This window comes from Streptomyces sp. NPDC107521 (genome assembly GCF_055598485.1).
This window is the reverse complement of the sequence record NZ_JBVKAT010000007.1, coordinates 257558-311492: the sequence shown is the minus strand read 5'-3', so window position 1 is coordinate 311492 and position 53935 is coordinate 257558. Positions and strand designations below refer to the sequence as shown.

The following is a 53935-nucleotide window of genomic DNA, read 5'->3' as shown; positions in this document are numbered from 1 at the left end:
GGCGCGGGTTGAGGGAGGCGTAGGGGTCCTGGAAGATCATCTGGATCTCGGACCGGATCGGCGCCAGCGCCCGCCGCTTCGCGTGGGTGATGTCCTGGCCCCGGTAGAGGACCTTTCCGGCGGTGGGCTCCAGCAGGCGGGTGATCAGCCGGCCGGTGGTCGACTTGCCGCAGCCGGACTCGCCCACCAGGCCCAGGCTCTCGCCCTCGTGCACCTGGAAGTCCAGGCCGTCCACGGCGCGGACGGCGCCGACGGTGCGCGGTATCGGGAAGCCGCCCTTGATGGGGAAGTGCTTGGTCAGACCGCTGACGTCCAGGAGCGGTTGTGCGTTGCTCATGATTGGTGAAGTCCCGTCTCTTGTACGTCAGTTGTGCCGGGTACCGGCGAAGTCGGCGAACAGCTCCGAACGCTGCTCCTTGGGCAGGTGACAGGCGGAACCCCGGCCGTCGACCACCTCCAGCACCGGGCTCTCACTGGAGCACAGACCGCCGGGGACCTTCTCGGCGAAGGCGCACCGGGGGTGGAAGCGGCAGCCGGAGGGCGGGTTGAGCAGCGAGGGCGGGGAGCCCGGGATCGGGGACAGCGGCACGTCGACCGGTCCGTCCAGGCTCGGCATGGAGTTCATCAGGCCCAGCGTGTAGGGGTGCTGCGGGGTGCGCAGCACCTCCTCCTTGGTGCCGCGCTCCACGCACCGGCCGCCGTACATCACCAGCACGTCGTCCGCGATGTCGGCGATGACGCCGAGGTCGTGGGTGATGAAGATGATGGCGGTGCCGAACTCCTGCTGGAGGTCCTTGAGCAGGTCCATGATCTGCGCCTGGACGGTCACGTCGAGCGCGGTGGTCGGCTCGTCCGCGATCAGCAGCTCGGGGTCGCAGACCAGCGCCATGGCGATCATCGCGCGCTGGCGCATACCGCCGGAGAACTGGTGCGGGTAGTCGTCGACGCGGACGTCGGGCTGCGGGATGCCCACCCGGCGCAGCATCTCGATGGCCCGGTGCCGGGCCTCCAGCCGGGACGCGCCGGTGTGCTTGCGGTACGTCTCGCTGATCTGCTTGCCAATGGTGTGGTAGGGCGACAGCGAGGCCAGCGCGTCCTGGAAGATCATGGACATCTTGTTGCCGCGCAGCCGCTCCAGCTGCCGCTCCGAGGTGGCGAGCAGGTCCTGGCCGTCGAGGACGATCTCCCCGTCGATCCGCGTGCGGTCCCGGTCGTGCAGACCCAGGATCGTCAGGTTGGTGACCGACTTTCCGGAGCCCGACTCACCCACGATGCCGAGCGTCTTGCCCTTGGCGAGGTCGAAGGTGAGCCCGTCGACGGCCTTGACGATGCCGTCCTCGGTGGAGAAGTGGACCTTGAGGTCGCGGATGGAGAGGAAGGGCTGCTGTTCGGTGCTCGTCACGGGGACGCTCCAGAGGTGATGCGGGGGTCGCCGGGGTGGGGGCGGTGGAGGGGGCTGGCGGCTGCGACCGGGATCAGGCGAGCCGGATCCGCGGGTCGATGAGGGCGTAGACGGCGTCGACGACGATGTTGGACAGCACGATCGCGGTGGCGGCCAGCATGGTGACGCCGAGCTGCATGGGCAGGTCGCTCTTGTCCACGGCCTGGAGCGCCAGTCGTCCGATGCCCGGGAGGGAGAAGACGGACTCGGTGATGATGGCGCCGCCGATCAGGACACCGAGGTCGATGCCGAAGATCGTGACGATCGGTCCCATCGCACCGCGCCAGGCGAACCGGAAGAAGACGTTGGGTCCGGACAGGCCCTTGGCCCGCGCGGTCCGCACGTAGTCCTCGTTGAGCTGTTCCACCAACTGGGAGCGCGTCATACGGGTGTAGTTGGCGGTGAAGATGATCGACAGCGTCATCCAGGGCAGCAGCAGCCCCGAGAACCAGCTGGTGGGGCTCTGGGTGAAGGGGGTCCACGACGGCTGGCTCAGCAGGTCGAGCTGCGACACGAAGAAGTACATGGCGACGTAGCCGACGAAGTAGATCTGGAGGGACGAGCCCAGCAGGGACACCGAGCTGGCGAACTTGTCCAGGAACTTGCCCTGCTTGAGCGCGGCCAGCATGCCCGCGCCGATGCCGATGATCACGAAGAAGACGGCGGCGCCGAAGGCCAGCGACAGCGTCGTGGGCAGCCGGTCCATGATCGTGCCGAGGACGGGCTCGCTGTTGGCGAAGGAGTAGCCCAGGCAGGGAGCGTCGCAGAAGCCGGCGCTGCCGTAGTCGCGACCGACGAAGAAGCCCACCAGCCAGTGCCAGTACTGCATGATGATGGACTCGTCGATGCCCAGGTTCTTCCGGATCTGCTCCAGATTCTCCGGCGAGCAGTTCTTGCCGCAGGACATCATGGCAGGGTCACGCGGGATTGCGTAGAAGAGCCAGAAAGTGACGGCGCTGATGATCAACAGGATCACCACGGCGCCGGAGACTCGGCGGACTAGGAAGCGGAGCATGAGGGCGTGACTTTCCGGACGGGGCGCCGTCGCCAGGGGTGGAGGGGGGTGGGCCCGAAGGGGGCGGCCGTGTGGATGGTGGCCGCCCCCGAGGGATCGTACGCGCCTACTTCTTCAGGTAGAGCTGGCAGAGCGCGATGCAGGTGTTGCCGTTGTCGAAGATGACGTTGCCGACCTTCGATCCGTACATCCAGTTGCGGATCGAGTGGTAGTCGGGAACGACGGCCGCCAGCTCCATGATCTGGCGGTCGACGGCACCCCAGGCCTTGTTGGCCTGCTCCGGGTCCTCGATCTTGGAGGCGGCGTCGATCGCGCGGTTCACACCGGCGTCGTCGAGCTGGGCGTAGTTGCTGCGGCCGTCGCCGATGTTCTCGCCGCTCCAGCAGGGGTAGAACACGGAGTAGCCGTTCGGCCAGTCCGGGCTCCAGCCGGCGGCGAACAGGTCGTAGCCGTTGTTGACCTTGCCGATCTGGGTGTAGAAGGTCGACTTGTCGACCTGCTTGTTGACGACCTGGAAGCCGGCGGCCTCCAGGGCGTTCTTGATCGCGACGGCGGACTTCACCGAGTTCTCGGACTGCTGGTAGGCGATGACCAGCTTCTGGCCCTCGGCACCGGCCTCCTTCAGCAGCGCCTTGGCCTTGGCGGGGTCGCCACCGGGCTTCTTGGTGACGCCGTACAGGTCGAACTTGGTGTAGCCGGGGGTCACCGGGCTGAGGACCGTGGTGGCCAGCTCGCTGGTGGAGGCGCCGCCGCGGATCGTCTGGAGCTGCTGGTGCGGCCACGCCCAGTTGATCGCCTGGCGGACCTTGACGTCCTTGATCCGGGTGGTGTTGATCGGCCAGTAGTAGGTGACCGTGTCGACCACCGTGAGGACGCGCTTCTTCAGCTCCGCGTTGGTGAGGACCTGGGCGATGCGCTGCGGGGCGACCTCGTTGAAGATCGACATCGTGTACTGGTCGTTGTCCCGGTCCGCCATGTAGCGGTCGGTGGACGCGATCAGCTCGTAGCCGAACTGGAAGACGAACTTGTCCGGGTACGCGTTGCGGATCGGGTCCGTCTTCGCGTCCCAGTGCTCGTTGCGCACGTAGGTGAGCGACTTGCCGATGCTGCGGGCGCCGATCTTGTAGGGGCCGCAGGAGAACGGGCGCTTGTCGTACTTCTCCTTGGTGTCGTGCTTCTGGGGCACCAGGGAGAAGCCGCGCATGGCCAGCGTGAAGTTGAAGTCGGCGCGGGCCTCGTTCAGGCGGAAGGTGACGGTCTTGCCGTCGATCTCGATGGAGTCGAGGTGCTTGCCCTCGTACGGGCCCTTGTACTTGTCGCCGCCGACGAGGAACTGCTGCACGTAGCGCGGGCCCTCGGTGATGAACGACGCGAAGAGGCGCTCGAAGGAGTGGCGGACGTCATCCATCGTGACGTCGGAGCCGTCCTCCCACTTCAGCCCGTCCTTGATGGTGAAGGACCAGGTCTTGCCGCCGTCCTTCATGGTGCCGGCGTCCGTGGCGGCGTCGCCGACCAGGGTGGTGCCGCCCTTGCCGTCCAGCTTGTAGCCGGTCAGACCGCGCATGATCGGCACGGTGATGGCGCCCGTGGTGGAGACGTAGATCTGCGCCGGGTCCAGGTGGTCCATGTCGAACTGGTCGAGCGAGTAGACCGTGCCGCCCTTGACGGCGTCCGGGACGGCCGGCGCCGGGCCGGTCGAGTCGGCCTTGGTGCCGACCAGGATCTCCGTGGTCTTGCTGCCGCTGACCTTGGGCGCGTCGTTGCGGGAGCCGCCGCTCTTGTTGTCGCTGCCGCCGCAGGCGGTCAGCACCGAGGACGAGGCCGCGACGACACCCGTCGCGACGAGGAAGTTTCTGCGGGAGAAGGACATGGTGAACCTACCAAGGGTGGTCAGCGGGACGGAGGGCCGGCCGGACTCCTGTGTACGGACCGGAGGCGGAACGGATCAGCGCTTGGACTTCGGGTCGAGTGCGTCGCGCACCGAGTCGCCGAGCAGGTTGAAGGCGAGGACGAAGATCACCATCGAGACGCCCGGGAAGAGCATGAAGGTCAGGTCCTCGGTGTAGAACTGGGCGCCTCGCTGGATCATGACTCCCCAGTCGGGGGTCGGGTCGATGATGCCGACACCGAGGAAGGCCAGACCCGCTTCCGCGGTCACGTAGGCCGGGAGCATGAGCGTGGACTGGATGAGGATGGGTGTCCACAGGTTGGGCAGCAGTTCCTTGAAGACGATGCGCCACGGGGACGCGCCCGTGACCTTGGCCGCCTCGACGAACTCGCGCTCGCGCAGACCGAGCACCTGGCCGCGCAGCAGACGCGCGAGGGAGGCCCAGCCGAAGAAGGAGAGCACCAGGATGAGGGAGATGGCCCGCAGCGACGTGGGGACGTTCTCGTCGGCCGCGACGAAGAGGCCGTAGACGACCGGCATGAACGCGATGAAGAACAGCGTCGACGGGAAGGACAGCAGGATGTCGATGACCCGGCTGACGAAGTAGTCCGTCTTGCCGCCCAGGTAGCCCGCCGTGGTGCCGATGACGACGCCCACGATCGTGGTGAGGAGGGTCGCGGTGATCGCGATGCCCAGGGAGGTGCGGATGCCGTAGAGCAGGAACGTGAAGACGTCCCGGCCCAGCTGGGGCTCGATGCCGAACCAGAACTCCGAGCTCATGCCGCCGTTGGGACCGGCCGGGTAGGCGAAGGCGTCCAGCAGCTCGGGCCGGTCACTGGCGTACGTGGTGTACGGGTCCTTGCCGTACAGCTTGGCTATGAGGGGTGCCGCGAGCGCGATCACGAAGAAGAAGATCACGACGCAGGCACAGACGACACCCGCGCGGTCGCGCTTGAAGCGCTTCCAGGCCAGGCGCCCGGGGGAGCGGCTCTCGTTGCCCTGAGGGGTGGCGGGCGTGGGCGACTTGTCGACGCTCTCGTCGGTCACCTCTAGCGGGGCAGCCGCTGATGGAGTTGGGGGGGTCATGGTGCTCCTGGCCCAAGGGAGGGTCTGATGACTCCGCAGGGCGTCCCCCTACGGGCTACGCCGGACTTTTTCAACGCAATTCGTTCAAGGTCAATAAAAACTGGTTCGAGTTGACGCTCTCTTTACTCTCTTTGCCTCGTCTTTGCCATTCCGTAGTTGGGCGGGTAGCGCGCCGTGATCGATCCGTGCTTTACAAAGGACCAATTACGCGAAACGGGCAACAGGTTCGTTATCCGGACGCCGGGTCGTCGGAATGCGTACACCGAACGGTCGAAATCCAACGGTTCCGCATCGCTTCCCGAAGATCAGTTGCGCCCCCGTTCATGATCCACCATCACCGTTCACGCGAACGTGTGATAGAGGGCCCCTCGCGCCCGATGGCGGAGTGTGGGGTTCCTCCAAAGGGAGGCATGCGGGTGCGGAATGCCGTACTTGCCCCGATATTGGCCGGTAATGGATCAGCGGACGATCCGGACGGGTCCTCGGACGCGTCGGGGCAAGGAGGCATTCCATGCGCGGAGCCACGCAGGCCAAATGGACCGCCGTCGCGGCGGCGGTGGCACTCGCGGCGACGGCCTGCGGAGGCGGCGGCGGGAGCGGCGGCGGGGACGGCGGCTCGGTGCTCAGCTCCTCCTGGGGCGACCCGCAGAACCCGCTGGAGCCGGCCAACACCAACGAGGTGCAGGGCGGCAAGGTCCTCGACATGATCTTCCGGGGCCTGAAGCGCTACGACCCCCAGACCGGCGAGGCCAAGAACATGCTCGCCGAGAAGATCGACAGCACCGACTCCGAGAACTACACCGTCACCGTCAAGGACGGCTGGACCTTCAGCAACGGCGAGAAGGTCACCGCCGCCTCCTTCGTGGACGCCTGGAACTACGGCGCCGGCCTGAAGAACAACCAGCGCAACGCGTACTTCTTCGGCTACATCGACGGGTACGACCGGGTCCACCCCGAGGACGGCAGCGCGCAGACCGCCGACACCCTCTCCGGGCTGAAGGTGACCGGGGACCGCACCTTCACGGTCAGGCTCAACCAGAAGTTCTCCAGCTTCCCCGACACCCTCGGCTACTCCGCCTTCGCGCCCCTGCCCAAGGCGTTCTTCGACGACCACGCGGCCTGGCTGAAGAAGCCGGTCGGCAACGGGCCGTACAAGATCGACAACTACACCCGCGGCTCCCAGATGTCCCTGCGGACCTGGAGCGACTACCCCGGCGACGACAAGGCGCAGAACGGCGGCGTCGACCTCAAGGTCTACACCGACAACAACACCGCCTACACCGACCTGATGGCAGGCAACCTCGACCTCGTCGACGACGTCCCCGCGGCCCAGCTCAAGAACGTCAAGAAGGACCTCGGGAGCCGCTACATCAACACCCCGGCCGGCATCATCCAGACCCTGGCGTTCCCCTTCTACGACAGCGGCTGGAACCAGCCCGGCTCGGTGAAGGTCCGCCAGGGCCTGTCCATGGCGATCAACCGCAAGCAGATCACCGACACGATCTTCCAGAACACCCGCACCCCGGCCACCGACTGGACCTCGCCGGTCCTGGGCAAGGACGGCGGGTTCAAGGAGGGGTTGTGCGGCAAGTGGTGCGAGTACCACCCCGACGAGGCCAAGAAGCTGGTCAAGGACGGCGGCGGGCTCCCCGGCGGCCAGGTCAGGATCACCTACAACGCCGACACCGGCTCCCACAAGCAGTGGGTGGACGCGGTCTGCAACTCGATCAACAACGCCCTGGGCAACGACCGCGCCTGCGTCGGCAACCCCGTCGGCACCTTCGCGGACTTCCGCAACCAGATCACCGACCAGAAGATGAACGGTCCCTTCCGGGCCGGCTGGCAGATGGACTACCCGCTCATCCAGAACTTCCTCCAGCCGCTGTACTACACCAACGCCTCCTCCAACGACGGCAAGTGGTCCAGCACCGAGTTCGACGGCCTCGTCGACAAGGCCAACGGGCAGACCGACACCGCCGAGGCCGTGAAGACCTTCCAGCAGGCCGAGGGGGTCCTCAGGGACCAGATGGGCGCCATCCCGCTCTGGTACCAGAACGGCAGCGCCGGCTACTCGCAGCGGCTGTCCAACGTCAAGCTCAACCCGTTCAGCGTCCCGGTCTACAACGAGATCAAGGTCAGCTGAGGGGGAGCCATGGGACGGTACGTCGTCCGGCGGCTGCTCCAGATGATCCCGGTCTTCATCGGGGCCACGCTGCTGATCTTCCTGATGGTCAACGTGATGGGCGACCCCATCGCGGGCCTGTGCGGGGACCGGCAGTGCGACCCCGCGACCGCGGCGCAGCTCCGCCGGGAGTTCGGCCTCGACAAGCCGGTGTGGCAGCAATACCTCACCTACATGGGCAACGTCTTCACCGGTGACTTCGGCACGGCCTTCAACGGCCAGCCCGTCACCGAGCTGATGGGCACCGCCTTCCCCGTCACCATCCGGCTGACCCTCGTGGCGATCCTCTTCGAGATCGTCGTCGGCATCGTCCTCGGCGTGGTCACCGGACTGCGCCGGGGCCGCCCCGTCGACACCGGGGTGCTGCTGCTGACCCTCGTCGTGATCTCCGTCCCCACCTTCGTCACCGGTCTGCTCCTCCAGCTCCTGCTCGGTGTCCAGTGGGGCTGGATCAACCCGGCCGTCTCCTCCGCGGCGCCGTTCGACGAGCTGATCGTGCCCGGGCTGGTCCTCGCCTCGGTCTCGCTCGCCTACGTGACCCGGCTGACCCGCACCTCCATCGCGGAGAACCGGCGCTCCGACTACGTCCGCACCGCCATCGCCAAGGGCCTGCCCCGGCACCGGGTCATCACCCGGCACCTGCTGCGCAACTCCCTGATCCCCGTGGTCACCTTCATCGGCACCGACATCGGCGCCCTGATGGGCGGCGCCATCGTCACGGAGCGGATCTTCAACATCCACGGCGTCGGCTACCAGCTCTACCAGGGCATCCTGCGCCAGAACACCCAGACCGTCGTCGGCTTCGTCACCGTCCTCGTCCTGGTCTTCCTGGTCGCCAACCTCGTCGTCGACCTCCTCTACGCCGTACTCGACCCGAGGATCCGCTATGCCTGAGCAGCCCTACGAGCCCGAGCGCGCCATCGCCGGCACCGGCATGGGCGGCCAGATGGACCTCGGCGCCAGCGAGGCCACCACCCTGGAGAAGACCCCGGGCGGCCCCGAGGGCACCGGCCCCCAGGAGAAGCCGCGCAGCCTCTGGTCCGACGCCTGGCACGACCTGCGCCGCAACCCGGTCTTCATCGGCTCGGCGCTGGTCATCCTCTTCCTCGCCGTCATCTCCGTCTGGCCCTCCCTGATCGCCTCCGGCAGCCCCCTCAAGTGCGACCTTGCCAAGGCCCAGCAGGGCTCCCAGCCGGGGCACCCCTTCGGCTTCGACGGACAGGGCTGCGACGTCTACACCCGCACCGTCTACGGCGCCCGCACCTCGGTGGCCGTCGGCGTCCTCTCCACCCTCGGCGTCGCGCTCCTCGGCAGCGTCTTCGGCGGTCTGGCCGGCTTCTTCGGCGGGGCGGGCGACGCCGTGCTCTCCCGCATCACCGACATCTTCTTCGCCATCCCCGTCGTCCTCGGCGGACTCGTCCTGCTCTCCGTCATCACCAGCAACACCATCTGGCCGGTCATCGGCTTCATCGTGCTGCTCGGCTGGCCGCAGATCTCCCGCATCGCCCGCGGCTCGGTGATCACCGCCAAGCAGAACGACTACGTCCAGGCCGCCCGCGCCCTCGGCGCCTCCAACACCCGGCTGCTGCTGCGGCACATCGCGCCCAACGCCGTCGCCCCCGTCATCGTGGTGGCCACCATCGCGCTCGGCACCTACATCTCCCTGGAGGCGACGCTGTCCTTCCTGGGCGTCGGGCTGAAACCGCCCAGCGTCTCCTGGGGCATCGACATCTCGGCCGCCTCCCCCTACATCCGCAACGCCCCGCACGCGCTGCTCTGGCCGTCGGGGGCGCTGGCCATCACCGTCCTGGCGTTCATCATGCTCGGCGACGCGGTGCGCGACGCCCTCGACCCGAAGCTGAGGTGAGCCGCCGCCATGCTGCTCGAAGTACGCGACCTGCACGTGGAGTTCCGCACTCGCGACGGCGTCGCCAAGGCCGTGAACGGCGTCAGCTACGCGGTCGACGCCGGTGAGACCCTCGCCGTGCTCGGCGAGTCCGGCTCCGGCAAGTCCGTCACCGCCCAGACGATCATGGGCATCCTCGACGTCCCGCCGGGCCGGATCACCTCCGGCGAGATCCTCTTCGACGGCCGGGACCTGCTGAAGCTCAAGGAGGACGAGCGCCGCCGGGTGCGCGGCGCCGGGATGGCGATGATCTTCCAGGACGCGCTCTCCTCCCTCAACCCCGTCCTGACCGTGGGCGAGCAGCTCGGCGAGATGTTCACCGTGCACCGGGGGATGTCCCGCAAGGACGCCCGCGCCAAGGCCGTCGAGCTGATGGACCGGGTGCGCATCCCCGCCGCCCGCGAACGCGTCCGGCAGTACCCGCACCAGTTCTCCGGCGGCATGCGCCAGCGCATCATGATCGCGATGGCGATGGCCCTGGAACCCAAGCTGATCATCGCCGACGAGCCGACCACCGCCCTCGACGTCACCGTCCAGGCCCAGGTGATGGACCTGCTCGCCGAGCTGCGCCGCGAGTACCGGATGGGCCTCATCCTCATCACCCACGACCTCGGCGTCGTCGCCGACGTCGCCGACCGGATCGCCGTGATGTACGCGGGCCGGATCGTCGAGACCGCCCCCGTCCACGACATCTACAAGGCCCCGGCCCACCCGTACACCCGGGGCCTGCTGGAGTCCATCCCGCGCCTGGACCAGAAGGGCCGCGAGCTGTACGCCATCAAGGGCCTGCCGCCGAACCTCACCCGCATCCCCTCCGGCTGCGCCTTCCACCCCCGCTGCCCCATGGCCCAGGACGTCTGCCGCACCGACGTGCCGCCCCTGTACGAGGTGACCGGGTCGGACGCCGAGCGGGGCAGCGCCTGCCACTTCTGGAGGGAGTGCCTGCATGGCTGAGGCGAACCGGTCCACCACCGAACCGCTCCTGGAGGTGCGCGGGCTGGTCAAGTACTACCCGCTCACCTCCGGCATCCTCTTCAAGAAGGAGGTCGGCGCCGTCAAGGCCGTCGACGGCGTGGACTTCGTCCTCGGCCGCGGCGAGACCCTCGGCATCGTCGGGGAGTCCGGCTGCGGCAAGTCCACGGTCGCCAAGATGCTGGTCAACCTGGAACGCCCCACGGCGGGCGAGATCCGCTACAAGGGCGAGGACATCACCCGGCTCTCCGGCCGCGCCCTCAAGGCGGTGCGCCGCAACATCCAGATGGTCTTCCAGGACCCCTACACCTCCCTCAACCCCCGCATGACCGTCGGCGACATCATCGGGGAGGCCTACGACATCCACCCCGAGGTGGCCCCCAAGGGCGACCGGCGCGCCCGCGTCCGGCACCTCCTGGACGTGGTCGGCCTCAACCCCGAGTACATCAACCGCTACCCGCACCAGTTCTCCGGCGGACAGCGCCAGCGCATCGGCATCGCGCGCGGGCTGGCCCTGCGCCCGGAGATCATCGTGGCGGACGAGCCCGTCTCGGCGCTCGACGTGTCGGTGCAGGCCCAGGTGATCAACCTGATGGGGCGGCTCCAGGAGGAGTTCGAGCTGTCCTACATCTTCATCGCCCACGACCTGTCCATCGTGCGGCACATCTCCGACCGGATCGCGGTGATGTACCTGGGGCGCATCGTGGAGACCGGTCGCGACGCCGAGATCTACGAACACCCCACGCACCCGTACACCCAGGCGCTGCTCTCGGCGGTGCCGGTGCCCGACCCGGACGCGCGCGAACACCGCGAGCGGATCCTCCTCGCCGGTGACGTGCCCTCCCCGACCAACATCCCCTCCGGCTGCCGCTTCCGCACCCGCTGCTGGAAGGCGCAGGAGCGCTGCGCGCTGGAGGTCCCGCTGCTGGCGGTGCCGGCCGTGTTCCGGGACACGGAGGGGCCCGCCGCGCACGACTCGGCGTGCCACTTCGCGGAGGAGAAGCGGGTGGTGCCGCCGGAGGACGCGGGGCTGGGCCCCGCTCCGAGCCCCGCCGCCACGCCCGCCGCCGCCCCCGCCCCCGCCCCGCACGGTGCCCACCGGGAGGACGTCGGGCCCGGCGCGGCCGGGGGGCGGGACGAGGACGAGGAGGATGCCCCGGAGGGCGGCACGGACGGCCGGGCGCACGGCCCGGGGCCGAAGGGCGAGGGGGAGCCGGACGACACCGCGGGGCCGGGCGGGGGCGAGGGGCCGGGCGGGAGTGCCGGGCCCGGTTACGCCACCGCGCCGGACGACGGTGCCGGGCCGGACGACGGTGCCGGGCCGGGTTCCGGTGCCCCGCCGGGCGATGCGGCCGGGCCGGGCGGCGGTGCGGGACCGGCGGGCGGCGCCGGGCGCGCTGGTGCCGGGCCGTCCGGCGACCGCGGTGGGCCCGGCCCCGGTGGTGGTGCTGAGGAGACGCGGGGCGGGGACGGTCCTCCGGATGTCCCGGGAGATGCGAAGCCCGGCCCGGAGAGCGACGGGGAAGGCCCGGAGGGCGGCCGGGAGGGCCCCGGCGGCGCCTCGGAGGGCCCCGGGAGGGGCGGGGGGCCGGACGGCCGCTAGAGGGGCGTCCAGGGCGCGGGAGGGCGGCGTACGGGCCCGGCGGCGGGACCGCCGTGGCACGGCCCCGGCGCGGTGGTCCCTTCCCCGCGGCGGGCCAACTCCCTTACGGACGGGGCCGGTCCCGTGGGAGCCGGCGCCCGTACGGCGGGAACGGGACCCGTGGGTGTGGGAACCGCCCGTGTCGCCGCCGGGCTCGACTCCCTCACCGGCACAGTGGGTTCCGGTACGGATGCGTCCAACCCCTCGCGGTAGCGCGAGTGTTGGTCGTCCCGTGCATGCCCGACCCCGTAGTCACCTCCACCCGGTCCGGCCTCGGCCCCGGCTCGGGGGTGTCCGGGCCCGTGAGCCCGGGTCCGGGAGCGCCCGGGACCGGTCGCGCGCCCCGGGCCCGCGTTCGCCGGGCTTCCGGAGCGGGAGGCCGGGTCCGGGATTGCCGGTCTCGCGTCCGCCTTGGCTCGGGGGCCGTCCGGGACCGGGAGTCCGGTTCCGGTGCCGCCCGGCTTCGGTGCCGCCCAGGGCCCGCGTCCGCCCGGCTCGGGGTGTGGGGGCCCGGGTCCGGCCCCGCCCGGCCCCCGCGTCCGGCCCGGCTCGGGGACCGCCCGGGACCGGTGGCGCCCCGGCCCCGCGTTCGCCCCGGGGCCGGGGCGCCCCGGACCGTCCGAGCGGCCCGCTCCCGTACCCCGGCGTCCCAGCCGTTCCCTCCCCGCCCCGGGGGCCGGGTCCGTTCAGGCGGGTCAGGCTTCCGCCCCGCCCGGTCCGAGGGACCGCTTCAGGAAGTCCACCTGGAGCAGCAGCAGGTTCTCCGCGACCGACTCCTGCGGCGTCATGTGCGTGACGCCCGACAGGGGCAGCACCTCGTGCGGGCGCCCGGCCGCCAGCAGGGCCGAGGAGAGCCGCAGGGAGTGCGCGACCACCACGTTGTCGTCGGCGAGCCCGTGGATGATCATCATGGGCCGGTGCGGCCCGGCCGCGTCCACCAGCCCCGCGTCGTCGATCACCGAGTTCCGCCGGTAGACCTCGGGCTGGGCGTCGGGCAGCCCCAGGTACCGCTCCTCGTAGTGGGTGTCGTAGAGCCGCAGGTCGGTGACCGGGGCGCCGACGACGGCGGCGTGGAAGACGTCCGGGCGGCGCAGCGCCGCCAGCGCGGCCAGGTAGCCGCCGAAGGACCAGCCGCGGATGGCGACGCGGTCCAGGTCGAGCGGGAACTCCCCGGCGAGCGCCCGGAGCGCGTCCACCTGGTCCTGGAGCGTGACGGCGGCGACGTCGTCCCGGATCGCCTTCTCCCAGGCGGGGGAGCGGCCCGGGGTGCCCCGGCCGTCGGCCACGACCACGGCGAAGCCCTGGTCCGCGAACCACTGCGAGGTCAGGTGGGCGTTGTGGGCGGCCACCACGCGCTGACCGTGCGGACCACCGTAGGGGTCGAGGAGCACCGGCAGGAGGGCGTCTCCGCGGTGGTCCGACGGCATGAGCACGGCGCACGGGATACGGCGTGCGCCCCCCTCCGTGAAGGTGACACGCGGGGACAGACCGGGATTCTCGGCGTGCGAGGCGACGACCGCCACCGTCCTGCCGCCCCGCAGCACCCGGACCCGGGCGCCCGGCCGGTCCGGGGTCGCGGAGACCAGGACCGTGACGTCCCCGGCGCGCACCGCCGAGTGGACGCCCGGCTCCTCGGAGACCCGCTCCACGCCCAGTTCGTTCACCCGGTACACGTGCACCTCGCCGGTCTCCGGGGCCGCCGCGCCCTCCCCGGCCGACGCGGTGACCAGCACGTCGTCGTCGGAGACGTCCAGCACCGCCCGCACGTGCAGCGGAGCGCCCGTCAGCGGGCGTTCGCCGACCGCCAGGACCCGGGCGCCGCCCTCGTCCGCGATCCGCACCAGACGGCCGGAGGGGCTCCAGCACGGGACCCCGGGGAAGAGTTCCAGCCAGATCGGGTCCTCGTCGGCGTGCACCATCCGGGTCGCCCCGGTCCCGGTGTCCACGGCCAGGAAGAGCTGGCTGCGCTGGTCGCGCGCCTGGACGAGGAGGAGCGGCGCACCCGCCGCCGACCAGTGCACCCGCGCGAGGTACGGGTACCGTGCCCGGTCCCAGACCACCTCCAGGCGCGTCCCGTCCAGGCCGGCCAGGAACAGCCGCACCTCCGCGTTGGGCGTCCCGGCCGCCGGGTACGCCACCTGCCGCGGCGCGCGTCCGGGATCGGCCGGATCGGAGATCCACCAGCGCCGCACCGGCGTGTCGTCCACCCGCGCCACGAGCAGCCGCTCGGAGTCCGGGGCCCACCAGAAGCCCCGCGGGCGGCCCATCTCCTCGGCCGCGACGAACTCCGCGAGCCCCCAGGTGACGCCCTCGCCGTCCGGCTCGGCCAGGGCCCGGTCGCCCTCGCCGTCCGCGCCCACCACCCGCAGGGCGCCCCGGGCGACATAGGCGACGTGCCGTCCGTCGGGGGCCGGGCGGGGGTCGATCACGGGGCCCGGGGTGCGCAGGGCGCGGGCCTCCCCGGACCGCAGCCCGGCCGTGAACAGCCGCCCCGACAGGGCGAAGGAGGCCAACTCGGCGGTGGCGTCGGTGGCGTAGCCGACGATCCCGGCGCCCCCCTCGCGGCTGCGTTCGCGGCGGGCGCGCTCCTCCGGCGACAGCCGCTCCTCGGCGCCGCCGAGGAGCGCCCGGGGATCGGCGGCCACCCGCTCGGTGCCGGTGGTGGTGTCCAGCACCCAGAGGGAGCCGGCCCGGTCCGTACCGGATCCGGAGCGGAGGAAGGCGACCCGGGAACCGTCGGGCGCCACGGTGAACGAGCGCGGCGCGCCGAGCGTGAACCGCTGGGTGCGGGCGTGCCGTCGGGGGAAGGAGTCGGGCTCGGTCGTCATACCCCGACCATATTGGCCGTGCGCCCCCTTGTGCGGCTGTGCGCCGAGCGATGCGCGCGTACGGATAGTTATGATCACTAGCGCACAGTGGGTATCAACTAGGTGCCCGCCGTGTGGATTTATCTGCTTCAGTGGTGCGCAGCGGGTGTGTTCCACAGGAGTTCCGATAGTCCGACCGCGTCCGACCCCCTGTCCCTGGGTTCTTTGGAGGTGAGCCGCCGTGGCACTCTCGATTTCGGCGGTGGTGCTGCTGGCGATCATCGTCTTCCTGCTGGTCAAGAAGTCAGGACTGAAGACGGGGCATGCGGTCATCTGCATGCTGCTCGGCTTCTACCTGGCCTCTTCGACCATCGCACCCACGATCAGCGAGCTGACGTCGAACATCGCGGGGATGATCGGAAACCTCAAGTTCTGAGGTGTGCCCGCGCCCGGGCGGCTCCGTCGTGCCTCATAAGCTGGGGGCATGACGGAACTGCCCGCCCGGCGTCTGCTGCTGGTGCACGCGCACCCGGACGACGAGTCGATCAACAACGGCGTCACCATGGCCCGGTACGCCGCCGAAGGCGCCCGGGTCACCCTGGTGACCTGCACGCTCGGCGAGCGCGGCGAGGTGATTCCGCCCGGCCCGGCGCATCTGAGCGGCCCCGCCCTCGGCGGGCACCGCAGGGGTGAGCTGGCCGAGGCCATGCGCGCGCTCGGCGTGGCGGACGCCCGGCTGCTCGGCGGACCCGGCCGGTACGCCGACTCCGGGATGATGGGCCTGCCCGACAACGACGACATCGGCTGCCTCTGGCAGGCCGACGTCGACGAGGCCGCCGGGCTGCTGCTCGACGTCATCCGCGAGGTGCGCCCCCAGGTCCTGGTCACCTACGACCCCGACGGCGGGTACGGGCACCCCGACCACATCCAGGCCCACCGCATCGCCATGCGCGCCGTGGAGCTGGCCGACGAGGCGGGCTGCCCCGTCGCCAAGGTCTACTGGAACCGGGTGCCGCGCGGCGTCGCCGAGGACGCCTTCGCCCGGCTCCGCGAGGAGCTGCCCGCCCTGCCCTTCGACCGGACGGCCGACGTCGGGGACGTGCCGGGCGTGGTGGACGACGGGCGGATCACCACCGAGATCCGCGGCGGGGGCACCCCGTACGCCGCCGCCAAGGCCGCCGCGATGCGGGCGCACGCCACCCAGATCACCGTGGCGGAGCCGTACTTCGTCCTCTCCAACGACCTGGCGCAGCCGATCCTCACCACCGAGTACTACGAACTGGTGCGCGGTGGGCGGACCGGTGGACGCGACGGCGGCGCACGGGAGAGTGATCTCTTCGAGGGAATCGCCGCGGATCCCGGCACCGCCCCGGCCGGTGCCCCGGCCGACGGCCCCGCCCCGGCCGGCGGCCCCGGCGCCCCGTCCCCGCGCGGGGCGGCGTCGTGAGCACACGCGACACACACGACGGACGCGGCGCACACGACTCCGCGCTGGCCCGGCCGCTGCGCGCGCCCTCCCCCGGGCGGGCCGCCCTCTACCTGGGCCTCTTCCTCCTCGGCGCCGTCGTCGGCGTCGCGGGCGCCCTGGTCCAGCCGGCCTGGTTCCCCGGCGGGCTGCTGCTCGCGCTGGCCGCCGAAGCCGGGCTCTGCCTGGGCGCGGGCCGTGCCACCGGCCGCCGGGCCGGGGCCGTCGCGCCCGCCGCCGGATGGGCGCTGGTCGTGGTGCTGCTGACCTCCAGCCGCCCGGAGGGCGACTTCCTCTTCGCCGCGGGAAGCGGCTCCTACCTCTTCCTCCTCGGCGGCATCGCCGTCGCTGTGATGTGCGCCACCCTCGCCCCCGTGCGGCAACCGGACGGCGGCACCGCCCGACTTGGGAAGTGACCCGGCGTTTCGGCGCCGCCCGAGCGCGCGCGTCCCCCGGGGGTTTCCCCAGCGGTCATGGGAAGCGCGTCAGAAGTGGCCAGTATGGTGGTGCGCGCCGCCGAGCCGCCCGCAGTCAGGTGTGACGGGCGGTGGAGCCAATCGGGAGAACCTGCCTTGAGTCGTGAAACTGACAGTCCGTCCTCCGGGCCCCACGGGCGCGGCGGAGCCGCCTACCCCTCGGGCACCCCGCCCTACGGGACGCCCGCGGCTTCCGACGCCGGTGCCCCGGCGGCCCGTCCGGCCGCGCGGCCGGAGGACCGGAAGACCGAGACGACGCTGACGACCCGTATCCGGATCAACATCCCCGGATCGCGGCCCATCCCCCCGGTCGTCATGCGCAAGCCCGTCGCGGACGCCGACGGCGCCGAGGGCGAGCCCACCGGTTCCGGGACGACGGCCGAGACCCCCGCGCCGGGCGCCCCCGCGCCCACCGGCGGCGCCGAGGCCGCCGCCGAGCCCGCGCCGTCGGCCCCGTCGGCCGAGGACCGGGCGACCAGCGACTGGTTCGCCCCCCGCAAGTCCGCCCCCGGCACCCCCGGTCAGGGCGACGGCTCCGCCAACGGCTCCGGCGCTCCCGCCGGTTCGGGCGCCCCGACCCCCGCGGGCGGCACCCCGGCCGCCGGCCCGGGGACCGGTCCCCGGCCGGGCGGCACCGGCCGCCCCAGCGGTGTCACCGGTGCCCTGGGCACGTCCGCCGGCTCCCGCGGCGGCTCCGGGCTCACGGGCGCCACCGGCGGTCCCGTGGCCCCCGGGCACGGCGGCGGCACCGGCTCCTTCGACGTGACCGAGGCCCTGTCGGTCGGCCCGCTGGGCAACGGCGCGCGCTCCGGCCACGAGCCGCGCGGCGAGGACCTGGCCTTCTTCCCGGAGCCCGGCGACGAGCGGGGCACCGGGGACCCCCAGGGGTTCCACGGCGCCGGAACCGCCGCGCCGGAGGCGCCGGGCGGCCCCCGCGACGACGGCCACCCCCCGTTCGGCACCGCCCCCGGGGCCCCGCAGGCCCCCGCCGGGCCCACCGGCGGCCCCGCCACCGGCGCCGGCCCGCTGGCTCCGTCCCCCGCCGGGGAGCCCGGCCCGCCCGGCGGCCCCCGCGGCCCCGGCGGCGCGCCCGGCCCCGGCGCGGACGTCCCGCGTTCCGGCCCCGGCGGCGGGCTGAGCGACGACACCGCGATCCTCACCCCGCAGATCCAGGCCGGACTCGCGGGAGCCGCCCGGCACGGCGCCCCGGGCCCGGCCGCGGGGAACGCCTTCACCGGCGACTCGCCCCCCACCGAACGCAAGTCCCCCTTCCAGGCCGTCCCCCCGCCCCCCGGCGGCCCGGGCCCGTCCGGGACCGCGGCCTCCCCGGCCCCGGCCAGGGGCGCCGCGGCGGCCCCGGCGCGGAAGAAGGGGCGCAGCAAGCTCGCCCTGCTGGTCGGCGGCGTCCTGTTCGTCGCCGGTGTCACCTACGGCGCCGGGCTGCTGATGAACCGCTCCGACGTGCCGAAGGGCACCACGGTGCTCGGCGTCGACATCGGCGGCGGCACCCGCGACGACGCCGTCCAGAAGCTGGCCGACACTCTCGGCACCCGGGCCGCCAAGCCGCTGGAACTGGCGGTCGACGGCGGCACCGTCCCGTTCCGCCCCGACCAGGCGGGCCTCCAGTTCGACGCGCAGGCCACGGCCAGCGCGGCGGCCAGGAGCGACTACAACCCGGTGTCCGTGATCGGCTCCCTCTTCGGCCGGCAGCGCGTCGTCGAGCCGGTGATGCCCGTCGACGAGGAGAAGCTGCACGCCGCCCTGCGCGACGCGGCCGGGGCCTCCGGTTCCGTCACCGAGGGCACCGTCACCTTCGAGGCCGGCCGGGCCGTCGCCGTCTACGGCAAGCCCGGCAGGGGCATCGACGTGGCCGGGTCGACCGACGCCGTCGAACGCGCCTACCGGGCCCAGGTGGAGACCGGTGCCTCCGCGCCGGTGAACGTCCCGACGACGGCCCGGCAGCCCGAGGTGAGCGACGCCGAGGTCGACCGGATGATGAAGGAGTACGCCCGCCCGGCGATGTCCGGCTTCGTCAGCGTGCGCACCGACGCCGCGCACCGGATCGAGTTCAGCCCGCAGAACTCCCTGTGGAAGTTCCTCCGGGTGAAGGCCGTCGACGGCCGGCTCGTCGACGCCCCCGACCTGAAGGCCCTGGAGGCGCTGTACGGGGGCACGTTCGAGGGCGTGGAGATCGCCCGGGGCACCGGCAAGAAGACCGCCGTCACCCCGCAGGACGTCTACGGCGCCCTGCGCCAGGCCCTGTTGAGCACGGACGCCCGCGACGCCGTGATCGACACCGACCCGAGCTGACGGCCCGCCGGACCACCGCCCGCCCCCCGGTCCGCCCGCTACCGCCCCGGTCCGCCCGGCCGCGGCCGCATCCGGCGCGCCCCCGAACCCCCGCGCCCCCGCCGGGCCCTCGGTCTCCGGCGGGGGCGGGGTGCGTCCCGTGCCGCCCCCGGCCCCCGGTGGGGGAGCGGGACGCGTCCCGCCGCGCCTGCGGCCCCCGGTGCGTCGGCCGCCGTCTCCGCCGTGTGCGGCCCCGGTGCGTTCATCGCCGTCCCCGCGGTGCCGCTGCCCGCGTAGCTGTCCGAGGCCGCTCTCGGCGTTCCCGTACCCCGTGGTCCCCGCCGGGCCGGCCTCCGGTGGGGGAGCGGGGCGCGGTCCTGTGTCCGCGCGCGGCCCCGTACGCCCGCTGCCGTCCCCGCCGCGCCGCCGTCGGGCTCCTCGCCCGCCGCCCGCGCCGGCCCCCCGCCTCGGGACGCCCGGCCCCCGCCGCACCCGGGCGTCCTCGCGCCCCGTGTCCCGGCCGGGCCCTCGGCGTCCGGTGGGGGAGCGGGGTGTGCGGTCCTGCTGTCCGCGCGAGGCCCCGGTGTGCTCGCGGCCGTCCCCGCCGCGTCGCTGTTCTCGTCGGCGTCCCCGGGGTCGTGGCCGTCCCTGCCGCGCCCGACGCCCCTCGGCGCCCCGGGCGCCGTTCTCCGGCCCCGTCGGACCGCCCGGGGCGCCGCGTGGGTCCCGCGTACGCTGCGCTGGGGCGGTGGCCGGACGGAGCCGCGGCCCGCAGGAGTCCGCCGCCCCGTCCGCCCCGTTCCGGGCGGCGCGGTGCGGCCGTACCGGAAGGACCGGGAACGCGTGAGCGGCGTCGGCGTCGGCATCGGGCAGCGCCCGGACACCTCCCGGCAGAAGGCCGTGAAGGTGCTGTGGACCGGGGTCTGGCTGGTCTTCCTCAGCGCGCCCGTCCGCGACCTCCTCACCGCCGGACACGGCCCGGCGGCCCTGGTCCTCGGCTGGGCGGGGCTCGCCGTCTTCGTCGTCTGGTACACGCTGCTGATCTTCCGCACCGGGCACGGCGAGCGCTCCGGGGTGGTCCTCGGCTCGCTGGCGGCCCTCGCCGCGGAGTCCACCGCCCTCGTCCTCGCGCTCGGGGAGGCGTGGCTCGTCCTCTTCGTGTACGTCGCCATCGCCTCCGGCGCGGCCCTGCCGCCGCGGCTGGCCCGCTGGGCCGTTCCGGCCGCCTCCGCGCTGATGGCCGGGCTCGCCCCGGCCGTCCCGGGGAACGCCGAGCGGCTCATCCTCCCCCTGCTCATACCCGCCCTGCTGGGCGGCTTCGCCATGACCGGCGTCCGCGAGCTGATCCGGACCACCATCGCCCTGCGCGAGGCCCGCGCCACCGTCGCCCAGCTCGCGGCCAACGAGGAGCGGCTGCGGCTCGCCCGCGACCTGCACGACCTCCTCGGCCACTCGCTCTCCCTCATCACGCTCAAGAGCGAACTGGCGGGCCGCATGCTGCCCGACCACCCCGACCGGGCCGCCCAGCAGGTCACCGACATCGAACAGGTCAGCCGCCAGGCCCTGGTCGACGTCCGGGAGGCCGTCACCGGCTACCGGCGGGCCCGGCTGGCCACCGAACTCGCGGGTGCCCGGGTCGCGTTGACGGCCGCCGGGGTCTCCTTCGAGCTGCCCTCGGCGCCCGCCCCGGCCGACGGCCCGCCCGAGGCGTCCGAGGAGGCCCTCGCCTGGGCGCTGCGCGAGGCGGTCACCAACGTCGTGCGGCACAGCGGCGCCCGCCACTGCGCGGTGGAGCTGCTGCGCCGGGGCACGCCCGACGGGCCGGTGCTGGAGCTGTCGGTGCGGGACGACGGCTCCGGCCGCCCCGGGTCCGGGCCCGCCCCCGGCAACGGACTGACCGGCCTCGCCGAACGCCTGGAGCGGGCGGGCGGCACCCTGGAGGCCCAGGGCGTGCGGCGGGGGTTCCTGCTGGTCGCCCGCGTTCCGGCCGGGGCCGGCCCGGCATAGGATCACGGGATGAGCCGCACGATCAGGGTCCTGCTGGCCGAGGACCAGGCGATGGTCCGCGAGGCGCTCGCCGCGCTGCTCGGCCTGGAGGAGGACATCGAGGTCGTCGCCCAGGTGGCGCGCGGCGACGAGGTGCTGGAGGCGGTCCGCGCGCACGGGGTGGACGTCGCCCTGCTGGACATCGAGATGCCGGGCGCCACCGGCATCGAGGTCGCAGCCCTCGTCCACCGCGAACTGCCCGGTGTGCGGCTGGTGGTCCTCACCACCTTCGGCAGGCCCGGCTATCTGCGCGGCGCGATGGAGGCGGGCGCCGACGCCTTCCTGGTCAAGGACGCCCCGGCGGCCCAACTGGCCGACGCGGTGCGCAGGGTGCTGAACGGGGAGCGGGTCATCGACCCGACCCTGGCGGCGGCGGCCCTCGCCGAGGGCGCCAACCCGCTGACCGACCGCGAGCGCGAGGTCCTGCGCGCCGCCGCCGACGGCTCCACCAACGCCGAACTGGCCGCCGCCCTGCACCTGTCGCCCGGCACGGTCCGCAACTACCTCTCCACAGCCATCCAGAAGCTCGCCGTCCGCAACCGGGCGGAGGCGGTGGGGGTGGCCCGGAACAAGGGCTGGCTGTGACCCCGCCCGTCGGAACCCCCGGAGCCCTCGGCACCCCGGTGCCCCCGGCGCCCCGGTGAGCGCGGCGCCTCCGGTACCGGCCCCGGCGGCGGGCAACCCGCCCGCCGCGGAGTTCAGTTGAGCAGTGCCCGGGCCGCCCGGGCCTCCCCGAGCAGCCGCTCCGCGGCCTCCTCGTCCACCGCCTCCACCACCTCGGCGTACGCCTCCAACTCGTCCGCCCCGGCGGCGAAGTCGCCCCGGCCGACCAGCAACCGCGCCCGTTCGTAGCGCAGTCGGGCCGGATGCGAGGGCAGCAGCAGCGCCAGCTCCACCGCCCACAGCCCCACGTCCGACCGCTCCGGGCGGGCCGCCGCCCAGGAGCGGATGTTGTTCAGCACCCGGGCCACCACGTCCAGCGGCGCCGCGGGCTCCAGCAGTTCCTCCGGCAGCCCGCGCGCCGCGGCCCCGGGCATCCCCTGCGTGCCCAGCGCGTCGGCGACCAGTGCCCCGGCGGCCTCCTCGTCGAGCACCCGCCCCCCGTCGAAGGGGTCGACGAGCACCCGCCCGCCCTCCGCCGTCCCGAGCCCCACCACGAAGTGCCCAGGGAGGGCCACCCCGTACGCCGGGGCCCCCGCCCGCCGGGCCACCTCCAGCCACAGCACCGACAGCAGGATCGGCAGCCCGCGCCGCCGCCGCACCACCTCGTGCAGCAGCGACGACTCCAGCCGCCGGTAGTCCGCGGGCGCCCCCCGGAACCCGCACCGCCCGCCGAGCAGGTCCCGCAGCGCCGCCGCCCACGCCCCGGGACCGCCCGGCCGGAACGGCAACCGCCCGGCCAGGGCGTCCAGTTCCATCTGCGCGGCGTCCAGCCCCGCGTCGTCCAGCGAGCCGTCCGCCGCCGCGCCCACCAGCAGGCACAGCTCCGCCAGGCCGGGCCGGGCGGAGCGCGCCTCCTCGGCGAACCGCAGCCGCACCTCGGCGGCGCGCTCCCCGGTGGGCGGGTGCGGCGGGGGAAGGCGGCGGGGATGCTGACCCATGGCGGACTCGTACCCTCTCGTGGCGCTCAGTTCCGGTCCGTACCGTCGCCCTCGGGCGCCCGGTAGTGGTGGTAGGCGTGGTGGGCGGCGAAGCCCGCGCCGGAGTAGAGGGCCCGCGCCCCCGCGTTGTCCGCCTCGACCTGGAGCCAGGCGGCCGAGGCGCCCTCCTGGAGCGCCCGTTCGGCCAGCGCCGCCATCACCGCGGTGCCGAGGCCCTGCCGCCGCCGCGCGGGGTCCACCTCCACGGCCGCGAAGGACGCCCACCGCCCGTCCACCACCAGCCGCCCGATCGCGGCCGGCGCGCCGTCGCCGGGCACCGTCGCGAACCACACCGACGGCCCGCCGCCCAGCACCCGCAGGGCCGCCTCGCCCGTCCCGCTCCGCCCGTACCGGGCGAGCCACGCCCCGTCCACGTGCCGGGACAGGAGCACCCCGGCCGGGTCGGCCCGGTCGGCCACCGGTGCCGGCTCGCCCGTCCAGACCTCGGCCGACACCTCCCGGGTCCAGCCGCGCCGCTCCAGCGCGGCGCAGAGGACCTCCTCGGTGCCCTCCGCACCGGTCGCCGCCTGGACGTACGCGGGCAGCCCCCGCGCCGCGTACCAGCGGACCGCGGTGTCCAGCGCGGCGTCCAGCGGGAGCCCCGGATCGCCCAGGGGCAGAACGGAGTTGGCCCGCCGGGTGAACCCCGCGGCGGCCCGCAGCTCCCACTCCCCGAGCCGCTCGGACTCCACCGGCCGCCAGGCCCGCGCGACCACCCGGGCCAGCTCCGGGTACGAGGCGGCGGGCCCCCGGCGGCGCGCCGGAGCGGCCGGGACGACCTTCCCGGCGACCAGGGAGGAGGCGTCGATCCGGACGGACTCGCCGTCCCTGCGTGTGATCAGCAGCACATCATCGTCCCATGATGTGAGAACACCGACCGTGTCGGTGAACCTCTCCCGCGCGGCACCGGATTCGGTCAAGCGGCGTACGGAGACCCGTTTCCCCACGTCAGCGGCGGTGATACGGACCTCGAGTCGGCCGGCGGCAGAGATTTCCACGGGTCAGTACACCCCTCCTGTTCGGATCATGCCCAAGAACGGAGATACTAGGGGCGGGCATCGACGACGCCGCGCTCCCGCGCGCCAGGCGGCGGAGCCTGAAGAGGCCCGCCAGCGCCCAATCGAGGAGGAACGACAGCGTGACCTACGTCATCGCGCAGCCTTGTGTCGACGTGAAGGACAAGGCGTGCATCGAGGAGTGCCCGGTCGACTGCATCTACGAGGGCCAGCGGTCCTTGTACATCCACCCGGACGAGTGTGTCGACTGTGGTGCGTGTGAGCCGGTCTGCCCGGTCGAGGCGATCTTCTACGAGGACGACGTCCCGGAGGAGTGGAAGGACTACTACAAGGCCAACGTCGAGTTCTTCGACGAGCTGGGCTCGCCCGGCGGCGCCAGCAAGCTGGGGCTGATCGAGCGCGACCACCCCCTGATCGCCGCCCTGCCGCCGCAGGCGTAAGCATCCGGGCGGACGGTAACGGCCGCGCCCGCGCCGCCTCGGTCCCGTGCGGCCCGGTCATCCCGACCGGTGCCGCACGGGGCCGAGGCGTTCGCCGTACCGGACGCCCACCGACGAAAGCGAGCCACCCACCGTGTCCGCAGTCTCCCAGCGCCTGCCCGTCTTCCCCTGGGACAGGCTGGAGCCGTACAAGAAGACGGCCGCCGCCCATCCGGACGGCATCGTCGACCTCTCCGTCGGCACCCCGGTCGACCCGGTCCCCGAGCTGATCCGCGCGGCGCTGACCGACGCGGCCGACTCCCCGGGCTACCCCACCGTCTGGGGCACCCCGGCGCTGCGCGACGCGATCACGGGCTGGCTGGAGCGCCGCCTGGGCGCCCGCGGGATCACCCACCGGCACGTGCTGCCCGTGGTGGGCTCCAAGGAACTGGTCGCCTGGCTCCCCACTCAGCTCGGCCTCGGCCCCGGCGACCGGGTGGCCTTCCCCCGTCTGGCCTATCCGACGTACGAGGTCGGCGCCCGCCTGGCCCGCGCCGGGTACGAGGCGTACGACGACCCGACCGAGCTGGACCCGGAGGGACTGCGGCTGCTCTGGCTCAACTCCCCGTCCAACCCGACGGGCGAGGTGCTGTCCCGCCAGGAGCTGACCCGGATCGTGGCCTGGGCGCGCGAGCACGGCGTCCTGGTCGTCTCCGACGAGTGCTACCTGGAGCTGGGCTGGGAGGCCGACCCGGTCTCCGTCCTCCACCCGGACGTCAACGGCGGCTCCTACGACGGCCTGGTCGCCGTCCACTCGCTGTCCAAGCGGTCCAACCTGGCCGGGTACCGGGCCGCGTTCGCCGCCGGCGACCCGGAGGTGCTCGGCCCGCTGCTCCAGATCCGCAAGCACGGCGGGATGATGCTGTCGGCGCCGACGCAGGCGGCGATGGCCACCGCCCTGGGCGACGACGAGCACGTCCGCGTCCAGCGGGAGCGCTACGCCGCCCGCCGCGCCGTCCTGCGTGAGGCGCTGCTCGGCCACGGCTTCCGCGTCGAGCACAGCGAGGCCAGCCTCTACCTGTGGGCCACCCGCGACGAGTCCTGCTGGGACACCGTCGCCCACCTCGCCGAACTCGGCGTCCTGGTGGCCCCGGGGGACTTCTACGGGCCCGCGGGCGACGTCTTCGTCCGGGTGGCCTTCACGGCGACGGACGAACGCGTCGCGGAGGCGGCCCGCCGCCTGTAGCCGCGCCACGGCACGCGACGGGGCCCGGGGGAGATCCCCCGGGCCCGTCCCCGTTCCCGGGCCGGCGGCGGGCCGGACGCGCGGCGGGCGGCATCCGTCCGGCCGGGCCGCGCCCGGCGGGGCGCCAGGGCCTCTCGTTCGGATCGGGCCGGGCTCGCGGGGTCCGGCCCGATCCGAACGAAAGACCCTAGTTCAGCGGCAGCGCGCCGGTCGCGGTGCGGGCCGCGCCGCCCAGCACGTCCCCGGCGCCGCCGGTCACGCTGTCGGCGGCGCCGCGCGCGGCGGGCTCGGCCTGGCGCACGGCCTTGCCGCCGGTCTCGCCCGTGGCCCCGGCGACGGCCCCGGTGGCGGTGCCGGTCGCGCCGTCCACGGCCGTGCCCAGGTGCGCGGTGTCGAGCGAGGACAGCCCGCCGAGGTCCGGCGCGGCGGGGAGCTGCGGCGCGGCGCTCGCGGAGCCGGCCGCACCGACCCCGGCGGCCGCTCCCGCTGCGAGGAGCAGCGCGGCACGGGCGATCCGGCGGGTCAGGGGGAGGGTCATGATGCTCCTTCGAGGAGTGGGCAATCGGCTCGTACGCCCTGGTTACCGCTCGAAGTCGCGGAAGGTTGCGGCGAGTTGACGTAAAGAGTTGGTAATGCGTCGCATTATCGGTTCCCCGGAAAAGCGGTCGAACGGACGGCGGAGCGAATGCGGCCGATTCCCCGCGGTCCGTGATTCCCCGGGCCTTCGCATATCCCGCCCGGTGCGGTGAATAGCCGTGCGGCGCCGTGCCGACCGCCCCGCGCGTACCCCGCCCGGGTGACCTCCCGCACGCCCGGCCGCCCCCGCCGTACGAGCGGCACGGCCCGGTGAACGGTGCCCCGGGAACGCGTGCCCGTGATGCCGTGCGGCGGGCGCCGCCCCGGCCGGGCGCCGACCGCGGCGGTCGTCCCCGCGGGGCCGGGCGGGCGGAGCCCGCCACCTGGCCCTCCCGGGTGCCGCTCCCGCGGGCGCTCCGGGCCCGTCGTGCGCCGGGCCCCTCGTATGCCGGGCTCTCCGTGCGCCGTGTGCCCGGCGGGTGCCGTCCCGTGGCGCGGGCCGCCGCTACCGCGTGTGCCGGGCCGCCGTGATCCGCACCGGGCCCCCGTCCGGCTCGCCGCCCGAGGCCCCGGCGCCCTTCGCGCCGGTCGGCCGCCAGGTGCTGCCGGTGTTCCCGGCGATCCACTCGCGCCCGGCGTAGGAGACCCGTTCGATGCGCAGCGCCGAGGAGTTGGCGACCGCCCAGTGCGCCAGCTGCCAGCCGCGCCGCTCCGTGTCCCGTGCCGCCCCCGGCCCGGAGCCCCCGGACACCGGAAGCGTCACGGTCCGCCCGTCGGAGCCGCCCGGCTCGGGCGCGGGCGCCGCCGCCGGGGCGTCCGCCCGGGCACCGGCGCTCTGGAGCACATCGCGCCCGAAGTCCCGCACCAGCGCCTCGCGCACCGCGTCCGGCCCCTCGGCCCGGGTGGTGCCGGGGCGGCCCTCGCAGGTCAGCGTCGCCCCGGCGCCGCCCGTCAGCGCGGCGGCCAGCAGCGTGGCGTCCGGCTCGTGCTTGGCGTAGGCGTCGGGGAAGGCGCTGCGCTGCACGCGCTGCGCGGCGTCCGTCAGCGGCAGCTCCAGATAGCCGGGCACCTTGACCAGGTGGTCGTAGAACTCGCCTGCGGAGTACGCCGGGTCCATGATCTCGGCCGGCGTTCCCCAGCCCTGCGAGGGGCGTTGCTGGAACAGGCCGAGCGAATCGCGGTCGCCGTGGTCGAGGTTGCGCAGCGTCGACTCCTGGAGGGCGGTCGCCAGCGCGATCGTCACCGCCCGGTCGGGCAGTTCGCGCGCGGTGCCCACGGCGGTGATGGCGGCCGCGTTCACCGCCTGCTCCGGGGTGAACTCGTAGGAGGCGGTGCTGTCGTCCGCCGCGGAGACGACCTTGCAGCCCGGCGCGCCCGCCCCGCCGGTGACGTACTGCACCACCAGGTATCCGGCCACCGCGAGCAGGACGACGAGGGCCGCCCCGGAACGGTGGAGGCGGCCCCTGGGACGGTGGGTCGTCGAGGGATCGGGCACGCCTACAAGGTACTGGAGAGTATGTCCGGAGCCCATGCCGGTGCGCGCGGTACCGCCCCGGCACGGCCGTCGGCGCCGGGTCCGGCGCGCCACGGGTAGGGTCGACGCCATGGCCGACACCCCGCTTGACCTCACGCTGGACGCCGCCGAGCTGACCGCGCGGCTCGTGGACCTCCCCTCCGAGAGCGGCTCCGAGAAGCCGCTCGCGGACGCGGTCGAGAGCGCGCTGCGGGGCCTGCCCCACCTGACCGTCGACCGGTACGGCAACAACGTCGTGGCCCGCACGGACCTGGGCCGGGCGGAGCGGGTGATCCTGGCCGGACACCTCGACACGGTCCCCATCGCGGACAACGTCCCCTCCCGGCTGGACGAGGACGGCGTCCTGTGGGGCTGCGGCACCTGCGACATGAAGGCGGGCGTCGCCGTCCAGCTCCGGATCGCGGCCACCGTCCCGGCCCCCAACCGCGACCTCACCTTCGTCTTCTACGACAACGAGGAGGTCGCCGCCGACCTCAACGGCCTGGGGCACGTGGCCGCCGCCCACCCCGATTGGCTCCGGGGCGACTTCGCGGTGCTGCTCGAACCCTCCGACGGCCAGGTCGAGGGCGGCTGCCAGGGCACGCTGCGGGTGCTGCTGCGGACGACGGGCGAGCGGGCGCACTCCGCGCGCGGCTGGATGGGCTCCAACGCCGTCCACGCCGCCGCCCCGATCCTGGCCCGCCTCGCCGCCTACGAGCCCCGCCGCCCGGTGATCGACGGCCTGGAGTACCGCGAGGGCCTGAACGCGGTCCGTATCGAGGGCGGCGTCGCCGGGAACGTCATCCCCGACGAGTGCGTCGTCACCGTCAACTTCCGCTACGCGCCCGACCGGAGCGAGCAGGAGGCCCTGGACCACGTCCGCGAGGTCTTCGACGGCTGCGGGGTGGCCGGATTCGTGGTGGACGACCACAGCGGCGCCGCCCTGCCCGGCCTCTCGCACCCGGCCGCCGCCGCCTTCATCGAGGCGGTCGGCGGCACCCCGCAGCCGAAGTTCGGCTGGACGGACGTGTCCCGGTTCGCCGCCCTCGGCATCCCGGCCGTCAACTACGGCCCCGGCAACCCCCATCTGGCGCACCGGCGCGACGAGCGGGTCGAGGTGGCGAAGATCCTCGCGGGCGAGGAGCGGCTGCGGGCCTGGCTGACCGCCTGATCCGCGGCGGGGTTTGCCCCGCCGTGTTCCGGACATGCTCAGGTCCCCCGCGGGTAACCCCCGTGGATCTACGCTGAGGACGTATCACCCGCACTACGGAGGGAGCGCGCATGGCTACCGGTAACCCCGAGGGGAAGAAGCAGCCGCCGGACGAGCAGCGGCTCGGCCCGGTCCTCCGGCGTCGCAGCCAGGTCCAGAAGAGCACCACGGACCAGCGGCTGCTGGACGGGCGCGCCCCCACCGACTGGGTGCACACCGACCCCTGGCGGGTGCTGCGCATCCAGTCCGAGTTCATCGAGGGCTTCGGCACCCTGGCCGAACTCCCTCCCGCCATCAGCGTGTTCGGCTCCGCCCGGACCGCCGTCGGCTCCCCGGAGTACGAGACGGGCATCCGGCTCGGCCAAGGGCTGGTGGACGCCGGTTTCGCGGTCATCACCGGCGGCGGCCCCGGCGCCATGGAGGCGGCCAACCGGGGTGCCCTGGAGGCGGGGGGCGTCTCGGTCGGCCTCGGCATCGAACTGCCCTTCGAGCAGGGGCTCAACGCCTATGTCGACATCGGCCTGAACTTCCGCTACTTCTTCGTCCGCAAGATGATGTTCGTCAAGTACGCGCAGGGCTTCGTGGTGCTGCCCGGCGGCCTCGGCACCCTCGACGAACTGTTCGAGGCGCTCACCCTCGTCCAGACCCAGAAGGTGACCAAGTTCCCCATCGTGCTGTTCGGCACGGAGTACTGGGGCGGTCTGGTCACCTGGCTCCGAGACACGCTGGTGGCCCAGGGCAAGGCCGCGGAGAAGGACCTGCTGCTGTTCCACGTCACGGACGACGTGGAGGAGGCGGTCGCGCTGGTCTCCAAGGAAGCCGGCCGCTGACCCCTCCCCGGCCCGCGGCGACGTTCCCGAGGGCCGGCCCCGGCCGGGTACGCGGCGACGCCGCCCCGGGGACGGGGCGTGGCCCCGCGACGGGGTGCGCGGCCCACGGCGGGGGTGCGCGGCCCACGGCGGGGCGCGCGGTTCACGGCGGGCCCGTGGCGTCCTCGGTTTCGGGCGAAGGCCCATGCCCGGGGACGTCGGGGCGGTGGCGACGACCGGGACGCGGCGACGCCCGCCCGTCCGACCTCCACAGCCCGTCCCGGATCCCCCACTTGCGGCCCGGCCCCACGACGGCCGTCCCCGGCCCGGGGCAGGGGCTCCGATGACCGGGCCCCGGGGGCTCTCGGGGTGTGCCGTGGGGCGCGGGGCGTTGGGTCCGAGGCCCCTGCTCCCGCCGTCAGGTCTCGCCGCGCCGCCGTCCATGCCGTCCACGACGGCCGCCTCCGGTCCGGGCACGACTCCGGTGACCCGACCACAAAGGGCCCTCGGGGTGGGCCGTGAGGCGCGCGGGTGTTGGGTCCGGGGTGCCTGCTCCCACGGTCTCGCCGTCATGTCCCGGTGCGCCGCCCCCTCCGGCCACGACGGCCGCCCCGGCCCGGCGCGCGGGCTCCGGTGACCGGCACCAGGGGGTCCCGGGGTGGGCCGTGGCGCGCGGGCGCGGCGGGCCCGGGCGGCTGCTCCCGTGGCCTCGCCGTGGACTTTCCGGCACGCCGCTCCCCGCCCCGTACCGGCGCGCACCGGACCCCGTTCGCGCGGGCCGGATCGCACCGACCCGCGCGCGGCGGTCCGGGGGGTGCGGACCCGTGCGCGGCGGGCTCCGGGGGCGCGGACTACGCCAGCCCCCGCCGGGCCACCGCCGGTTCCCTCGTCCCCGCGATGGCGCCCACCATGTCCACCACCTGCCGGGTCTCCGCGACCTCGTGCACCCGGTACACCCGCGCCCCCAGCCACGCCGAGACCGCCGTCGTCGCCAGCGTGCCCACCAGCCGGTCCTTGACCGGCCGGTCCAGCGTCTCGCCCACGAAGTCCTTGTTGGACAGCGACACCAGCACCGGCCAGCCCGTGGCGACCATCTCGCCCAGCCGCCGCGTGGCCTCCAGGCTGTGCCGGGTGTTCTTCCCGAAGTCGTGCCCCGGGTCGATCATCACCGACTCCCGGGGCACCCCCAGGGCCACCGCCCGCTCGGCCAGGGCCACGGTCGCGCCCAGGACGTCGGCCATCACGTCGTCGTACGCCACCCGGTGCGGCCGGGTGCGGGGCAGCGCCCCGCCCGTGTGCGTGCACACCAGTCCGGCGCCGTACCGCGCGGCCACCTCCGCGAGCCGCGGGTCCGCCCCGCCCCACGCGTCGTTCAGCAGGTCGGCCCCGGCCTCGCAGACGGCCTCGCCGACCTCGTGCCGCCAGGTGTCCACACTGATCACGACGTCCGGAAAGCGCCGCCGGACCTCCGCCACGAACCCGACCGTCCGCCGCGCCTCCTCCTCGGCCGACACCTCCTCGCCCGGACCGGCCTTCACCCCGCCGATGTCGATGATCCCGGCGCCCTCGGCCACCGCCCGCTCCACCCGCTCCAGCGCCGGCTCGTCGAGGAAGGTGGCCCCCCGGTCGTAGAAGGAGTCCGGGGTCCGGTTCACGATCGCCATGACGACCGGCTCGTCCGGCGCGAACTCCCGCCCGCCCAGCCTGAGCATCCCCTGTGACCGCTGCACGTCCATGTCGCTCCCACGTCCCGCTTCTCGTACCCGGACACCGCCTGGGCCTCCGGCTGTCAGACTCGCATGGCACGATCGGAGCCGACACCACCGGCTCCGGGGCCGGACCGGCGCGCCCGCAGGGCGCCGGACCGCTCCCGGCCCCGATCCAACCAGCCACACCGATCCGACCGTGGGGGCCCCAGCGATGGTCATGTTCCTGTTCCTTGTCATCGCACTCGCGGTCGTGGTCACCGCGGTGACGCTCGCGGTGGTCGCCGGGGGTGAGAGCGGGCCGCTGCCCGACGCCGCGCCGGAGCGCCCGGTGGACGCCCTGCCCCCGGACCGCCCGGCCGTCCGCGCGGACGTGGAGCGGCTGCGCTTCCCGCTCACCGTCCGCGGCTACCGCATGGCCGACGTCGACGACGCCCTCGGCCGTCTCGGCGCCGAGCTGGCCGAGCGCGACGCGCGGATCTCCGAGCTCCAGGTCGCGCTGGCCGGGGCCCACGCCCCCGCCGCGTCCGCGGAGCCGTCCGACGCCCCGGCCGACGCGACCGGCGAGGAGGACGCGTGAGCACCGGGGAGGCCGTCGCCGGGCCGGACGGGGCACGGCGCTGTCCCTGGGCGCTGTCCGCCGAGGACTACGTGGCGTACCACGACGACGAGTGGGGCCGCCCGGTCCACGGGGACGACGCCCTGTTCGAGCGGGTCAGCCTGGAGGCGTTCCAGTCCGGCCTGTCCTGGATCACGATCCTGCGCCGCCGCCCCGGCTTCCGGGCCGCCTTCGCGGACTTCCGGATCGCCGAGGTGGCCGAGTTCACCGACGAGGACCGCGAGCGCCTGCTCGCCGACCCGGGCATCATCCGCAACCGCGCCAAGGTCGACGCGACCCTGGCCAACGCGCGCGTGCTCAGCGGCTGGGCGGAGGGCGAGCTGGACGCCGTGATCTGGTCGCACGCCCCGGAGGCGGCCGGCCGTCCGGTCCCGAAGACCCTCGCGGACGTGCCGGCCGTCACCCCGGAGTCGACGGCCCTGGCGAAGGACCTGAAGCGGCGCGGCCTCCGCTTCATCGGCCCCACCACGGCGTACGCCCTGATGCAGGCCTGCGGGCTGGTCGACGACCACCTCGCGGACTGCGCGTCCCGCCGCCCCTGACCGCACCCCGCCGCCCCGCCCCCGACCGCCCCGCCCCCGACCGTGCCGCCCCCGACCGTGCCGCCCCGGACCCGTGGGCCCGGGGCGGCACGGTCGGGGCGGCGGGAGCCCGGACGGCCCGGCGGGCGGATCAGCGGCCGAGGTACACCGGCTTCTCCTTGTCGACGAAGGCCCGCACCGCGATGGCGTGGTCCTGCGAGGCGCCCGCCCGCGTCTGCAGCTCGTCCTCCTTCTCCAGCGTCTCGGCCAGCGAGTGCGACAGCCCGTACGCCACCGACTCCTTCACCGCCGCGTACGCCAGGGTCGGGCCCGCGGCCAGCGCCCGCGCCGTCCGCTCGGCCTCGGCCCGCAGCTCGCCGGCCGGGACGACCCGGCCGGCGATGCCCAGCTCGTACGCCTCCCGGGCGTCGATGGCGCGCGGGAAGAGCAGCAGGTCGGTGGCGCGCCCGGGGCCGACGACCCGCGGCAGCGTCCAGGACAGTCCCGAGTCGGCGGTCAGCGCGACCCCGGTGAAGGCCGTGGTGAACGTCGCGGTCTCGGCGACGATCCGGTGGTCCGCCGCCAGCGCGAAGCCGAAGCCCGCCCCGGCCGCCACCCCGTTCACCGCCGCCACCACCGGCTTCGGCGCCTCGGCCAGCGCCCGGACGATCGGGTTGTAGTGCTCGCCCACGGTGCGCATGGTGCCGCCCCCGCCGCCGCTCTCCCGGTCGGCGGCCAGCAGCCCCACGTGCTCCTTGAGGTCCTGTCCGACGCAGAACGCCCGGTCCCCGGCCGCGGTCAGCAGCACCGCCCGGACGGCCCCGTCCGCCGCCGCGGACCGCACCGCCTCCCGGAGCGCGACCTTGGCCTCGGTGTTCAGCGCGTTCATCGCCTCCGGGCGGTTCAGCGTGATCGTCGCGAGCCCGTCGCTCACCTCGTAGAGCACGGTGTCTGCCATGGATGCCTCCTCGGCGTCGGGGCCTGTGTCCGCGCCCCAGCATGACGGAGACCACCCGCGCCGCACCCCGGACAATGTGACCTGCGTCAAAGAATTCCGGTCCGATTCCATTCGGCGGAAGTGGGCGGGGCCGCGCAGTATCGCAGTCAGGTCCCCGAATTGAGTGGTTTTGCTCGCGCGCGTTGCCCAAGCGATGCCGACCGGCGTTGGTCATCAGGTCCTGGGATGCGGGATAATGACCGGGAAGCAATGTGTTCGATGCCGGTGTCGCGTGTCCAGCCGGACCGCGCGTGCCCTTCGTGGGCCGTCGGCTTGACGGTGAGCTGGTATCAGGAAGGGGAACGAGCATGGCGGCCATGAAGCCGCGGACGGGCGACGGCCCGCTCGAGGTGACCAAGGAGGGGCGGGGCATCGTCATGCGCGTTCCGCTCGAAGGCGGCGGTCGACTCGTCGTCGAGCTGACCCCCGACGAGGCCGACGCGCTCGGCGACGCCCTCAAGAAGGTCGTCGGCTGACGCGCGGGCGACCATACCCGATCAAATCGCCCCGGCGCCCCTGCGGCGCCGGGGCGTTTGTCATCCCCGGCCCCCGCCGCCCCGGCTCCCGCCGGGCGCCGCCGAGGCGTGCCGGACCCCGTGCCCGGGACGGTCCCGGGGGACGGCTCAGCGTTTCACCGCGCACAGCAGCCCGTCCCCGGCCGGCAGCAGGGACGGCACCAGCTCCTGGCTCTCCCGCACCGCCCGCAGCAGCTCCCGCAGCCGCAGCACCTCCGCGGGCTGGGGGCCGGAGTCGACGGTGCGGCCGGCGGCGAAGACGCCCTCGAAGACGACCAGCCCGCCGGGCCGCAGCAGACGCAGCGACTCCGCCAGGTAGTCCAGGTACTCCAGGCGGTCGCCGTCGCAGAAGACGAGGTCGTAGCCCGCGTCCGCGAGCCGGGGCAGCACCTCCAGGGCGCGGCCCGGTATGAAGCGAGCCCGGTTGCTGGCGAAGCCGGAGGCGCGGAAGGCCTGGCGGGCGAACTGCTGGTGCTCCGGCTCCGGGTCCACCGTGGTCAGCACCCCGTCCGGGCGCATGCCCCGCAGCAGGTGGATGCCCGACACGCCGCAGCCGGTGCCGATCTCGGCCACCGCCTTGGCGTCCACGGCGGCGGCGAGCAGACCCAGCGCGGAGCCCGTGCCGGGGGTCACCGAGCGCAGGCCCGCCTCGTGGGCCCGATCGCGCGCCCAGAGCAGCGCGTCGTCCTCGGCGACATAGGCGTCGGAGAACGCCCAGCCCGTCTGCCGGTTGCCGGTAATGACCCTCTCCCGTCCCTGTCGTTGCCTCGGCGTGACTGTATCCGTTGGCGTCGGGAACCCGCAGATGGGACCGGCCGTTGAAAGGGGTACGGGAAGACACGGGCGACAGGGCCCGGACGGTCACGGGGAGCGGTGGATGGCCAACAGCGCCGAGCAAGTGCTGACGCAGCCGTACGAGCCGGGTCAGCCCAGATCAAATTTTCGTAAAACCCCTTATCCGGAGCTAACGGGCGGGGTGGCTATGGTAGGGGCTCCACAGGCCACCACCAGAGCCGACAGGGGAGGTGCGGCCGCACCCGCGGATCGGGGGGGAGTGCTGCGGCGCTTCCTCGGATCGGCAGGCAGGCCGAAATCCGTGAACGACACCGCTGACAACAGCCACGCCGGTCCTGCCACCGGACACACCCAGACCGCGACCTTCGCCGGCGACGCGGACGGGCAGGCGTGGACTCCGCCCACCTGGGAGGAGATCGTCAGCACCCACAGCGCCCGGGTCTACCGGCTCGCCTACCGCCTCACGGGCAACCAGCACGACGCCGAGGACCTCACGCAGGAGGTCTTCGTCCGCGTCTTCCGCTCCCTGTCCACGTACACCCCGGGCACCTTCGAGGGCTGGCTGCACCGCATCACCACCAATCTGTTCCTGGACATGGTGCGCCGCAAGCAGCGCATCCGCTTCGACGCGCTCGGCGACGACGCGGCCGAGCGGCTGCCCAGCAAGGAGCCCAGCCCCCAGCAGGTCTTCCACGACGCCCACTTCGACGCCGACGTCCAGCAGGCGCTGGACACCCTCGCGCCGGAGTTCAGGGCGGCGGTCGTGCTGTGCGACATCGAGGGGCTGTCCTACGAGGAGATCGCCGCGACGCTCGGCGTGAAGCTCGGCACCGTCCGCTCCCGCATCCACCGGGGGCGCTCGCAGCTCCGCAAGGCCCTCGCACACCGCTCCCCCCAGGCCCGCGCCGAGCGACGCTCGTTCGCGGCCCGTGTTCCCGCACTGGGAGGAGGGGGCACGAGCGCGTGAGCGGCTCACGACCGAACGCCGAGGGACACCTCGCGGAACAGCATCTGGGAGACCGACTCTCCGCCCTGGTGGACGGAGAGCTCGGTCATGACGCGCGTGAGCGCGTACTGGCGCACGTGGCGACCTGCGGGAGGTGCAAGGCCGAGGTCGACGCCCAGCGGCGGCTGAAGAACGTCTTCGCGGCGGCGGCCCCGCCCGCCCCCTCGGAGAGCTTCCTGGCCCGCCTCCAGGGCCTGCCCGGCTCGGGCACCGGCGCAGGGCCGGGCGGCGGCGACTTCGGCGACGGGCTGCCCGGGCTGCCCGAGCCGTTCGAGTTCCCCTATGTGCGGGCCCGCCCCGTGCTGCCGACGGCGGTGCCCGCCGCAGACGGGCGGGAGCGCGGCTTCCGCATCCACGACGTCAGCCGGCACGAGGCCGAGCGGTCCGCCTCGCGCGGGATGCGGTTCGCGGTCGCCGCCGCGGGGGCGGTGTCGCTGGCCGCCATCGCGCTCGGCGGCGTCACCCTCGGCGCGCCCGCCTCCAGCACCGACGCCCGCGGCGGCGCAGGGGCCGGGAGCAACGTCACGCCGCTGCGCACCCAGGGCGGGGCGGCGGTCACCACCCCCGAGAGCCAGCGCCGCCGCTCGGGCGGTCCGCCGCTCGGCTACAGCCAGAGCGGTTACCGCCCGGCCGGTGACGGCCCGATGACCCCGGCGGGCGTCTCCGCGCCCCTGCTGCCCGGTCTGCCGGAGCGGGTGGCGCAGGAGACGCGGCGGCAGACCCTCCGGGAGCTGGCCGCGCCCCTGCTGGCCGGTGCCGCCGCCGTGTCGCCGCTGATACGCCCGCTGGAGTCGCTGCCGCCGCTGGGGCCGGGCTCCTGGGCGGAGACCTCGCGGGTCCGGCCGCCGGAGCTGCTCGCCGTCTCCAACTCCCTTCCCGCCGCCTACCCCGTCGCGTCACCCGCGGCCTCCTCCCGCCCGGCGCCCTGACGGACCGGCGGGCGGTTCCGCGGACCTGATTGAATCCTGGGTGGCGCCAGGGCACTTGGAGCCGAGGATCTGCGGCCGGCGGCGGGGAGAACATGAACGAGGGGAAACCCACGAGGGCGAAGTGGTGGAGCCGGCCCCCGGCCGCCGACGGCGGCGGGCCCGGCTCCGCCCCGGCGGACGGGGGCGACGGCGACTTCGAGCTGGAGCGCCCCCGCCCGGCCGGGAGTCCCGGCGACACCCTTCCGGGGCCGGACGGCGGCGCGGTGCCGCCGGGTCCGGCCGCGCCGCGCGCCGGGGACGCCCCCGCCGACGCCGACTTCGTGCCGCACCGCCCGGAGCCCCGCCCGCCGTCCGGCCCCTGGCCGGAGCCGGACGGCGGCCCGGACGGGGCACCGCGCCCCGGTACACCCGGCCCGGCCGCGCACGAGCGCGGTGCCGGTACGGCGCCGGGGAGCGCGGGCGCGGTGCCGGACGGGAACGCCGCCCCGGCGCCGGACCCGGCGGGCACGTCCCGGGCCGCCCCCGCCCCGTCCCCGGGCGTTCCCGTCCCCGACGCGGCCGCCGCCATCCCGTTCCCGGGCGCCCGCGCCTCCGACAGGGGCCACGGCCCGGACGGGGCCCACACCCGCGAGGAGGCCGGCGCCCCCGCCCTCTCTGACCGGGCCTGCACCCCCGACGGGGCTCACGCCCCCGAGCCCGCCGCCCACACCCCCGACGGGGCCCCCGCCCCCGGCAGGACCCCCGCCCCCGACCCGGCAGGGTCCGGCACGGCAGGGTCCGCGCCCGTGGAGGCCCGGGTGCGGCCGCTGCACGACCCCGACCCCTACGGGACCCCTCCGTACGGCGAACCGGGCCCCTGGGCGCCCGCTCCGCCCGTGCAGCACCCCGGCGCGACCCCGGCCCACGGCACGGCCGTACCGCCGCCCCGCGCCGGCGCGGCCGCCGCCCCGCACCGGGGGCCCGGTCACGAGCCGCCCACGGCCCCCTCACCGGCCCTCCCGGCCCACGGCACGGCCGTACCGCCGCCCCGCGCCGGCGCGTCCGCCGCCCCGCACCGGGGGCCCGGTCACGAGCCGCCCACGGCCCCCTCACCGGCCCTCCCGGCCCACGGGGCGGCCGCGCCCCACCCCGCCCCGCACAGCCCCGCCGCCCACGGAGCGGCCCCCTACGGGACGGCCCCCTACGGCTCCGCCCCCGGCGGGGCGTCCGTCCCCGGCGCGCGGGCCGACCACGCCCCCCGTCCCGGCGCGCCCGTCGACGCCGCCCCCGCGCCCTCCGCCGCCCTCGCGGCGTCCGGTTCCGGGGCCGACCCCTGGGGCCGCTACGACCCCTGGGCCCCGGTGCCCGCCGGGCCGCTCCAGCACGGCGGCCCGGCGGAGCCGCCGCGGCGGCCCGTCCGGCGCCGGAGGGCGCTGCTCGGCGGCGCGCTGCTGATCGCCCTGGTCTCCGGCGGCGTCGGCGGCGGCATCGGCACCTATCTGGAACGCAACGGCGGCATCGGCACCGTGGAACTGCCGCAGGCCGGGCCCGAGCCCACCGGCAGGGCCCCGGACAGCGTGGCCGGGATCGCCGCGAGGGCCCTGCCCGGCGTCGTCACCCTGCACGTCAGCGGCGGCGGCTCCGCGGGCACCGGCACCGGGTTCGTCCTCGACGGCCGCGGCCACATCCTGACCAACAACCACGTCGTCGGGCGCGGCGGCCGGATCACCGTCACCTTCCACGGCGGCGACACCGCCGAGGCCACCGTCGTGGGCCGGGACAGCGGGTACGACCTGGCCGTCGTCAGGGTGCGCGGCGTGCGCGGGCTCACCCCCATGCCCCTCGGCAACTCCGACAACGTCCGGGTGGGCGACCCCGTCGTCGCCATCGGCGCCCCCTTCGACCTGGCCGGAACGGTCACCTCCGGCATCATCAGCGCCAAGGAGCGGCCCATCACGGCGGGCGGCGAGGAGGGCGACGGCAGCGACGTGTCCTACGTCGACGCGCTCCAGACCGACGCCCCCATCAACCCCGGCAACTCCGGCGGTCCCCTCCTGGACACCCGGGGCCGGGTCATCGGCATCAACTCCGCCATCCGCTCCGCGGGCAGTGGCAGCGGCGGTGGCAGCGGCGGCGGCTCCGGGAGCGGACAGGCCGGGTCGATAGGGCTCGGCTTCGCCATCCCGATCAACCAGGGCAAGCGCGTCGCCGAGGAGCTCATCAACACCGGCCGGGCCACCCACCCGGTCATCGGCCTCACCCTCGACATGGGCCACGACGGCGACGGCGCCCGCGTCGCCGACCGGGGCAGCGGCGGCGGCCCCGCGGTCACCCGGGGCGGCCCCGGCGCGCGGGCCGGGATCAGGGCCGGGGACGTCATCACCGCGGCCGACGGCCGACGCGTCCGCTCCGGCGAGGAACTGATCGTGCGGATCCGCTCCCACCGTCCCGGCGACCGGCTGGAAATCACCCTGGAACGCGACGGCCGCGAGACGAAGGTCTCACTCGTGCTCGGTTCCTCCGGCGGAGACTGACCGGAGGCCGCCGGCACCGGGGGATTCCCCGCCCGGCCCCGTCGAGGGGGCCGGGCAAACAACGTGGAAAGCCTTCGTCCGCACCTGTCCGGCGGGCCGGGGACAGTACCGGACGGGCGGGGTCGGCGGGTACGGTGGTTGCGGCCCGGACATCCCAAGGAGCTTCAGGTGTTCAATGACATAGGCGCACTAGAGCTGGTGACGCTCGTTGTCCTCGCCGTGCTCGTCTTCGGTCCGGACAAGCTCCCCAAGGTCATCCAGGACGTCTCCCGCATGATCCGCAAGGTGCGCGAGTTCTCCGACAGCGCCAAGCAGGACATCCGGCAGGAGCTGGGTCCCGAGTTCAAGGACTTCGAGTTCGAGGACCTCAACCCCAAGACGTTCCTGCGCAAGCAGCTCGACAACGACGAGCTGGGGCTCAAGGAGATCCGCAACGGCTTCGACCTGAAGAAGGAGATGGCCGAGGTCACCGACGCCGTGCACGGCCGCGACGGCGACGCCCGGAGCTCCTCCTCCCCGGACGCCGGGACGTCCGGCGAGCGGGTCGACATGACCAAGAAGCCCGAGCCCCGGGCCTCCGACGACCGGCCCCCGTTCGACAGCGACGCCACCTGACCCGGCCGCCGTCCGGCACGGACGGCGCCCGGTCCGCACCACCCGCCCCGCGCCGTCCGCACCGCCCGCGCTCCCCGCACCGCCGCCGCACGTGACGCGCCTCACACTCCGCACGGGCCCGCGCGCCACCCGAACACGGCGTCGACGTGCCCCGCGCGCCGGACGAGGTCCCGGCCGCCCGCACTCCTGTGGTTATGCTGCCGAGTTGTTGTGCGGAGCGGACGAGTGCGCCCGAAGGGGGGCGGGCCGTCGACGAGAGCGAGGAGGCGTCCGGGCACATGGAGACGACGAGCGCGGCGGTCGCACAGACGCCGTCCGCGGAGGACGGACCAGCGGTCCCCTCCGGCCGGCGGACGGCCGACGGCTATCTGCGGGCACCCTTCCCCTGGTACGGCCTCGACGAGGCGTTCACGGGCCGGCGCTGGCTGATGCAGGTCGGCACGGCCGCCGACGGAGGGATCGAGCACGGTTCCATCGGCCACGGCGACGAGCCGTCCGTGCGCAACGAGCACCTGGCCGGGGACGAGCAGGACGCCAAGGAGAAGTTCGCGGTCGTCGTGACCGTGGCCGCCAGCCCCTCCCGGCGCAGCGCCGACGGCACGGGCCTGCTGGAGGCCACCTCGGTCTCCTCGGCGGCCTGGCTGGCGGGCGTGGGGCTGCTGTCGTTCACCTGGCCCGGCCAGATGGACCACTCCCTGCGCGACGACTGGCTGGAGCAGCAGACCGAGACCGCCTGGGTGCTCGCCGACGACCTCGACGGAGCGGACTGGTCCACCCTGTCCCTGCCCGTCGACGGGGTGCCGACCGCCTTCCACTACCGGGAGTCCGCCTTCGGCTGGGTCCTCGCCGGCTCCACGGAACAGGGCGTCCACCTGGGGGCGTACGGCCGGGGCATGAGCGCCTACGGGCTCGCCTTCTCGGTCGTCGGGGACATCGCCGCCTACGCCTGACCGCCGCCGGCCCGCCGCCCGCCCCGGGACCCGGCCCCGGGGCGCACGGACCCGTCAGTCAGAACTTGTTCTTCGGGGTGATCCCCAGGGACAGCCCCGACAGCCCGCGCTGCCGTCCGCCCAGCTTGCCCGCGATGGAGCGCAGCGCCGCGCCCGCCGGGGAGGCGGCGTCGGACAGCACCACCGGCGTGCCCTCGTCGCCGCCCTCGCGCAGCCGCACGTCGATCGGGATGGAGCCGAGCACCGGCACGGTGGCGCCGGTGGTGCGGGTCAGCCCGTCCGCGACCATCTGGCCGCCGCCGGTGCCGAACACGTCGACCATCTCGCCGCAGTGCGGGCAGGGCAGGCCCGACATGTTCTCGACCACGCCGACGATCTTCTGATGGGTCTGCACCGCGATGGCGCCGGCCCGCTCGGCCACCTCGGCCGCCGCCTGCTGAGGCGTGGTCACCACCAGGATCTCCGCGTTCGGTACGAGCTGCGCCACGGAGATCGCGATGTCGCCGGTGCCGGGCGGCAGGTCCAGCAGCAGCACGTCCAGGTCGCCCCAGTACACGTCCGCGAGGAACTGCTGGAGCGCGCGGTGCAGCATCGGGCCGCGCCAGACCACCGGCGCGTTGCCCGGGGTGAACATGCCGATGGAGATGACCTTCACGCCGTGCGCCGAGGGCGGCATGATCATGTTCTCGACCTGGGTCGGCCGCCCGTCGGCGCCGAGCATGCGCGGCACCGAGTGGCCGTAGATGTCGGCGTCCACGACACCGACCTTCAGCCCGTCGGCCGCCATCGCCGCCGCCAGGTTCACCGTCACCGACGACTTGCCGACACCGCCCTTGCCGGACGCCACCGCGTACACCCGGGTGAGGTTGCCGGGCTTGGCGAACGGCACCTCGCGCTCGGCCTGGCCGCCGCGCAGCGCGGTGGCCAGCTCCCGGCGCTGCTCGTCGCTCATCACGTCCAGCTCGACGTCGACGCGGGTGACGCCGTCCACCCGGGCGACGGCGTCCCGCACGCCCTGGGTGATCGTCTCCCGCATCGGACAGCCGGAGACCGTCAGGTACACGGCGACCGCGACCGCTCCGTCCGCGCCGATGTCCACCGATTTGACCATTCCCAGCTCGGTGATGGGCCGGTTGATCTCGGGGTCGTTCACCGTCGCCAGTGCCTCGCGCACCGCGTCTTCCGTAGCCATGGCTACGATGGTACGGCTCCCGCCACGGAGGGTGGGAAGCCCCGTCACCGCTCGTGCGGATCCCGTCCGGCGGACCGTTCCGCGGGCGCCGTACCGTCCTGGCCGCGGTGGCCGTCCGACCGCTCCTCCAGCTCCCGGAACAGGTCCTGGAGCTCCGAGCGGATCCAGTCCCGGGTCGCCACCTCGCCCAGCCCGATGCGCAGGGCGGCGATCTCCCGCGTGAGGTACTCGGTGTCCGCGATCGACCGTTCGTTCTGCTTGCGGTCCTGCTCCAGATTGACCCGGTCCCGGTCGTCCTGCCGGTTCTGCGCCAGCAGGATCAGCGGCGCCGCGTAGGAGGCCTGGAGCGACAGGGCCAGCGTCAGGAAGATGAACGGGTACTCGTCGAACCGCAGCCCGCCCGGGGCCGCCACGTTCCACAGCACCCACAGGATGATGACGACCGTCATCCAGACGATGAACCGCCCGGTGCCCAGGAAGCGGGCCACGCGCTCCGAGAGGCGGCCGAAGGACTCCGGGTCCCACTCGGGCAGGAAGCGCCGGCGGGGCGGGCGCGGCTGGTCCAGCCGGGCACCGCGCGGCCGGGAGGCCGCCGTGGCCCCGGCGGGCACCCGCTCGCGGCCCGTCGTCTCGCGCTCAGGCCCCATCGGCGCCCACCTCCTCGTCCAGGTGGTACTCGGTCTCCCGCCAGTCCTCGGGCAGCATGTGGTCCAGGACGTCGTCCACGGTGACCGCGCCCAGCAGCGCCCCGGACTCGTCGACCACCGGCGCCGCCACCATGTCGTACGTGGCGAAGAACCCGGCGACCACCGGCAGCGCGGCGTCCGGCTCCAGGGGCTGGAGGCCGTCGTCGATGATCGAGCCGACCTGGGTGTAGGGCGGATCGCGCAGCAGCCGCTGGAAGTGCACCGTCCCCAGGTACTTGCCGGTCGGCGTCTCGTCGGGCGGGCGGCAGACGTAGACCTGCGCGGCGTGCGCCGGGGAGAGGTCGGGGTTGCGGATGCGGGCCAGGGCGTCGGCGACGGTCGCGTCGGGCCGCAGCACGATCGGCTCGGTCGTCATCAGACCGCCGGCGGTGTGCTCCTCGTACGCCATCAGCCGCCGCATGTCGGCCGCGTCGGCGGGTTTCATCAGGCTCAGCAGCCGCTCCTTGTCCACCTCGGGCAGCTCACCGAGCAGGTCGGCGGCGTCGTCCGGGTCCATCGCCTCCAGGACGTCGGCGGCGCGCTGCTCGGCGAGCTTGCCGAGGATCTCGATCTGGTCGTCCTCGGGCAGCTCCTCCAGCACGTCGGCCAGCCGGTCGTCGTCGAGGGCGGCGGCGACCTCGGCGCGGCGCTTGGCGGACAGGTGGTGCAGGACGTTGGCGAGGTCGGCGGGGCGGAGCTGCTCGAAGGTGGCGAGCAGGTTCTCGGCGCCCTGTCCGTGCTCCTCCAGGGAGAAGCCGGTCACCCCGGACCACTCGACGGTCAGCGTCTCGCCCCGGGCCCGGCGGAAGGCACCGCCCTTCCGGCCCCGGCGGACGAAGACCTTGTCGATCTCCCACTCCCGGCGGGCGGGGAGCTGGCGCACCGACAGGTCCAGGACGGTGACCTCCTCGCCGGCGTCGATCAGGGTGACCCGGCGGTCCAGGAGCTCGCCGAAGACGAGGCGCTCGGTGGGCCGCTGCTCGAACCGGCGGACGTTGACCACGCCGGTGGTGATGACCTGGCCGGACTCGACCCCGGTGACCCGGGTCATGGGCAGGAAGATCCGGCGGCGGTTGGAGAGTTCGACGACCAGGCCGAGCACGCGCGGGGGCCTGCGGCCGACCCGGAACATGACGACCAGATCGCGCACCCGGCCCACCTGGTCGCCGGCCGGGTCGAAGACGGCGATGCCGGAGAGGTGGGAGACGAAGATCCGGGGGGCGCCCGCTGCCATGGCCGCGGCTCCTTTTCGTGCGTTCGTGGTCGGTGGGGCCTGTCGCGTACCGCGTCGTACCGCGTCCCTCCAGGGTTGCCCGCTCCGACGGGCTTCAGGCTAGCCCGTCGCGAACCGGACCGCCCAGGGCGGCCTGGTCCGGACGGACCGGCTCCGCCCGGTGCCCGCCCGCCCGGTACGCTGCCGTACGCCGCTCGGGCCCCGGGCCCGGGCCCGGCGGTCCCGGCCGGTCCGCGCCCGGCGGCGCCCCGCCGTCCGCCGCCCTCCCGACGGCCGCCCGTCCGCTCAGAAAGGCCCTCCGTGACTGCGACACCCCGGCGCCGAATCCGCAGGGCCGCCGTGCTGGGCACGCTGTGCGCCGCACTGGCCGGGGCGGGACTGACGGGCTGCGGGGGCGGCGAGGACCCGGACGCGGGGACCAACGGCGTCGGGAAGCTCCCGGCAGCCGAGATCCACACCAAGGCCCGCGCCGCGGCCCGCGCCGCCGGGACGGTGCGGCTGCACGGGACGGTGGAGGCCGGCGGCGCCACCTACACCCTCGACATGCGGCTGAAGTCCGACGGCGGCACCGGGTCGGTGGCCGTGAAGGGGGCGACCTTCCGGCTGCTGCGGATCGCCGACCAGCTCTACCTCAAGGCCGACGCAGGTTTCTGGACCCATGACGGCGGCGACGAGTCGGCGGCCGGGAAGCTGGCCGACAAGTACGTGAAGGTGCCCCAGGGCGACCCGGCCTACCAGCGGTTCAGCGGCTTCACGGACAAGGACCTGCTGCTCGACGGGCTGCTGACCCTGCACGGCACGGTGGACAAGGACGGCCGCCACGAACAGGGCGGCGTCCGGACCGTCCGCATCACCGGCGACGGGGGCGACGGCGGCTCCCTGGACGTCTCCCTGGAGGGCACCCCCTACCCGCTGCGCCTGGTCCGCGCGGGCCGGGCGGGCACCCTCGGCCTCTCCGACTGGAACAAGCCCTTCCCCCTGGAGGAGCCCGCCGAGGCGGACACCCTGGACTACGGCAAGCAACTCCCCACGACCTGACCCTGTGTCCGGGCGGAGCGCCCGCGGCTCCCGGCGTCCACGGCCCCGTGCGAGGGCGCGCACGGCGTGCACGGCGCGCGGAGCCCGGTCCTCAGGGGTTCGTGCCAGGGCCGCCCACGGTCACCGGGCCCCGGCTCCCACGGCCCCGCCCCCGCCCGCACGGCGGCGCCTCGCGCCCGGTCCTCGCGCCGCGCCCGCTTCCATGGCGCGCCTGCCTCCGCGGCACGCCTGCCTCCGCGGCACGCCTGCCTCCGCGGCGCTCCCGCCTCCGCGGCGCGCCCGCGCCCGGCGGGCTACCGGCGTCCGCGCCGACGCCGCAGCAGCAGACGGGGCAGCCCGGCCGGAGCGGGCTCACGGGTGGTGGCCGGGGTCGGCAGCGGGGGCCCGGCCAGCGCGTCCGTCGGCAGGGCGGCGGTTTCGCCGGTCGGCTCCAGCCGCAGCACCCGGCACTCACGGGCCCAGCGGGCGGTCATCGCCTCGCCGTCGGGGGCGTTGAGCCGCTTGCCCTTCAGCTCCGCCACGGCCGCCTCCCACGCCTCGGTGCCGGGGGTCCGCTCCACCACCCGGGCCGTCCAGGAGACCAGCCGGCCGCCCTTGTCCTTGCTGCGCACCGTGACCTCGGCGCTGCCCCCGTCGGCCAGGCCCGGCAGCGGCTGCTCCCCGGGGCCGTCGCCGACGACGCAGGCGGCGCCCTCGTGCCAGACGTGCCACAGCGGCCGGGCGGCCGTCCCGGGCCCGCTGACCCAGATGAGGCCGGACTTCTTGGTGGCCTCCTCGACGAGGGCCTGGTCGAGCAGCTCGGTTGTCATGCCGTCAGCCTATCGAGGGGCCGCTCAGAGCCAGCCGTTGCGCTTGAGCGTGCGGTGGATGCCCAGGCAGATGCCCACGATGACGGTGAGTGCGACCGGGTAGCTGTAGCGCCAGTGCAGCTCCGGCATGTAGTCGAAGTTCATCCCGTACACCCCGCACACCATCGTGGGCACGGCGATGATCGCGGCCCAGGAGGTGATCTTGCGCATGTCCTCGTTCTGCGCGACCGACGCCTGGGCGAGGTTGGCCTGGAGGATGGAGTTGAGCAGTTCGTCGAAGCCGGTGACCTGCTCCTGGACCCGGGCCACGTGGTCCGCGACGTCCCGGAAGTACGTCTGGATCTCCGGGTCGATCAGCCGCATGGGCCGCTCGCTGAGGAGCTGCATGGGCCGCAGCAGCGGCGCCACCGCCCGCTTGAACTCCAGCACCTCGCGCTTGAGCTGGTAGATGCGGCCGGCGTCGGTGCCGCGCGGGGTGCCCTTGCGGCCCGGCGAGAACACCTCCGTCTCGACCTCGTCGATGTCGAGCTGCACGGCGTCGGCGACGGCGATGTAGCCGTCCACGACGTGGTCGGCGATGGCGTGCAGCACCGCGGACGGGCCCTTGACCAGCAGCTCCGGGTCCTCCTCCAGCCGGTGCCGCAGCGTCCGCAGCGAGCCCTGGCCGCCGTGCCGGACGGTGATGAGGAAGTCCCGTCCGGTGAAGCACATGACCTCGCCGGTCTCGACGACCTCGCTGTTGGGGCTGACCTGGTCGTGGTCGAGGTAGTGGACGGTCTTGAAGACGGTGAACAGGGAGTCGTCGTAGCGCTCCAGCTTGGGCCGCTGGTGGGCCTGGACGGCGTCCTCCACGGCCAGCGGGTGCAGCCCGAACTCCCGGGCGATGCCGGCGAACTCGTCCTCGGTCGGTTCGTGCAGCCCGATCCACACGAAGCCGCCGTCGCGGCGTACCCGGCGCAGCGCCCGGTGCGGGCTCAGCGGCTCCTCGGCGGGCAAGCGGCGGCCGTCGCGGTAGACGGCGCAGTCGACGACGGCGGAGACCGTCCCCGGATCGCCGACGGGGTCGTAGGCGCCGCCGTCCCGGTGCGGGGTGACGCGGGACGGGCGGACCGCGGCGCGCAGGTCACGGATCATCGACATGACGGGCTCCTTCGCGACAGGCAGCGAGCGTGCCGGCGGCGGGTGGAACCACCCGGAATGAGGACGTCCTGTCCACGCGTGTGCGGCGCGTCCACAAAGCGGGGGGCACCGCACCGTCGCGGTGGCCGGCTTCACTGCTGATTCAGCTGCTGTTGCGGGCAGACGGATCAGGCAATACGAGACGGAATGCTCTTCCGTGGAAGGGCGCGCGAACGCGGGGCGGCGACGGGAGGAACCGGGGCGGGCGAATCCGGGGCTGTCGCGTCAGCGGCGGGAAGAGCGAGTGGTACTGCACGGTCGACTTCGGTCCATGCCGCCCACCTCCTCCGGCCGGTCCCCCGTGGGGGACGATCGATCCCCCCGTGTTTGAGGGGGTTCCCCGTAGGGGAGTGTTCACAGGGTCGGGAGCTCGATCGCGACGCTTCTGCGTGCTGCCCCGAACCGCTGGGCAAGAGTACCAGTCACCCGGCGTGTCAAGGTGACGCTTTGCCACGTCCTGACGAGACCTATGCTCGCCGCATGGTTGACGTTCTTCCTCTGGTCGAGGCCCGGTTGCGCGCCGCGCTGGGCGAACCGGACGCGCGCGCGGCGGTCACCTTCCTCGGCGCCGACCGCGTCGAGGTCCTGCGCTTCCCGGCCGCCGCACCGGAGGGCGCCCTCGTCCGCTACGCCACGCTCGGCATGTCCGCGCAGCCCATGGCGGACCCCACGGCGATGGTGGCCGATCCGGTCGCGGGCCCCCGCGCCGAGCTGGTCCTCTCCGTCCGGGCCGGGGCGGCCGACACCGACCGGGTGCTCCGCCCGCTCGCCGTGCTCGCGGCGTCCCCCCAGGTGGAGGGGGTGGTCGTGGCCCCCGGGGCGTCGCTGGACGTGGGGGAGCCGCTGTGGCCGGGCGCCCCCTTCACCTCGGTGCTGGTGGCCGAGCCGGGCGGCCTGGTCGAGGACCTGGCGCTGGAGGCCCCGCTGGACCCGGTCCGGTTCCTGCCGCTGCTGCCGATGACGCCCAACGAGGCGGCCTGGAAGCGCGTGCACGGCGGGCAGGCCCTCCAGGAGCGCTGGCTGACCCGCGGCACCGACCTGCGCGACCCGCTGCGGGCGGGCGTCGCCCTGGAGTGACGCATCTCACGGGCGGCTTCCCGGCGCCGCGCGCGGGTCCGGGAGCCGCCCCGTGCCGGACGGGTGATCGTCCTTGACGCGCGCGGGCCGGGGTAGGACCGTGGGGCCCTATGAGGGGCGAACCCAGTTGCCCGAAGTGCGGTGGCCGGGTCAGGGCTCCCGGTCTCTTCCGTGATTCCTGGCAGTGCGCCGTCCACGGGACCGTCCATCCGGTGCAGCCGTTGATACCGCCCGGTGTCGAGGCGCTCGGCGTCGTGGTGCACCGCACCCGGGTGCCCGTCTGGATGCCGTGGCCGCTGCCGGTCGGCTGGCTGTTCACCGGTGTGGCCTGCGCGGGCGACGACCGCAGCGGCGGCCGGGCCACCGCCGTGGCCTGCTCGGGGCCGGGTCCGCTCGGCGGCCGGGGCGAGCTGATCCTGGTGGCCGAGGAACTCGGCGTCGGCCTCGGCGCCCGCTACGCCGGGCTGGACGCCCCCGACCCGGGCCCGTACCTGGACGTCGGCGGGCCCCCGGAGGCCAAGGTGCTGGCGGCCGGCCGCCCCGCCCCCCTCTGGAACGTCACCGGTGCCCCGCCGGACCGCGCCGTCTTCGCCGGGGAGGCCCTCGGGATCTGGCTCTGGGCCGTCGTCTGGCCCGAGCGGTCGGGGCTGCTGATGTACGACGAGCTGGTGCTGACCGATCTGCGGGACGCCGGCGCCGAGGTGGAACTGGTGCCGTGCGGGGCGTTGTCGCCCCGGCTGCTCCAGCCGTAGCCCCGCCGCCGGGACCGGACCGTGGTTCCCGGCCCGGGGCCCGGTGGGGTTCGCGCCCGGGAGCCGGTCGCGGTCCTGCCCAGTTGTGGCCCCGTCCGGTCCGGTCGCTGTCCTGCCCGGTCGTGGCCCCGTCCGGTCCGGTCGCGGTCCGGTCTCCGGCGTGGTGACCCGGCCGGGAGGCGGTGCGGCGCCGGCCGGCCCCCGCCGCGGACCGCCGCGCGGTCCGGAGGGTGGCCGGGGGACCGGCGGCGCGGGGCGGGGCCCGTGGCGTGCCGCGGGGGAGAGCGCGGTGGCCGGTAGGGGGCGCACCTCGGCTTCGGGGGTGACCGGAGGGCCGGAATCTCCGGTTATCCTGAAGCGTCCCCGTCCGTCCCCGTCACCGTCTGGAGTCAGCGTCGTGCGCATCGATCTGCACACCCACTCCACCGCGTCCGACGGCACGGACACCCCCGCCGAGCTGGTGCGCAACGCCGCCGCGGCGGGACTGGACGTCGTCGCGCTCACCGACCACGACACCACCCGGGGCCACGCCGAGGCGATCGCCGCGCTGCCCGAGGGGCTGACCCTGGTCACCGGCGCCGAGCTGTCCTGCCGCCTCGACGGCGTGAGCATGCACATGCTCGCCTACCTCTTCGACCCCGAGGAGCCCGCCCTGCTCGCCGAGCGCGAGCTGGTCCGGGACGACCGGGTGCCCCGCGCCCGCGCCATGGTCGCCCGGCTCAACGAGCTGGGCGTGCCGGTCACCTGGGAGCAGGTGGCCCGGATCGCCGGGGACGGCTCGGTCGGCCGCCCGCACGTGGCGTCCGCGCTGGTCGAGCTGGGCGTCGTGCCCACGGTGAACGACGCCTTCACCGCCGACTGGCTGGCCGACGGCGGCCGGGCCCATGTGGAGAAGCACGAGACCGACCCCTTCGAGGCCATCCGGCTGATCAAGGGCGCGGGCGGCGTCGCCGTCTTCGCCCACCCGGCCGCCGCCAAGCGGGGCCGCACGGTGCCGGAGTCCGCGATAGCCGGGCTGGCCGCCGCCGGTCTGGACGGTATCGAGGTCGACCACATGGACCACGACGCCCCGACCCGCGCCCGGCTCCGGGGCCTCGCCGGGGAGCTGGGGCTCCTGGTGACCGGGTCCAGCGACTACCACGGCAGCCGGAAGACCTGTGTGCCCGGCGAGTACACCACCGACCCCGAGGTGTACGGCGAGATCACCCGACGGGCGTTCGGCGCGTTCCCCGTGCCCGGAGCCGGCGGGGCCTGAGCCCCCGACCGCGCCCGCCCCCCTTCCCTCCTCCGCAAGGCCAGTAGCACAACCATGTTCGACGTCGCCGTCTTCGGCTCCCTCTTCCTGACCCTGTTCGTCATCATGGATCCCCCCGGGATCACCCCGATCTTCCTCGCGCTCACCGCCGGACGGCCCGCCAAGGTCCAGCGGCGGATGGCGTTCCAGGCGGTCTGCGTGGCGGGCGGGGTCATCACCGTCTTCGGACTGCTCGGGCACCAGATCCTCGACTACTTGCACGTGTCAGTGCCCGCGCTGATGATCGCGGGCGGACTGCTGCTCCTGCTGATCGCCCTGGACCTGCTCACCGGCAAGACCGACGAGCCGAAGCAGACCAAGGACGTCAACGTCGCCCTCGTGCCGCTGGGCATGCCGCTGCTGGCCGGGCCCGGCGCCATCGTGTCGGTCATCCTGGCGGTGCAGAAGGCCGACAGCGTGGCGACTCAGGTGTCGGTGTGGACCGCGATCCTCGCCATCCACGTCGTGCTCTGGCTGGTCATGCGGTACTCGCTGCTGATCATCCGGGTCATCAAGGACGGCGGCGTGGTGCTGGTGACCCGGCTGGCGGGCATGATGCTCTCCGCCATCGCCGTGCAGCAGATCATCAACGGCGTCACCCAGGTCGTCCGGGGCGCCTGACCCCGGGCCGGCACGGCAACGGGGCCCCCGCGCGGCGTCGGCCGCGCCGGGGGCCCCGGACGTTGTGCAGAGGTCGCGCGCTACAAGACCGAGCCGTCGGCGGGGCGGATCCACAGGCGCTGCCCTATGGCGGCTGCCTGCTGGACGATTCGGTTGACGGAGGCGGCGTCCACGACGGTCGTGTCCACGGGGGTCCCGTCGACGTCGTCGAGTCGCATCACTTCGAAGTGCATGGCCTCTCCCTTGATCTGGTCATCCTCCTGAGGAGAACTACTGAACGGGGCTCCCGGGTCGTCGGTGCCCGGGTCGCCACAGGGATCAACGAGCTGCATGATGCAAACATTCCCTACGCTAAGGAAATTTTTCAACCATCTAATTACCAACCGGTAAGTCACCTTCGGTGATCATGCTGTTTCGACTGGTGTTCCGTACAAGACTGACCGGGACCGGTTGTGTTCGTACAGTGACCGCCGGGACAATGGAGGCGATGAACGACGACCTCGCCCCCCTCAACGCCCGCATCGACCGGACCAACGAGCTGCTGCGGCGCGTCCTCGCCGAGGTGGCGAGGACGCCCTCCACGCACGCGATCTTCGTCGACGCCGGGTACCTCTACGCGGCCGCCGGGCGGCTCGCGGCGGGCACCGAGGACCGCAGGTCCTTCGACCTGGACACCGAGGGGCTGATCGAGGCGCTCATCGACCGGGCCCGCTCCGTCTTCGCCGACAGCCGGCTGCTCCGCCTCTACTGGTACGACGGCGCCCGGCGCCGCATACACACCACCGAGCAGCAGTCCATCGCGGAACTCCCCGACGTCAAGGTGCGGCTCGGCAACCTCAACGCGAACAACCAGCAGAAGGGCGTCGACTCGCTGATCCGCACCGACCTGGAGTCCCTCGCCCGGCACCGCGCGATCAGCGACGCGGCGCTGCTCGGCGGCGACGAGGACCTCGTCCCTGCGGTCGAGGCGGCCCAGGGCTACGGCGCCCGCGTGCACCTCTGGGGCATCGAGGCGCCCGAGGGCCGCAACCAGGCCGAGCCCCTGCTCTGGGAGGTCGACAGCCAGCGCACCTTCGACCTGGACTTCTTCAAGCCCTACGTCTCCCGCCGCACCACCCAGCCGCACGACGCCACCGGCACGGACCGGCCCACCCGCGAGGACGTGCGCTTCGTCGGCGCCCGGATCGCCGCCACCTGGCTGTCGGCCCGGGGGCGCGAGGCCCTGGTGGAGCTGCTCCCCGGCCACCCCTATCTGCCCGGCCCCGTCGACCAGGATCTCCTGGTGGAGGCGGAGGGCCTGCTCCAGTACTCGCTGCGCGGTCACGCGGACCTGCGCCGCGCCCTGCGGGACGGCTTCTGGGAGCACCTCCAGGCACAGTACTGAGAGGGCCGGCCCGGCAGCGCGCGGGGCCGTGCGGCAGCGTGCCGGATCGGTGGCGCGCCGGTCCGGGCGCGGAGGCCCCGGCCGTGGCGTCCGGAGGGCCGCGAGGGCCCGCTGCGGAGGCCGGTCACCCGGCCCGCGACGGAGGCCGCCCGCGCGGGCCCGCCATGGCGTCCGGCCGTGGGAACCGCCCGCGGCGGTCGGCCCCGAGGGCCCGGTCTACGGGGTCCGGGGCGGGCGTCCCGCGGTGATGTCGTCCCAGAAGCCGGCCAGGGCGTCGGCGGTCGGCTCCGGCCGGTCGGTGTTGGGGGAGTGGCCCGCCCCGGCGACGACGGTCCGGCGCGCGCCCAGGCGTACGGCCATCTCGTCCAGCGACGGCACGGGCCAGGTGTCGTCCTCCTCCCCGGACACCACGTGGCAGGGCAGCCCCGTGGCGGCCAGTTCGGCCACCCGGTCCGGCTCCGTGCACAACTGCCGCCCCGTGGCGATCAGTTGCGCCGGGGCCGTGCCGACCCAGCGCTCGCGCAGCCGCCCGGGCTCACCGGCGGTGCCGGGGGCGGGGTCGCCGATCTCCTCCGGCGGCTCCAGCGCCTGGACGACGTCCCAGACGGCGGCCATCGTCATGGTGCCGAGCGCGTCCCGGAGCAGCTTCACGCGCTGCCGCTGCGAGACGGAGATCTGCGCCGGGCCGGAGGACATCAGCGTGAGCGAGACGAAGGGGGCGGGGTCGAGCAGCACGGCCGCCCGGGCGATCTGGCCGCCGAGCGAGTGCCCCAGCAGATGCGCGGGCGCGCCGAGCGCGTCGGCCAGCGCGAGCACGTCCCGGGCCAGCTCCTCCTGGGCGTAGGCCGACTCGTCGTGCTCGGGCCCGCCGGTCTCGTACTGCCCCCGCCCGTCCACCGCGACCGTGCGGTAGCCGCGGGCTCCGAGCGGCCCGTGCAGCAGGGTGAAGTCCTCCTTGCTCCCCGTGAAGCCGGGCAGCATCAGCACCGTCCCCCGGGGTCCGGCACCTGCCGCCGGGGGTGAGTCGACGACGGCGAAGGCCCCGCGCGCGGTGCGCAGGCGGTGGGCGCGGGCATCGGGGGGCGGGGCGAAGACGGCGTTCCTGCTCACGCGGCGAGCGTAGCCGGGCCGAGCGGTGATCACCGGGGGAAAGCGGTGCCGGACGGGGCGATGCGGGCGCCTGGCGGGGGGTTCGGGTGCCGGGCGGGGTCCGTTTGTTCGGGTGCCGGGTGCCGGGTGCCGGGTGCCGGGTGCCGGGTGCCGGGTGGCGCGGGTGCGGGCGGGTGCGCGCTGGTGCGCCGGGAGGGAAAGCCGTCGGCCCGGCCCCGCTGGGTGGCGGGACCGGGCCGACGGTGTGGGTGCGCGGGCGGCGCGGATCAGCTCTCGACCGGCTCCGCGGGCTGCGCGACGGCCGCGGCCGTCTTCCGGGTGCGGCGCGCCTTCGGCTTCTCCTCGGCCGCGTCGGCGGGGGCCTCGGCGGTCGCGGCGGCCTTGCGGGTCCGGCGACGGGGCGCGGTCTCCGGCTCCTGGGCGGCCTGGGCGGGGATGTCGGCCGGGGCCTCGGTGGCGGTCTCGGCGGTGGCCGTGGCCTTGCGGGTGCGGCGGCGGGGCTTGGCCTCGGTGCCCTCGGCGGTGTCCACGGCCGCTTCGGCGGCTTCGGCCGCCCTGGTGGCCGCGGTCTTCCGCGTGCGGCGCGGCTTGGCCTCCTCGGCCGCCGCCTCCGGGGCCTCGGTGGCGGTCTCGGCGGTGGCCGTGGCCTTGCGGGTGCGGCGGCGGGGCTTGGCCTCGGTGCCCTCGGCGGTGTCCACGGCCGTCTCGGCGGCTTCGGCCGCCCTGGTGGCCGCGGTCTTCCGCGTCCG

At 74.4% G+C, this 53935-nt stretch carries 48 protein-coding genes and 2 pseudogenes; 29 read left to right on the top strand and 21 right to left on the bottom strand.

From position 1 onward, the window contains the following. The 5 genes from ACZ7LB_RS14125 to ACZ7LB_RS14105 all read right to left on the bottom strand — a co-directional run. Positions 1 to 337, bottom strand: a 337-nt coding sequence (locus ACZ7LB_RS14125) for an ATP-binding cassette domain-containing protein (RefSeq protein WP_471468003.1), incomplete at its 3' end; no start/stop codon positions are given. Between the two features lie 27 nt (positions 338 to 364). After that, positions 365 to 1402 carry an ABC transporter ATP-binding protein gene (locus ACZ7LB_RS14120; RefSeq protein ID WP_471468002.1) on the bottom strand — a complete coding sequence of 346 codons (1038 nt, stop codon included), beginning with the start codon at positions 1400 to 1402 and terminating at the stop codon, positions 365 to 367. Positions 1403 to 1475: 73 nt separating this feature from the next. Next, positions 1476 to 2456 (bottom strand): ABC transporter permease, encoded by a 981-nt coding sequence (locus ACZ7LB_RS14115; protein ID WP_471468000.1) that lies wholly within the window; start codon positions 2454 to 2456, stop codon positions 1476 to 1478. 106 nt (positions 2457 to 2562) lie between these two features. Beyond that, positions 2563 to 4326, bottom strand: coding sequence for an ABC transporter substrate-binding protein (locus ACZ7LB_RS14110; RefSeq protein ID WP_471467999.1), 1764 nt, complete (start codon positions 4324 to 4326; stop codon positions 2563 to 2565). Between the two features lie 75 nt (positions 4327 to 4401). Continuing rightward, positions 4402 to 5430: an ABC transporter permease gene (locus ACZ7LB_RS14105; protein ID WP_471467997.1), complete on the bottom strand. Its 1029-nt coding sequence runs from the start codon at positions 5428 to 5430 to the stop codon at positions 4402 to 4404. A gap of 511 nt (positions 5431 to 5941) precedes the next feature. Here ACZ7LB_RS14105 and ACZ7LB_RS14100 point away from each other — a divergent pair. From ACZ7LB_RS14100 to ACZ7LB_RS14080, 5 genes and pseudogenes are all read left to right on the top strand, one after another. Then, positions 5942 to 7573, top strand: a complete 1632-nt coding sequence (locus tag ACZ7LB_RS14100; protein ID WP_471467996.1) for a peptide ABC transporter substrate-binding protein — start codon at positions 5942 to 5944, stop codon at positions 7571 to 7573. Between the two features lie 9 nt (positions 7574 to 7582). After that, positions 7583 to 8506: an ABC transporter permease gene (locus ACZ7LB_RS14095; RefSeq protein ID WP_471467994.1), complete on the top strand. Its 924-nt coding sequence runs from the start codon at positions 7583 to 7585 to the stop codon at positions 8504 to 8506. Beyond that, complete coding sequence (locus tag ACZ7LB_RS14090; protein ID WP_471467993.1) at positions 8499 to 9479, top strand: ABC transporter permease; 981 nt, start codon at positions 8499 to 8501, stop codon at positions 9477 to 9479. Before ACZ7LB_RS14095 ends, ACZ7LB_RS14090 begins: the two co-directional genes overlap by 8 nt. Positions 9480 to 9488: 9 nt before the next feature. Next, positions 9489 to 10472: an ABC transporter ATP-binding protein gene (locus tag ACZ7LB_RS14085; RefSeq protein WP_471467991.1), complete on the top strand. Its 984-nt coding sequence runs from the start codon at positions 9489 to 9491 to the stop codon at positions 10470 to 10472. Further along, a pseudogene (locus tag ACZ7LB_RS14080) lies at positions 10465 to 11541 on the top strand (ABC transporter ATP-binding protein); the annotation flags it as partial. The gene ACZ7LB_RS14085 and the pseudogene ACZ7LB_RS14080, both read left to right, overlap by 8 nt. Positions 11542 to 12827: 1286 nt before the next feature. Here the strand turns inward: ACZ7LB_RS14080 and ACZ7LB_RS14075 are convergent. Next, the gene (locus ACZ7LB_RS14075; protein ID WP_471467989.1) at positions 12828 to 14960 is read right to left on the bottom strand and encodes a S9 family peptidase; all 2133 of its coding nucleotides are present in this window, start codon (positions 14958 to 14960) and stop codon (positions 12828 to 12830) included. A 220-nt stretch (positions 14961 to 15180) separates the two neighbouring features. Here ACZ7LB_RS14075 and ACZ7LB_RS14070 point away from each other — a divergent pair, with 220 nt between their 5' ends. The 6 genes from ACZ7LB_RS14070 to ACZ7LB_RS14045 all read left to right on the top strand — a co-directional run bounded on the left by ACZ7LB_RS14070 (position 15181) and on the right by ACZ7LB_RS14045 (position 21800). Then, a complete protein-coding gene (locus ACZ7LB_RS14070) occupies positions 15181 to 15375 on the top strand; it encodes a hypothetical protein (protein ID WP_161227206.1) in 195 nt (64 codons plus the stop codon). A gap of 48 nt (positions 15376 to 15423) precedes the next feature. Then, positions 15424 to 16386 (top strand): N-acetyl-1-D-myo-inositol-2-amino-2-deoxy-alpha-D-glucopyranoside deacetylase, encoded by a 963-nt coding sequence (mshB, locus tag ACZ7LB_RS14065; RefSeq protein WP_471467987.1) that lies wholly within the window; start codon positions 15424 to 15426, stop codon positions 16384 to 16386. Next, positions 16383 to 16820 carry a DUF6113 family protein gene (locus tag ACZ7LB_RS14060; protein ID WP_471467985.1) on the top strand — a complete coding sequence of 146 codons (438 nt, stop codon included), beginning with the start codon at positions 16383 to 16385 and terminating at the stop codon, positions 16818 to 16820. Before mshB ends, ACZ7LB_RS14060 begins: the two co-directional genes overlap by 4 nt. Before the next feature lie 156 nt (positions 16821 to 16976). Beyond that, positions 16977 to 19190, top strand: coding sequence for a VanW family protein (locus tag ACZ7LB_RS14055; protein ID WP_471467984.1), 2214 nt, complete (start codon positions 16977 to 16979; stop codon positions 19188 to 19190). Positions 19191 to 20012: 822 nt separating this feature from the next. After that, the gene (locus tag ACZ7LB_RS14050) at positions 20013 to 21176 is read left to right on the top strand and encodes a sensor histidine kinase (protein ID WP_471467982.1); all 1164 of its coding nucleotides are present in this window, start codon (positions 20013 to 20015) and stop codon (positions 21174 to 21176) included. 9 nt (positions 21177 to 21185) lie between these two features. Further along, positions 21186 to 21800, top strand: a complete 615-nt coding sequence (locus ACZ7LB_RS14045; protein ID WP_471467980.1) for a response regulator — start codon at positions 21186 to 21188, stop codon at positions 21798 to 21800. 113 nt (positions 21801 to 21913) lie between these two features. Here the strand turns inward: ACZ7LB_RS14045 and ACZ7LB_RS14040 are convergent, their stop codons facing one another. Both ACZ7LB_RS14040 and ACZ7LB_RS14035 read right to left on the bottom strand, forming a co-directional pair. Further along, on the bottom strand, positions 21914 to 22816 hold the full coding sequence (locus ACZ7LB_RS14040; protein WP_471467978.1) for a transglutaminase-like and tetratricopeptide repeat-containing protein: 903 nt from the start codon (positions 22814 to 22816) through the stop codon (positions 21914 to 21916). A 26-nt stretch (positions 22817 to 22842) separates the two neighbouring features. Beyond that, positions 22843 to 23853, bottom strand: coding sequence for a GNAT family N-acetyltransferase (locus ACZ7LB_RS14035; RefSeq protein ID WP_471467976.1), 1011 nt, complete (start codon positions 23851 to 23853; stop codon positions 22843 to 22845). A gap of 140 nt (positions 23854 to 23993) precedes the next feature. Here ACZ7LB_RS14035 and fdxA point away from each other — a divergent pair, with 140 nt between their 5' ends. Both fdxA and ACZ7LB_RS14025 read left to right on the top strand, forming a co-directional pair. Continuing rightward, complete coding sequence (fdxA, locus tag ACZ7LB_RS14030; RefSeq protein ID WP_471467974.1) at positions 23994 to 24311, top strand: ferredoxin; 318 nt, start codon at positions 23994 to 23996, stop codon at positions 24309 to 24311. A 133-nt stretch (positions 24312 to 24444) separates the two neighbouring features. Next, complete coding sequence (locus tag ACZ7LB_RS14025; protein ID WP_471467972.1) at positions 24445 to 25536, top strand: bifunctional succinyldiaminopimelate transaminase/glutamate-prephenate aminotransferase; 1092 nt, start codon at positions 24445 to 24447, stop codon at positions 25534 to 25536. A 187-nt stretch (positions 25537 to 25723) separates the two neighbouring features. On the opposite strand, the gene ACZ7LB_RS14020 is transcribed toward ACZ7LB_RS14025, so the two are convergent. Further along, complete coding sequence (locus tag ACZ7LB_RS14020; RefSeq protein ID WP_471467970.1) at positions 25724 to 26074, bottom strand: ATP-binding protein; 351 nt, start codon at positions 26072 to 26074, stop codon at positions 25724 to 25726. A gap of 543 nt (positions 26075 to 26617) precedes the next feature. Further along, on the bottom strand, positions 26618 to 27607 hold the full coding sequence (locus tag ACZ7LB_RS14015; protein WP_471467968.1) for a heavy metal transporter: 990 nt from the start codon (positions 27605 to 27607) through the stop codon (positions 26618 to 26620). Between the two features lie 109 nt (positions 27608 to 27716). Here ACZ7LB_RS14015 and dapE point away from each other — a divergent pair, with 109 nt between their 5' ends. Both dapE and ACZ7LB_RS14005 read left to right on the top strand, forming a co-directional pair. Further along, positions 27717 to 28796, top strand: a complete 1080-nt coding sequence (dapE, locus tag ACZ7LB_RS14010; protein ID WP_471467966.1) for a succinyl-diaminopimelate desuccinylase — start codon at positions 27717 to 27719, stop codon at positions 28794 to 28796. 110 nt (positions 28797 to 28906) lie between these two features. Next, positions 28907 to 29665, top strand: a complete 759-nt coding sequence (locus ACZ7LB_RS14005; protein ID WP_161227217.1) for an LOG family protein — start codon at positions 28907 to 28909, stop codon at positions 29663 to 29665. A gap of 830 nt (positions 29666 to 30495) precedes the next feature. On the opposite strand, the gene folP is transcribed toward ACZ7LB_RS14005, so the two are convergent. Next, positions 30496 to 31356, bottom strand: coding sequence for a dihydropteroate synthase (folP, locus tag ACZ7LB_RS14000; RefSeq protein ID WP_471468030.1), 861 nt, complete (start codon positions 31354 to 31356; stop codon positions 30496 to 30498). Between the two features lie 208 nt (positions 31357 to 31564). On the opposite strand from folP, the gene ACZ7LB_RS13995 reads away from it, so the two are divergent. Together ACZ7LB_RS13995 and ACZ7LB_RS13990 are read left to right on the top strand one after the other, a co-directional pair. Continuing rightward, positions 31565 to 31930 carry a DivIVA domain-containing protein gene (locus ACZ7LB_RS13995; RefSeq protein WP_471467965.1) on the top strand — a complete coding sequence of 122 codons (366 nt, stop codon included), beginning with the start codon at positions 31565 to 31567 and terminating at the stop codon, positions 31928 to 31930. Beyond that, on the top strand, positions 31927 to 32511 hold the full coding sequence (locus ACZ7LB_RS13990) for a DNA-3-methyladenine glycosylase I (RefSeq protein WP_471467963.1): 585 nt from the start codon (positions 31927 to 31929) through the stop codon (positions 32509 to 32511). Before ACZ7LB_RS13995 ends, ACZ7LB_RS13990 begins: the two co-directional genes overlap by 4 nt. A 130-nt stretch (positions 32512 to 32641) precedes the next feature. On the opposite strand, the gene chcB is transcribed toward ACZ7LB_RS13990, so the two are convergent. Further along, on the bottom strand, positions 32642 to 33448 hold the full coding sequence (gene chcB, locus ACZ7LB_RS13985) for a 2-cyclohexenylcarbonyl CoA isomerase (protein WP_471467961.1): 807 nt from the start codon (positions 33446 to 33448) through the stop codon (positions 32642 to 32644). A gap of 347 nt (positions 33449 to 33795) precedes the next feature. Between chcB and ACZ7LB_RS13980 the strand changes: the two genes are divergently transcribed. Further along, entirely contained in the window at positions 33796 to 33963 is a 168-nt protein-coding gene (locus tag ACZ7LB_RS13980) for a DUF3117 domain-containing protein (protein WP_003966491.1), read from the top strand. Positions 33964 to 34110: 147 nt separating this feature from the next. Here ACZ7LB_RS13980 and ACZ7LB_RS13975 read toward each other — a convergent pair whose 3' ends face one another. Beyond that, the gene (locus ACZ7LB_RS13975; RefSeq protein ID WP_471468028.1) at positions 34111 to 34809 is read right to left on the bottom strand and encodes an O-methyltransferase; all 699 of its coding nucleotides are present in this window, start codon (positions 34807 to 34809) and stop codon (positions 34111 to 34113) included. A 289-nt stretch (positions 34810 to 35098) separates the two neighbouring features. On the opposite strand from ACZ7LB_RS13975, the gene sigE reads away from it, so the two are divergent. From sigE to ACZ7LB_RS13950, 5 genes are all read left to right on the top strand, one after another. Then, positions 35099 to 35764, top strand: a complete 666-nt coding sequence (sigE, locus tag ACZ7LB_RS13970) for an RNA polymerase sigma factor SigE (RefSeq protein ID WP_471467960.1) — start codon at positions 35099 to 35101, stop codon at positions 35762 to 35764. After that, a complete protein-coding gene (locus tag ACZ7LB_RS13965; RefSeq protein ID WP_471467958.1) occupies positions 35761 to 36732 on the top strand; it encodes a zf-HC2 domain-containing protein in 972 nt (323 codons plus the stop codon). Before sigE ends, ACZ7LB_RS13965 begins: the two co-directional genes overlap by 4 nt. A 785-nt stretch (positions 36733 to 37517) precedes the next feature. After that, complete coding sequence (locus tag ACZ7LB_RS13960; protein ID WP_471468027.1) at positions 37518 to 39245, top strand: S1C family serine protease; 1728 nt, start codon at positions 37518 to 37520, stop codon at positions 39243 to 39245. 168 nt (positions 39246 to 39413) lie between these two features. After that, positions 39414 to 39860 carry a sec-independent translocase gene (locus ACZ7LB_RS13955; protein WP_471467957.1) on the top strand — a complete coding sequence of 149 codons (447 nt, stop codon included), beginning with the start codon at positions 39414 to 39416 and terminating at the stop codon, positions 39858 to 39860. A 278-nt stretch (positions 39861 to 40138) separates the two neighbouring features. Next, complete coding sequence (locus tag ACZ7LB_RS13950; protein ID WP_471467955.1) at positions 40139 to 40810, top strand: hypothetical protein; 672 nt, start codon at positions 40139 to 40141, stop codon at positions 40808 to 40810. Positions 40811 to 40868: 58 nt separating this feature from the next. Here ACZ7LB_RS13950 and ACZ7LB_RS13945 read toward each other — a convergent pair whose 3' ends face one another. The 3 genes from ACZ7LB_RS13945 to ACZ7LB_RS13935 are packed head-to-tail and all read right to left on the bottom strand — an operon-like array spanning position 40869 to position 43922. After that, the gene (locus ACZ7LB_RS13945) at positions 40869 to 42002 is read right to left on the bottom strand and encodes an Mrp/NBP35 family ATP-binding protein (RefSeq protein ID WP_161227228.1); all 1134 of its coding nucleotides are present in this window, start codon (positions 42000 to 42002) and stop codon (positions 40869 to 40871) included. 44 nt (positions 42003 to 42046) lie between these two features. Then, positions 42047 to 42649: a DUF1003 domain-containing protein gene (locus ACZ7LB_RS13940; RefSeq protein WP_471467953.1), complete on the bottom strand. Its 603-nt coding sequence runs from the start codon at positions 42647 to 42649 to the stop codon at positions 42047 to 42049. Then, positions 42639 to 43922, bottom strand: a complete 1284-nt coding sequence (locus ACZ7LB_RS13935; protein WP_471467951.1) for a magnesium transporter MgtE N-terminal domain-containing protein — start codon at positions 43920 to 43922, stop codon at positions 42639 to 42641. The genes ACZ7LB_RS13940 and ACZ7LB_RS13935 overlap by 11 nt, the downstream gene beginning before the upstream one ends. 300 nt (positions 43923 to 44222) lie before the next feature. Between ACZ7LB_RS13935 and ACZ7LB_RS13930 the strand changes: the two genes are divergently transcribed. Next, complete coding sequence (locus ACZ7LB_RS13930; protein ID WP_471467949.1) at positions 44223 to 44960, top strand: hypothetical protein; 738 nt, start codon at positions 44223 to 44225, stop codon at positions 44958 to 44960. Positions 44961 to 45253: 293 nt separating this feature from the next. Here ACZ7LB_RS13930 and ACZ7LB_RS13925 read toward each other — a convergent pair whose 3' ends face one another. Further along, a complete protein-coding gene (locus ACZ7LB_RS13925) occupies positions 45254 to 45769 on the bottom strand; it encodes a hypothetical protein (RefSeq protein WP_471467947.1) in 516 nt (171 codons plus the stop codon). A gap of 24 nt (positions 45770 to 45793) precedes the next feature. Further along, on the bottom strand, positions 45794 to 46909 hold the full coding sequence (locus tag ACZ7LB_RS13920; protein WP_471467945.1) for a magnesium and cobalt transport protein CorA: 1116 nt from the start codon (positions 46907 to 46909) through the stop codon (positions 45794 to 45796). Between the two features lie 519 nt (positions 46910 to 47428). Here ACZ7LB_RS13920 and ACZ7LB_RS13915 point away from each other — a divergent pair. The 4 genes from ACZ7LB_RS13915 (at position 47429) to ACZ7LB_RS13900 (ending at position 50692) form a co-directional block, all read left to right on the top strand. Further along, positions 47429 to 48025, top strand: coding sequence for a suppressor of fused domain protein (locus ACZ7LB_RS13915; protein WP_471467943.1), 597 nt, complete (start codon positions 47429 to 47431; stop codon positions 48023 to 48025). A gap of 110 nt (positions 48026 to 48135) precedes the next feature. Further along, the gene (locus tag ACZ7LB_RS13910) at positions 48136 to 48777 is read left to right on the top strand and encodes a DUF6758 family protein (protein WP_471467942.1); all 642 of its coding nucleotides are present in this window, start codon (positions 48136 to 48138) and stop codon (positions 48775 to 48777) included. A 397-nt stretch (positions 48778 to 49174) separates the two neighbouring features. Then, positions 49175 to 50032: a PHP domain-containing protein gene (locus ACZ7LB_RS13905; RefSeq protein WP_471467940.1), complete on the top strand. Its 858-nt coding sequence runs from the start codon at positions 49175 to 49177 to the stop codon at positions 50030 to 50032. Between the two features lie 54 nt (positions 50033 to 50086). Continuing rightward, positions 50087 to 50692 (top strand): MarC family protein, encoded by a 606-nt coding sequence (locus ACZ7LB_RS13900; RefSeq protein WP_471467938.1) that lies wholly within the window; start codon positions 50087 to 50089, stop codon positions 50690 to 50692. Positions 50693 to 50772: 80 nt separating this feature from the next. Here the strand turns inward: ACZ7LB_RS13900 and ACZ7LB_RS13895 are convergent, their stop codons facing one another. Beyond that, positions 50773 to 50925, bottom strand: coding sequence for a hypothetical protein (locus ACZ7LB_RS13895; RefSeq protein WP_471467936.1), 153 nt, complete (start codon positions 50923 to 50925; stop codon positions 50773 to 50775). A 254-nt stretch (positions 50926 to 51179) separates the two neighbouring features. Between ACZ7LB_RS13895 and ACZ7LB_RS13890 the strand changes: the two genes are divergently transcribed. Then, positions 51180 to 52076 carry an NYN domain-containing protein gene (locus tag ACZ7LB_RS13890; RefSeq protein WP_471467934.1) on the top strand — a complete coding sequence of 299 codons (897 nt, stop codon included), beginning with the start codon at positions 51180 to 51182 and terminating at the stop codon, positions 52074 to 52076. Positions 52077 to 52292: 216 nt separating this feature from the next. On the opposite strand, the gene ACZ7LB_RS13885 is transcribed toward ACZ7LB_RS13890, so the two are convergent. Both ACZ7LB_RS13885 and ACZ7LB_RS13880 read right to left on the bottom strand, forming a co-directional pair. After that, a complete protein-coding gene (locus ACZ7LB_RS13885) occupies positions 52293 to 53186 on the bottom strand; it encodes an alpha/beta fold hydrolase (RefSeq protein WP_471467932.1) in 894 nt (297 codons plus the stop codon). A 266-nt stretch (positions 53187 to 53452) separates the two neighbouring features. After that, positions 53453 to 53935, bottom strand: a pseudogene (locus ACZ7LB_RS13880) (DEAD/DEAH box helicase); the annotation flags it as partial.

Coding starts and splice junctions, on each gene's coding strand:
- ACZ7LB_RS14085 (WP_471467991.1), top strand. CDS start 9,489: ATGCTGCTCGAAGTACGCGACCTGCACGTGGAGTTCCGCACTCGCGAC.
- ACZ7LB_RS14090 (WP_471467993.1), top strand. CDS start 8,499: ATGCCTGAGCAGCCCTACGAGCCCGAGCGCGCCATCGCCGGCACCGGC.
- ACZ7LB_RS14005 (WP_161227217.1), top strand. CDS start 28,907: ATGGCTACCGGTAACCCCGAGGGGAAGAAGCAGCCGCCGGACGAGCAG.
- ACZ7LB_RS13980 (WP_003966491.1), top strand. CDS start 33,796: ATGGCGGCCATGAAGCCGCGGACGGGCGACGGCCCGCTCGAGGTGACC.
- ACZ7LB_RS14040 (WP_471467978.1), bottom strand. CDS start 22,816: ATGGGTCAGCATCCCCGCCGCCTTCCCCCGCCGCACCCGCCCACCGGG.
- ACZ7LB_RS14095 (WP_471467994.1), top strand. CDS start 7,583: ATGGGACGGTACGTCGTCCGGCGGCTGCTCCAGATGATCCCGGTCTTC.
- ACZ7LB_RS13995 (WP_471467965.1), top strand. CDS start 31,565: ATGGTCATGTTCCTGTTCCTTGTCATCGCACTCGCGGTCGTGGTCACC.
- ACZ7LB_RS13890 (WP_471467934.1), top strand. CDS start 51,180: ATGAACGACGACCTCGCCCCCCTCAACGCCCGCATCGACCGGACCAAC.
- ACZ7LB_RS13940 (WP_471467953.1), bottom strand. CDS start 42,649: ATGGGGCCTGAGCGCGAGACGACGGGCCGCGAGCGGGTGCCCGCCGGG.
- chcB (WP_471467961.1), bottom strand. CDS start 33,448: ATGGCAGACACCGTGCTCTACGAGGTGAGCGACGGGCTCGCGACGATC.
- ACZ7LB_RS14105 (WP_471467997.1), bottom strand. CDS start 5,430: ATGACCCCCCCAACTCCATCAGCGGCTGCCCCGCTAGAGGTGACCGAC.
- ACZ7LB_RS14020 (WP_471467970.1), bottom strand. CDS start 26,074: ATGACCCTCCCCCTGACCCGCCGGATCGCCCGTGCCGCGCTGCTCCTC.
- ACZ7LB_RS14045 (WP_471467980.1), top strand. CDS start 21,186: ATGAGCCGCACGATCAGGGTCCTGCTGGCCGAGGACCAGGCGATGGTC.
- ACZ7LB_RS13950 (WP_471467955.1), top strand. CDS start 40,139: ATGGAGACGACGAGCGCGGCGGTCGCACAGACGCCGTCCGCGGAGGAC.
- ACZ7LB_RS14115 (WP_471468000.1), bottom strand. CDS start 2,456: ATGCTCCGCTTCCTAGTCCGCCGAGTCTCCGGCGCCGTGGTGATCCTG.
- ACZ7LB_RS13895 (WP_471467936.1), bottom strand. CDS start 50,925: ATGCACTTCGAAGTGATGCGACTCGACGACGTCGACGGGACCCCCGTG.
- ACZ7LB_RS13925 (WP_471467947.1), bottom strand. CDS start 45,769: ATGACAACCGAGCTGCTCGACCAGGCCCTCGTCGAGGAGGCCACCAAG.
- ACZ7LB_RS14075 (WP_471467989.1), bottom strand. CDS start 14,960: ATGACGACCGAGCCCGACTCCTTCCCCCGACGGCACGCCCGCACCCAG.
- ACZ7LB_RS13910 (WP_471467942.1), top strand. CDS start 48,136: ATGAGGGGCGAACCCAGTTGCCCGAAGTGCGGTGGCCGGGTCAGGGCT.
- ACZ7LB_RS14100 (WP_471467996.1), top strand. CDS start 5,942: ATGCGCGGAGCCACGCAGGCCAAATGGACCGCCGTCGCGGCGGCGGTG.
- ACZ7LB_RS13920 (WP_471467945.1), bottom strand. CDS start 46,909: ATGTCGATGATCCGTGACCTGCGCGCCGCGGTCCGCCCGTCCCGCGTC.
- ACZ7LB_RS14110 (WP_471467999.1), bottom strand. CDS start 4,326: ATGTCCTTCTCCCGCAGAAACTTCCTCGTCGCGACGGGTGTCGTCGCG.
- ACZ7LB_RS13945 (WP_161227228.1), bottom strand. CDS start 42,002: ATGGCTACGGAAGACGCGGTGCGCGAGGCACTGGCGACGGTGAACGAC.
- folP (WP_471468030.1), bottom strand. CDS start 31,356: ATGCTCAGGCTGGGCGGGCGGGAGTTCGCGCCGGACGAGCCGGTCGTC.
- ACZ7LB_RS13915 (WP_471467943.1), top strand. CDS start 47,429: ATGGTTGACGTTCTTCCTCTGGTCGAGGCCCGGTTGCGCGCCGCGCTG.
- dapE (WP_471467966.1), top strand. CDS start 27,717: ATGGCCGACACCCCGCTTGACCTCACGCTGGACGCCGCCGAGCTGACC.
- ACZ7LB_RS13900 (WP_471467938.1), top strand. CDS start 50,087: ATGTTCGACGTCGCCGTCTTCGGCTCCCTCTTCCTGACCCTGTTCGTC.
- ACZ7LB_RS13935 (WP_471467951.1), bottom strand. CDS start 43,922: ATGGCAGCGGGCGCCCCCCGGATCTTCGTCTCCCACCTCTCCGGCATC.
- mshB (WP_471467987.1), top strand. CDS start 15,424: ATGACGGAACTGCCCGCCCGGCGTCTGCTGCTGGTGCACGCGCACCCG.